The 55,866-nt window shown below is 74.2% G+C and carries 51 protein-coding genes and 2 riboswitches (1 of these 53 only partly in view); of the genes, 19 read left to right on the forward strand and 32 right to left on the reverse strand.

Going from position 1 to position 55,866, the window contains the following annotated elements; all coding sequences use genetic code 11:
• The 4 genes in view from ACN27D_RS28985 to ACN27D_RS29000 are tightly spaced (at most 23 nt apart) and all read right to left on the reverse strand, a layout consistent with a single transcriptional unit that may run on beyond the window.
• Positions 1-120: the 5' end (the start) of an IucA/IucC family protein gene (locus ACN27D_RS28985; RefSeq protein WP_358173563.1), read on the reverse strand. It extends 1,665 nt beyond the left edge of the window; 120 of the gene's 1,785 nt are visible here — the first part of the coding sequence; it begins with the start codon at positions 118-120; the stop codon falls past the left edge of the window.
• Positions 117-701 (reverse strand): GNAT family N-acetyltransferase, encoded by a 585-nt coding sequence (locus ACN27D_RS28990; RefSeq protein ID WP_047891080.1) that lies wholly within the window; start codon positions 699-701, stop codon positions 117-119. Before ACN27D_RS28990 ends, ACN27D_RS28985 begins: the two co-directional genes overlap by 4 nt.
• A gap of 5 nt (positions 702-706) precedes the next feature.
• Positions 707-1,993 carry a lysine N(6)-hydroxylase/L-ornithine N(5)-oxygenase family protein gene (locus ACN27D_RS28995; protein ID WP_421500523.1) on the reverse strand — a complete coding sequence of 429 codons (1,287 nt, stop codon included), beginning with the start codon at positions 1,991-1,993 and terminating at the stop codon, positions 707-709.
• A gap of 23 nt (positions 1,994-2,016) precedes the next feature.
• Positions 2,017-3,570 carry a pyridoxal phosphate-dependent decarboxylase family protein gene (locus tag ACN27D_RS29000; protein WP_358173557.1) on the reverse strand — a complete coding sequence of 518 codons (1,554 nt, stop codon included), beginning with the start codon at positions 3,568-3,570 and terminating at the stop codon, positions 2,017-2,019.
• Between the two features lie 228 nt (positions 3,571-3,798).
• On the opposite strand from ACN27D_RS29000, the gene ACN27D_RS29005 reads away from it, so the two are divergent.
• Both ACN27D_RS29005 and ACN27D_RS29010 read left to right on the forward strand, forming a co-directional pair.
• Positions 3,799-5,841, forward strand: a complete 2,043-nt coding sequence (locus ACN27D_RS29005) for a penicillin acylase family protein (RefSeq protein WP_421500524.1) — start codon at positions 3,799-3,801, stop codon at positions 5,839-5,841.
• Positions 5,838-6,395: a GNAT family N-acetyltransferase gene (locus ACN27D_RS29010; RefSeq protein WP_120570358.1), complete on the forward strand. Its 558-nt coding sequence runs from the start codon at positions 5,838-5,840 to the stop codon at positions 6,393-6,395. Before ACN27D_RS29005 ends, ACN27D_RS29010 begins: the two co-directional genes overlap by 4 nt.
• A 13-nt stretch (positions 6,396-6,408) precedes the next feature.
• On the opposite strand, the gene ACN27D_RS29015 is transcribed toward ACN27D_RS29010, so the two are convergent.
• Positions 6,409-8,634, reverse strand: a complete 2,226-nt coding sequence (locus ACN27D_RS29015) for a hypothetical protein (protein ID WP_421500525.1) — start codon at positions 8,632-8,634, stop codon at positions 6,409-6,411.
• 177 nt (positions 8,635-8,811) lie between these two features.
• Here ACN27D_RS29015 and ACN27D_RS29020 point away from each other — a divergent pair, with 177 nt between their 5' ends.
• The 3 genes from ACN27D_RS29020 to ACN27D_RS29030 are packed head-to-tail and all read left to right on the forward strand — an operon-like array spanning position 8,812 to position 11,667.
• Positions 8,812-9,516 (forward strand): DUF1223 domain-containing protein, encoded by a 705-nt coding sequence (locus ACN27D_RS29020; RefSeq protein ID WP_421500526.1) that lies wholly within the window; start codon positions 8,812-8,814, stop codon positions 9,514-9,516.
• The gene (locus ACN27D_RS29025) at positions 9,513-10,415 is read left to right on the forward strand and encodes a redoxin (RefSeq protein WP_421500527.1); all 903 of its coding nucleotides are present in this window, start codon (positions 9,513-9,515) and stop codon (positions 10,413-10,415) included. The genes ACN27D_RS29020 and ACN27D_RS29025 overlap by 4 nt, the downstream gene beginning before the upstream one ends.
• A 22-nt stretch (positions 10,416-10,437) precedes the next feature.
• The gene (locus tag ACN27D_RS29030; protein ID WP_421500528.1) at positions 10,438-11,667 is read left to right on the forward strand and encodes an epoxide hydrolase family protein; all 1,230 of its coding nucleotides are present in this window, start codon (positions 10,438-10,440) and stop codon (positions 11,665-11,667) included.
• Between the two features lie 51 nt (positions 11,668-11,718).
• On the opposite strand, the gene ACN27D_RS29035 is transcribed toward ACN27D_RS29030, so the two are convergent.
• Together ACN27D_RS29035 and ACN27D_RS29040 are read right to left on the reverse strand one after the other, a co-directional pair.
• Positions 11,719-12,684, reverse strand: a complete 966-nt coding sequence (locus ACN27D_RS29035; protein ID WP_120570353.1) for an N-acetylmuramoyl-L-alanine amidase — start codon at positions 12,682-12,684, stop codon at positions 11,719-11,721.
• Complete coding sequence (locus ACN27D_RS29040; RefSeq protein ID WP_162959110.1) at positions 12,684-12,836, reverse strand: hypothetical protein; 153 nt, start codon at positions 12,834-12,836, stop codon at positions 12,684-12,686. Before ACN27D_RS29040 ends, ACN27D_RS29035 begins: the two co-directional genes overlap by 1 nt.
• A gap of 210 nt (positions 12,837-13,046) precedes the next feature.
• Here ACN27D_RS29040 and ACN27D_RS29045 point away from each other — a divergent pair, with 210 nt between their 5' ends.
• Both ACN27D_RS29045 and ACN27D_RS29050 read left to right on the forward strand, forming a co-directional pair.
• A complete protein-coding gene (locus tag ACN27D_RS29045) occupies positions 13,047-14,330 on the forward strand; it encodes a glycoside hydrolase domain-containing protein (protein WP_121684140.1) in 1,284 nt (427 codons plus the stop codon).
• 72 nt (positions 14,331-14,402) lie between these two features.
• A complete protein-coding gene (locus ACN27D_RS29050) occupies positions 14,403-15,209 on the forward strand; it encodes a cysteine hydrolase family protein (RefSeq protein WP_120570351.1) in 807 nt (268 codons plus the stop codon).
• Positions 15,210-15,248: 39 nt separating this feature from the next.
• Here ACN27D_RS29050 and ACN27D_RS29055 read toward each other — a convergent pair whose 3' ends face one another.
• Positions 15,249-16,139, reverse strand: coding sequence for an SGNH/GDSL hydrolase family protein (locus ACN27D_RS29055; RefSeq protein WP_047891061.1), 891 nt, complete (start codon positions 16,137-16,139; stop codon positions 15,249-15,251).
• Between the two features lie 399 nt (positions 16,140-16,538).
• On the opposite strand from ACN27D_RS29055, the gene ACN27D_RS29060 reads away from it, so the two are divergent.
• Positions 16,539-17,546, forward strand: coding sequence for a hypothetical protein (locus ACN27D_RS29060; RefSeq protein ID WP_421500529.1), 1,008 nt, complete (start codon positions 16,539-16,541; stop codon positions 17,544-17,546).
• A 55-nt stretch (positions 17,547-17,601) separates the two neighbouring features.
• Here the strand turns inward: ACN27D_RS29060 and ACN27D_RS29065 are convergent, their stop codons facing one another.
• The 13 genes from ACN27D_RS29065 to ACN27D_RS29125 form a co-directional block, all read right to left on the reverse strand.
• Entirely contained in the window at positions 17,602-19,455 is a 1,854-nt protein-coding gene (locus ACN27D_RS29065) for an AfsR/SARP family transcriptional regulator (protein WP_357896014.1), read from the reverse strand.
• A 101-nt stretch (positions 19,456-19,556) separates the two neighbouring features.
• Positions 19,557-20,513 (reverse strand): Gfo/Idh/MocA family oxidoreductase, encoded by a 957-nt coding sequence (locus tag ACN27D_RS29070; RefSeq protein WP_358173537.1) that lies wholly within the window; start codon positions 20,511-20,513, stop codon positions 19,557-19,559.
• Positions 20,497-21,360, reverse strand: coding sequence for an inositol monophosphatase family protein (locus tag ACN27D_RS29075; protein WP_047891065.1), 864 nt, complete (start codon positions 21,358-21,360; stop codon positions 20,497-20,499). Before ACN27D_RS29075 ends, ACN27D_RS29070 begins: the two co-directional genes overlap by 17 nt.
• Positions 21,357-21,890, reverse strand: coding sequence for a flavin reductase family protein (locus tag ACN27D_RS29080; protein ID WP_120570346.1), 534 nt, complete (start codon positions 21,888-21,890; stop codon positions 21,357-21,359). The genes ACN27D_RS29075 and ACN27D_RS29080 overlap by 4 nt, the downstream gene beginning before the upstream one ends.
• The gene (locus ACN27D_RS29085) at positions 21,890-23,380 is read right to left on the reverse strand and encodes an amino acid adenylation domain-containing protein (RefSeq protein ID WP_421500530.1); all 1,491 of its coding nucleotides are present in this window, start codon (positions 23,378-23,380) and stop codon (positions 21,890-21,892) included. The genes ACN27D_RS29080 and ACN27D_RS29085 overlap by 1 nt, the downstream gene beginning before the upstream one ends.
• 67 nt (positions 23,381-23,447) lie before the next feature.
• Positions 23,448-24,509 carry an acyl-CoA dehydrogenase family protein gene (locus ACN27D_RS29090; protein WP_421500531.1) on the reverse strand — a complete coding sequence of 354 codons (1,062 nt, stop codon included), beginning with the start codon at positions 24,507-24,509 and terminating at the stop codon, positions 23,448-23,450.
• Between the two features lie 67 nt (positions 24,510-24,576).
• Positions 24,577-25,737 carry an acyl-CoA dehydrogenase family protein gene (locus ACN27D_RS29095; RefSeq protein ID WP_120570343.1) on the reverse strand — a complete coding sequence of 387 codons (1,161 nt, stop codon included), beginning with the start codon at positions 25,735-25,737 and terminating at the stop codon, positions 24,577-24,579.
• Positions 25,734-25,988, reverse strand: a complete 255-nt coding sequence (locus ACN27D_RS29100) for a phosphopantetheine-binding protein (RefSeq protein WP_114920141.1) — start codon at positions 25,986-25,988, stop codon at positions 25,734-25,736. The genes ACN27D_RS29095 and ACN27D_RS29100 overlap by 4 nt, the downstream gene beginning before the upstream one ends.
• Before the next feature lie 5 nt (positions 25,989-25,993).
• Entirely contained in the window at positions 25,994-27,241 is a 1,248-nt protein-coding gene (locus ACN27D_RS29105) for an alanine racemase (RefSeq protein ID WP_357895998.1), read from the reverse strand.
• Positions 27,234-28,733, reverse strand: coding sequence for a class I adenylate-forming enzyme family protein (locus ACN27D_RS29110; RefSeq protein WP_393155799.1), 1,500 nt, complete (start codon positions 28,731-28,733; stop codon positions 27,234-27,236). The genes ACN27D_RS29105 and ACN27D_RS29110 overlap by 8 nt, the downstream gene beginning before the upstream one ends.
• Positions 28,730-29,974 carry an acyl carrier protein gene (locus tag ACN27D_RS29115; protein ID WP_421500532.1) on the reverse strand — a complete coding sequence of 415 codons (1,245 nt, stop codon included), beginning with the start codon at positions 29,972-29,974 and terminating at the stop codon, positions 28,730-28,732. Before ACN27D_RS29115 ends, ACN27D_RS29110 begins: the two co-directional genes overlap by 4 nt.
• Positions 29,975-30,050: 76 nt before the next feature.
• On the reverse strand, positions 30,051-31,271 hold the full coding sequence (locus ACN27D_RS29120) for an inositol-3-phosphate synthase (protein WP_120570339.1): 1,221 nt from the start codon (positions 31,269-31,271) through the stop codon (positions 30,051-30,053).
• 40 nt (positions 31,272-31,311) lie between these two features.
• Entirely contained in the window at positions 31,312-32,586 is a 1,275-nt protein-coding gene (locus ACN27D_RS29125) for a DegT/DnrJ/EryC1/StrS family aminotransferase (RefSeq protein WP_421500533.1), read from the reverse strand.
• 126 nt (positions 32,587-32,712) lie between these two features.
• On the opposite strand from ACN27D_RS29125, the gene ACN27D_RS29130 reads away from it, so the two are divergent.
• From ACN27D_RS29130 to ACN27D_RS29140, 3 genes are read left to right on the forward strand one after another with little or no spacing between them, the layout of a single operon-like run.
• Positions 32,713-33,849, forward strand: coding sequence for a glycosyltransferase (locus tag ACN27D_RS29130; protein ID WP_421500534.1), 1,137 nt, complete (start codon positions 32,713-32,715; stop codon positions 33,847-33,849).
• Between the two features lie 14 nt (positions 33,850-33,863).
• Entirely contained in the window at positions 33,864-35,303 is a 1,440-nt protein-coding gene (locus tag ACN27D_RS29135) for a condensation domain-containing protein (RefSeq protein ID WP_421500535.1), read from the forward strand.
• Between the two features lie 38 nt (positions 35,304-35,341).
• Complete coding sequence (locus ACN27D_RS29140) at positions 35,342-36,577, forward strand: MFS transporter (RefSeq protein WP_121684151.1); 1,236 nt, start codon at positions 35,342-35,344, stop codon at positions 36,575-36,577.
• Between the two features lie 21 nt (positions 36,578-36,598).
• Here ACN27D_RS29140 and ACN27D_RS29145 read toward each other — a convergent pair whose 3' ends face one another.
• Together ACN27D_RS29145 and ACN27D_RS29150 are read right to left on the reverse strand one after the other, a co-directional pair.
• Positions 36,599-37,627 carry a ribonucleotide-diphosphate reductase subunit beta gene (locus tag ACN27D_RS29145; RefSeq protein WP_278090614.1) on the reverse strand — a complete coding sequence of 343 codons (1,029 nt, stop codon included), beginning with the start codon at positions 37,625-37,627 and terminating at the stop codon, positions 36,599-36,601.
• Complete coding sequence (locus ACN27D_RS29150) at positions 37,618-40,014, reverse strand: ribonucleoside-diphosphate reductase subunit alpha (RefSeq protein WP_421500536.1); 2,397 nt, start codon at positions 40,012-40,014, stop codon at positions 37,618-37,620. Before ACN27D_RS29150 ends, ACN27D_RS29145 begins: the two co-directional genes overlap by 10 nt.
• A 114-nt stretch (positions 40,015-40,128) precedes the next feature.
• Positions 40,129-40,344: riboswitch (cobalamin riboswitch) on the reverse strand.
• A gap of 119 nt (positions 40,345-40,463) precedes the next feature.
• Here ACN27D_RS29150 and ACN27D_RS29155 point away from each other — a divergent pair.
• Positions 40,464-41,309, forward strand: a complete 846-nt coding sequence (locus ACN27D_RS29155; protein ID WP_358173509.1) for a PrsW family intramembrane metalloprotease — start codon at positions 40,464-40,466, stop codon at positions 41,307-41,309.
• Between the two features lie 64 nt (positions 41,310-41,373).
• Here ACN27D_RS29155 and ACN27D_RS29160 read toward each other — a convergent pair whose 3' ends face one another.
• The 3 genes from ACN27D_RS29160 to ACN27D_RS29170 form a co-directional block, all read right to left on the reverse strand.
• On the reverse strand, positions 41,374-41,994 hold the full coding sequence (locus ACN27D_RS29160; protein ID WP_358173506.1) for a LysE family translocator: 621 nt from the start codon (positions 41,992-41,994) through the stop codon (positions 41,374-41,376).
• Between the two features lie 3 nt (positions 41,995-41,997).
• Positions 41,998-42,510, reverse strand: coding sequence for an acyl-CoA thioesterase (locus tag ACN27D_RS29165; protein WP_120570330.1), 513 nt, complete (start codon positions 42,508-42,510; stop codon positions 41,998-42,000).
• A gap of 131 nt (positions 42,511-42,641) precedes the next feature.
• Positions 42,642-42,848, reverse strand: a riboswitch (cobalamin riboswitch).
• A 30-nt stretch (positions 42,849-42,878) separates the two neighbouring features.
• On the reverse strand, positions 42,879-43,463 hold the full coding sequence (locus ACN27D_RS29170) for a DM13 domain-containing protein (protein WP_358173503.1): 585 nt from the start codon (positions 43,461-43,463) through the stop codon (positions 42,879-42,881).
• A 101-nt stretch (positions 43,464-43,564) separates the two neighbouring features.
• On the opposite strand from ACN27D_RS29170, the gene ACN27D_RS29175 reads away from it, so the two are divergent.
• Both ACN27D_RS29175 and ACN27D_RS29180 read left to right on the forward strand, forming a co-directional pair.
• Positions 43,565-44,263 (forward strand): response regulator transcription factor, encoded by a 699-nt coding sequence (locus ACN27D_RS29175; RefSeq protein WP_358173500.1) that lies wholly within the window; start codon positions 43,565-43,567, stop codon positions 44,261-44,263.
• Complete coding sequence (locus ACN27D_RS29180; protein WP_121684077.1) at positions 44,260-45,288, forward strand: sensor histidine kinase; 1,029 nt, start codon at positions 44,260-44,262, stop codon at positions 45,286-45,288. The genes ACN27D_RS29175 and ACN27D_RS29180 overlap by 4 nt, the downstream gene beginning before the upstream one ends.
• A 40-nt stretch (positions 45,289-45,328) precedes the next feature.
• Here ACN27D_RS29180 and abc-f read toward each other — a convergent pair whose 3' ends face one another.
• Positions 45,329-46,966 carry a ribosomal protection-like ABC-F family protein gene (gene abc-f, locus ACN27D_RS29185; protein ID WP_421500537.1) on the reverse strand — a complete coding sequence of 546 codons (1,638 nt, stop codon included), beginning with the start codon at positions 46,964-46,966 and terminating at the stop codon, positions 45,329-45,331.
• 469 nt (positions 46,967-47,435) lie between these two features.
• Here abc-f and ACN27D_RS29190 point away from each other — a divergent pair, with 469 nt between their 5' ends.
• The 3 genes from ACN27D_RS29190 to ACN27D_RS29200 all read left to right on the forward strand — a co-directional run bounded on the left by ACN27D_RS29190 (position 47,436) and on the right by ACN27D_RS29200 (position 49,553).
• Positions 47,436-48,659: a multidrug effflux MFS transporter gene (locus ACN27D_RS29190; protein WP_120570325.1), complete on the forward strand. Its 1,224-nt coding sequence runs from the start codon at positions 47,436-47,438 to the stop codon at positions 48,657-48,659.
• 50 nt (positions 48,660-48,709) lie between these two features.
• Entirely contained in the window at positions 48,710-49,261 is a 552-nt protein-coding gene (locus ACN27D_RS29195; protein WP_421500538.1) for an adenylate kinase, read from the forward strand.
• 106 nt (positions 49,262-49,367) lie between these two features.
• Positions 49,368-49,553, forward strand: coding sequence for a hypothetical protein (locus tag ACN27D_RS29200; RefSeq protein WP_147457860.1), 186 nt, complete (start codon positions 49,368-49,370; stop codon positions 49,551-49,553).
• Between the two features lie 48 nt (positions 49,554-49,601).
• On the opposite strand, the gene ACN27D_RS29205 is transcribed toward ACN27D_RS29200, so the two are convergent.
• Positions 49,602-51,683: a cupin-like domain-containing protein gene (locus tag ACN27D_RS29205; RefSeq protein WP_357895982.1), complete on the reverse strand. Its 2,082-nt coding sequence runs from the start codon at positions 51,681-51,683 to the stop codon at positions 49,602-49,604.
• 29 nt (positions 51,684-51,712) lie between these two features.
• Positions 51,713-52,288 carry a hypothetical protein gene (locus ACN27D_RS29210; RefSeq protein WP_357895979.1) on the reverse strand — a complete coding sequence of 192 codons (576 nt, stop codon included), beginning with the start codon at positions 52,286-52,288 and terminating at the stop codon, positions 51,713-51,715.
• Positions 52,289-52,372: 84 nt separating this feature from the next.
• Here ACN27D_RS29210 and ACN27D_RS29215 point away from each other — a divergent pair, with 84 nt between their 5' ends.
• The gene (locus tag ACN27D_RS29215) at positions 52,373-52,984 is read left to right on the forward strand and encodes a CGNR zinc finger domain-containing protein (protein WP_121684071.1); all 612 of its coding nucleotides are present in this window, start codon (positions 52,373-52,375) and stop codon (positions 52,982-52,984) included.
• A gap of 33 nt (positions 52,985-53,017) precedes the next feature.
• Here ACN27D_RS29215 and ACN27D_RS29220 read toward each other — a convergent pair whose 3' ends face one another.
• Genes ACN27D_RS29220 through ACN27D_RS29230 form a run of 3 tightly spaced genes read right to left on the reverse strand, consistent with a single transcriptional unit; the run spans position 53,018 to position 55,186 of the window.
• A complete protein-coding gene (locus ACN27D_RS29220) occupies positions 53,018-53,983 on the reverse strand; it encodes an acyltransferase domain-containing protein (protein ID WP_358173482.1) in 966 nt (321 codons plus the stop codon).
• 49 nt (positions 53,984-54,032) lie between these two features.
• Positions 54,033-54,344, reverse strand: coding sequence for a TraR/DksA family transcriptional regulator (locus ACN27D_RS29225; RefSeq protein WP_358173479.1), 312 nt, complete (start codon positions 54,342-54,344; stop codon positions 54,033-54,035).
• Between the two features lie 2 nt (positions 54,345-54,346).
• Entirely contained in the window at positions 54,347-55,186 is an 840-nt protein-coding gene (locus ACN27D_RS29230; protein ID WP_120570321.1) for a rod shape-determining protein, read from the reverse strand.
• 449 nt (positions 55,187-55,635) lie between these two features.
• Between ACN27D_RS29230 and ACN27D_RS29235 the strand changes: the two genes are divergently transcribed.
• Complete coding sequence (locus ACN27D_RS29235) at positions 55,636-55,866, forward strand: hypothetical protein (RefSeq protein ID WP_013285820.1); 231 nt, start codon at positions 55,636-55,638, stop codon at positions 55,864-55,866.

The following is a 55,866-nucleotide window of genomic DNA, read 5'->3' on the forward strand; positions in this document are numbered from 1 at the left end:
GGGCTCGGGGGTGATCAGGCGCTCGTGGGCGAACTCGGCGAGCGCCTTGCGCACCAGCAGCCGGTTGGCCGTCGCCCACGCCTCGGGGGTCAGGTGGTCCACGGATGCGCTGGCGTTCACGCCGGTGCCCCTTCCTCGCTGGCGGGCGCGCCGGTGGCGGCCCGGAACTGGTCCCGGGTGCAGACGCTGAGCAACGCCTCCTTCTCGGGCTTGCGGATCGGGCCGACGACTGTGAAGCCGACTGCCGCGTTGAGCGCGTGCACGGCGGTGTTGCGCACGTCCGGCTCCACCACTACCCGGCGCGTCGCCGGGTCGGCGAACAGCCAGGCCATCACCGTGGTGATGACGGCCCGGGTGAAGCCGTGGACCGGCGTGTCGGCGGGCGCGCAGAGGAAGTGCATGCCCACGTCGCCGGGCTCCGGGTCGTAGAGATCGACCAGCTCGACGTGCGCCGGGTCGTACCGCTCGGCCAGGAACGCCGGGGTGCCGCGCCACGACCCGAGGTACGCGTCGTGGTGCGGGTGGTCGGCGATGCGCCGGTACTCGGCGGCGACGGCGTCCACGTCGGCGTCCTGCATGAGCCAGAACGCGGACTTGGGGTGGGTGACCCAGCGGTGCAGCAGCGCGGCGTCGGCGTCCGGGTCCAGCGGGCGCAGTGTGAACTCGCCGAGCGCGTCGTCGACGCGGGTGAACGCGGTCATGCCGGTCATGCCGGGGCCCCGGCCGGGGCGCCGAACTCCTGGAACGCGATGGTCTTCTCCACCGGGTAGTGCTCCCGGCCGGTCATCTCCCGGATCAGCCACGAGTTGCGGTACGGGCCCATGCCCAGGTCGGGTGAGGTGATGCTGTGCGTGTGGGTGCCGCCGTTCTGGAGGAACACGCCCCGGCCGGTGTGGTCGACGCTGTAGTTGCGGGCCACGTCGAAGCGGCCGTGCGCGTCGAAGCGGAGCCGGTCGCGGACCGGCGCGAGGAACTCCGGCACCCGGTAGTGGTAGCCGGTGGCCAGCACCAGTCCCGCGGTGTCGAGCGTGAACGCGCGGTCCTGCTCGGTGTGGCGCAGCCCGAGCCGGTAGCGGCCGTCGGCGTACGCCGCCTCGACCAGTTCGGTGTTGGTCAGCAGGCGGCTCGGCACCGGCCCGTGCAGGCTCTTGGCGTACAGCAGGTCGTAGATGTCGTTGATCAGGTCGGCGTTGATGCCCTTGAACAGTGGCTTCTGTGCGGCCTCCAGCGCGTAGCGGGTCGGCTCGGGCAGCGCGTGGAAGTAGTCCACGTAGTCCGGTGAGGTCATCTCCAGCGTGAGCTTGGTGTACTCCAGCGGGAAGAACCGCGGCGAGCGGGTCACCCAGGTGAGCTGGTAGCCGTACGTGTCGATGTCGCCGAGCAGGTCGTGGTAGATCTCCGCGGCGCTCTGGCCGCTGCCGACGATCGTGATGCTGTCCTTGGCCCGCAGCGCCTCCCGGTGCTCCAGGTAGCGCGAGTTGTGGATCATGTCACCGCCGAGCCCGGCGCAGGCCGGCGGCAGGTACGGCGGGGTGCCGGTGCCGAGCACGAGGTGCCGGGCCCGGTGGGCGACCGGCCCGTCCGGCATGTCCGCGTGCACCACGTACCGGTCGTCGGCCTCGTCGTACTCGACGGCGGTGACGGTGTGCCGGAAGCGCAGGTTCGGCAGCTTCCCGGCGGCCCAGCGGCAGTAGTCGTTGTACTCGGCGCGCAGCGGGAAGAAGCTCTCCCGGATGTAGAACGGGTAGAGCCGGCCGGTCTCCTTCAGGTAGCTCAGGAACGAGTACGGCGAGGTGGGGTCCGCGAGCGTGACCAGGTCGGCGATGAACGGCGTCTGGAGCCGGGTGGATTCCAGCAGCATGCCGGGATGCCAGTCGAAGCTGTCGCGGGCCTCCAGGAACAGCCCGTCGAGGTCGTCGATCGGCGCGGTGAGGCAGGCCAGGCCGAGATTGTAGGGGCCCAGCCCGACGGCGATGAAGTCGTGGGTCGACATGTTCTCGTTCTCCTCGGCGGGGGTCAGACCGGGCAGGACAGCTCGGCGGTGGCCGCGGTCCGGGCGTACCAGGCGGCGTGGTCGGCGATGAGGTCCAGCACGTGGGCGATGTCGTCCACTGTGGTCTCGGGGTTGAGCAGGGTGAGCTTCAGGTGGTGGGCGCCGTCGACCTTGGTGCCGGCGACCAGGGCCGCGCCGGAGGCGGCGAGCGCGTCGCGGGCGTGCAGGTTGGCCTCGTCGACCAGGTCGGGCGCGAGGCCGGGCGGCCGGTACCGGAAGACCACTGTGCTCAGTTGCGACGGCGCGGCCACCTCGAAGCGCGGGTCGGCGTCGAGCCGCCGCCACGCCTGCGCCGCGAGGTCGACGACCTGGTCGAACAGCGCGCCGATCGCGTCCGGCCCCATGATCCGCAGGGTCAGCCAGAGCTTGCACGCGTCGAATCGGCGGGTGGTCTGGATGCTCTTGTCGACCTGGTTCGGGATGCCCTGCTCGACCGCGCGGGCCGGGTTGAGGTAGTCGGCGTGCCAGGTGGCGTGGCGCAGCGTCCGGCCGTCGCGGACCAGCAGCGCGCTGGAGCTGACCGGCTGGAAGAACGACTTGTGGTAGTCCACAGTCACCGACGCGGCCCGTTCGATGCCGTCGAGCAGGTGCCGGCGGGTGGGGGAGACCAGCAGCCCGCAGCCGTACGCGGCGTCGACGTGCAACCAGACGCCCGCGGCGGCGCAGATGTCGGCGATCTCCGGCAGTGGGTCGACGGTGCCGAAGTCGGTGGTGCCGGCGGTGGCGACGACGGCCATCACCACCTGGCCGTCGCGGTGGCAGCGGTCGATGGTGCGGGCCAGTTCGTCGGTGCGCATCCGGCGGGTGGCGTCGGTGGGCACGGTGAGCACCGCGTCGGCGGCCAGGCCGAGCAGCTTGGCGGCCTTCTGCACGCTGAAGTGCCCGGCCGCGGAGGTGAGGATGCGCAGCCGGGAGAGCACCTGCGGCCGGTCCGGCCGGCCGGTGGAGCCGCCCACCACCGTGCGGTACGCCTCCTCGCGCGCCAGCAGCATCGCCTGGAGGTTCGACTGGGTGCCGCCGCTGGTGAACACGCCGTCGGCGCCGGCGCCGAACCCGATGCGCCCGGCCGTCCACTCGATCAGGCGCCGCTCCATCAGCGTCGCGCCGGCGCTCTGGTCCCAGGTGTCCAGGGAGGAGTTGACCGCGCTGAGCACCGCCTCGCCGAGCAGCGCCGGGATGACCACCGGGCAGTTCAGGTGGGCCAGGTAGCGCGGGTGGTGGAAGTAGACCGCGTCGCGCAGCCACACGTCGTGCAGCTCGTCCAGGGCGGCGTCGGTGTCGCCGAGCGGCCGGTCCAGGTCGATGGCGCCGATCAGCGGCGCCAGCTCGTCGGGGGTGACGCCGGTGAACGGCCGGTCCGCCTCGCCCACCCGGCGGGCGACCCGGTCGACGCCGCGCGCCAGCACGTCCCGGTACCGCGCGAGCGTGCCGGCGTTGAACAGGTGGCCGCGTGCCGTGGCGGCGGCGCGGCCGGTGTCGGTGGGCGCGGCGCCGGTCGGGCTCCCGATCGAACTCATGCGACTTCCCAGCGGTCGTACGGACAGGACACGCGGCGACAGCCGCGGCGATCAGGTTAGGTTAGGCTGGCCTAACTAGCAAGCACGACTCGGGGTGCTTTGTCCCGGATGCGCCGGTGGTTGGCGCCTTGGCCGCGTCGCGGTAAGGTCGCCCTCGGTTAGGGGAGGTTATCCTAAGTTGACTGTGGAGCGGAACCGGCGCCCGGCGCGCCGAGGCGGCGCGAGACGATGACGTACGTCGATCGCGACAGGTGGGGTGTGCCCCGGTTGTGGGCCGCCGACGTCGACGCGCTCGCGCGTCTGCAGGGGCGTGTCGCCGCGCTGGACCGGGCCTGGCAGATCAGCGTCGAACGATGGCGTGCCGAGGGCCGGCTGGCCGCCCACGTCGGCGCGGCCGAACTGGCGTGGGACCGGTTCGCCCGGCGCGTACGGCTGGACGACACCGCCCGGCGCTGCTACGAGGGCCTGGACCCGGACACCCGGCGGTGGGTCGAGGCGTACGTCGACGGGGTCAACTCCGGACTCACCGAGGGTGCTGCCGGCGCGCCCGAGTTCGCCGCCACCGGCACCGCGCCCGAACCCTGGCAGCCCTGGTCGCCGCTCGGCGTCTTCCTCGTCCAGCACGTGCTCTTCTCCACGTTCCCGAACAAGCTCTGGCACGCGCACGTGGCCCGCACGCTCGGCCCCGAGGCGGCCGGGCTGTTCGCGGTCGAGGGACCGGCGTCCTCCGGCAGCAACGCCTGGGCGCTGCCCGCCGACCCGGCCACCGGGCGCGGCCCGGTGATCGCCGGGGACCCGCACCGGCTGCTCGAACTACCCGGCGTCTACCAGCAGGTCCGGCTCGCCTGCCCGGAGTTCGACGTGATCGGCCTCGCCTTCCCCGGCGTACCCGGCCTGCCGCACTTCGGCCACACCGGCCACGTGGCCTGGGCCGTCACCAACGCGATGGCCGACTACCAGGACCTCTACCGCGAACGGCTGCGCCGCGACGGCGACCGCGTGCTGGTGCGCGAGGCGGACGGCTGGACGCCCGCCGCGCGCCACGTCGAGGAGATCGAGGTCCGCGGCGGCGCCCCGGAGACGGTCGAGGTGATCGAGACGCCGCGCGGGCCGGTGATCGACCACGACCGGGTCACCGGCGACGCGATCGCCCTGCGCACGCCGAGCCGGGTCGAGGCCCGCCTCGGCTTCGAGGCGTTGCTGCCACTGCTGCGCGCCCGGCACACCGGTGACGTCGCCGAGGCGCTGCGCCACTGGGTCGAGCCGGTCAACAGCGTGCTCGCCGCCGACACCGGGGGCAGTGTCCGCCGCCTGGTCGCCGGCCTGGTCCCGGTACGCGACGAGCGGTGCCGCCGGGAACCCGTACCGGCCTGGGAGCCGGCCTACCGGTGGCGGGGCGACTACCTGCCGCTCGTGGACGAACCGGTCGACGGCGTGGCGGTGTGCGCGAACGACCGCCGCGAGGACGTGGCCGCACACGGCGCCGACTTCGCCCCGCCGCACCGGGCCCGCCGGATCCGGGAACTGCTCGCCCAGGGCGCCGACGCGTCCACGGTGCACACCGACGACCGGCTCCCGGCCGGGCCGCTGTACCGGCTGCTCGACCGGCTCGACCCGGGCCGGCTCGACGAACCCGCCCGCGCGCTGCTGCTGCGGCTGCGCGGCTGGGACCGGGCGATGGCGGCCGGCTCGGCCGAGGCCGGCGCGTACGCGGCCTGGCGGGCGGCGCTCGCCCGGCGGTTGCGCGTACACCCGAGGTTGCGTGCCCTCGGCGAGCCGTGCGGTTTCGACGAGCTGTTCGCGCCCTGGACCGACCCGGCGGCCCGGATCGGCCTGGCGCTGGACCACCTCGCCGCCGAGTTCGGCGCCGGCCTCGCGGCACCGGCCGCCGAGGCGCTGGCCGAGGTGGCCGCCGGCCCGGCGCCCGGTGAGTGGGGCGGCCGGCACCTGCTGCACCCGGTGCATCTGGGTGTCGCCCCGGCGGTCACCGACGCGGTCGCGGCGATGCGGCAGCGGGTGGCGCTGGCCGGTGACACCGACTGCGTGCTGGCCACGTCCAGCGTGCCGGGCGTCTCCGACGCCTGCTGGCGCGGCCCGGTGGCCCGCTACGTGTGGGACCTGACCGACCGGGCGGCCAGCCGCTGGATCGTCCCGTTCGGCGCATCCGGGCGCCCCGGCCACGCGCACTTCGCCGACCAACTCACCCACTGGGCCGCCGGGACGCTGATCCCGGTGCCCGCCGGCCCACTGACGGGAGACGAGTCGACGTGATCCACCTGGAACGGATCCCCGGCCTCGGCGAGCTGGCGCTGGAGCCGGTACGCCCCGACCGGCACGCCGAACTGCTGCACGGCTGGGTGGTCCGGCCCCGCAACCGGTTCTGGGGCATGGGCTCGCACACAGTCGACGAGGTACGCGAGATCTACGCGTTCGTCGACGGGCTGGACACCCACCACGCGTACCTGATCCGGCTCGACGGCGAGCCGATCGGGCTGTTCCAGACCTACCAGCCGGAGGCGGACCCGGTCGGCGACCGCTACCCGGTGCTGCCCGGCGACGTCGGGATCCACCTGCTGCTCGACGCGCCCCGGCGGTATCCGGGTTCGCTGACCGGGGCGGTCTTCCCGGCCCTGGTCCGGTTCCTGCTGCGGGATCCGGCCGCGCGCCGCGTGGTGGTCGAGCCGGACGTCCGCAACGACGTCATGCTGCGCCGGCTGCGGATCGAGGGATTCACGCTCGGCGACGAGATCGACATGCCGGACAAACGGGCGAGGCTGGCGTTCCTCACCCGGGAACGGTTCGAGGCGGACCACCCGGCGGCGTGACGCCCCGCCCGCGTCAGGGCTCGACGGCGCGCAGCCGCCCGGCCAGGTCCCGCACCGTCTCGGCGTACGCCGGGTCGTCCTCGGACGGAAGGTGACCCTTGATCGGCGGCGGGACGCTGTCCCAGGGCGGCGCCACCAGGCTCTCCGGATCCCGGAGACGACGGTCCACGGTCGCCTCCGGGCCGGTGACGCGGGCCGGCTCGTCCGCGCGGTGCGGGGAGAAGATCCAGCCGCCCAGCGCGTCGGTGTCCCGCCACAGGTTGCGCCACCGCCAGCCGAGCCGGCCGCCGATCCCGCGCAGCATCTCGTCGCCGACGTAGGCGGGGAACAGCCGGGCGTAGAGCCGGCGCAGCGGCGAGCTGTACGTGAGCAGGGCGACCCGCGCGCTGATCTCCGCCGGCAGTTGCAGGACGGTGGCGGCGACCAGCACCGAGCCGTGGCTGTAGCCGGACAGCAGCACCCCGTTTCCGCTGCGCACCAGGAACGTGATGCGCCGGGCCAGCTCCGGCACGGCCCGCTCGGCGTAGCAGGGCGGTGCGAACGGGTGCGCAGCCCGGGGCCAGAACGTGGCGAGGTCGAAGAGCACGCCGACGTGGTGGCGGAACCCGGGACTGCGGTAGGCGAAGATCCCGGCCACGACCAGGGCCAGCACCGCCGCCGAGAGCGCCACCCCGCCCACCTCGATGCCGAACATGACCAGCTCGGCCGGCACGTGCGTGCGGCGTTCCAGGGCCTCGCCCGGCTCGGGGCGGACCAGCGCCATCGCGGTGGTCGCCGCGCCCGCCCCGGCCATGACGGCGAACAGCACCGCCAACGGCACCAGCAGGTCGGTGAACCGGGCCCGCACGATCATCGTCCGGACCTGCCGCAGCCGGGGCGCCGCCTCGGCCGGCGGCGCCGGGAAGTCGCGCTCGACGACCGCCTGGGCGGCCCGGATCCGGCCGCGCCGGGACACCAGCGCCACCACGGCGGCGGCCGCCAGCGTGACCAGCAGGGCGCGGAAGAAACCGTAGATCGCCCAGGTGTACGCGCGCGCCGGACCCGGTATGTCGTCCGCCGGGGACACGCCCCGGTCCAGCAGGTCGGCGGTGCGCTGGACCAGCTCGGCGGAGTACGCCACCGCGAGCCCGCCCGCCGCCGCCGCGACCACGAGCGCGCCGAGCCCGTTCGGCGGCTGGTGGCCGCGTACCCGCAGCCGGTGCCAGAGCAGCACGGCCCCCAGGCCGCCGAGCAGGACCGCGTGCGTGACCAGCAGCCAGGTCAGGATCGAGCCGTAGCCGGGCAGGCCCCCGCCGGTACGCCAGCGGACCGGGGCGAACAGCAGGTACCCGGCCACCACGACGGTGAGCCCGACCGCGGTGCCGCGCAGCACCCGGGCGACCCGGTCGCGTCGCGGGTCGGTGGGCGCCCGGTCGACGAGCGGCGGCACGCAGACCAGGACCACGCAGGCGAGCAGCACCGCGCCGGTGACCGCCAGCAGCGCCGCCACAGTGGGCGGGACGCCCTGCGCGGCCCGGGCGGCGAGGAGACAGCCGTCGAGGGTGGCGAAGGCCGCCGCGATGTGGATCGAGCGCAGCCGGCCCATCAGCGGCTCGGTGTCCCACTGGCCGATCGTGCTCAACGGAGGGCCGGCGGATGCCCTCTCCGGCGCCCGGAACGCGGTGAACGAGCGTCCCGGACGCCGGGCGCCCCACCAGACCAGGCTCACCGCGGCGGTCGGGACCAGCGCCAGCACCACGAGCCGCAACCCGACCGGCCGCCCGCCCATCCAGGACAGCCACTCCCGGTCGGAGATACAGGCCGGCACGGACAGGCACTGCCAGGCCACCAGGTCCAGCGCCACCCCGGCGCCGGAGAGCACGTACAGCGCGGTCAGGCTCAGCCCGAGCACCCGGCACAGCCCCCGCACCACCGCGCCGCCGACCGCGTCCCCCGGCCGCATCCACACGGCCACGTTGAGCAGCATGAAGGGCATCAGGAACAGCAGCGACAGGGTACGCAGCGCGGTGCCGGACGGCAGGTCGTTCCACCGGTACGCCTCCAGCGTCACCCCGCCGGCGCCCTGCGCGTCGGCGAGCCCGGGGCGGGGCCGGTAGAAGCCCGCGCTGCGGTCGCCCGCGACCTGCCGGACCAGCGGCCGGCCCAGCACCTCGGCGGCGCCGGCCGAGGAGACGCCGTGCACCCGCAGCTCCACCACCTCGCCCGACGGCGCCTGTGCCCGCCCTGGTCCAGCCGTCATCGACCCTCCGCGACGTCCCGGCCGCCCACGCCGCCTGGCACGGCCCGCCCTCGGGTGGCGCAGCGTCCTACCCGGCCGGGCCGGGGGGCAAACGCCCGTGGGCCCGGCGGGCGGCCCGTTCGAAGCCGCGCCGTCCGGGTAACCGCCGGCGGACGTCCTCGGACGAAGGGAGCCCGCATGACCGGCGCATCGTTCCCGCGCGACGGCTTCGCCGTCGTGGAGATGTTCACCTCCCAGGGCTGCGACAGCTGCCCGCCCGCCGAGGAGGTGCTGTCCGAGATCGACCGGGACGCGCGTGAGCGCGGGGAGCGGGTCTACACGCTCGGCTTCCACGTCGACTACTGGGACCACCTGGGTTGGGCCGATCCCTATGGCGCGCAGGCGCACACGCTGCGGCAGGAGCGGTACGCGCGGACGCTGCGCACCGGCGGGCTCTACACGCCGCAGATGATCGTCAACGGAACGGTCGAGTTCGTCGGGTCGGACCGCCGGCAGGCCGGCTCGGCGATCGACGCCGCGCTGGCCGCGTCGCCCGGCACGCCGGTGACGCTGTCCGTCGTGACGGCCGACGCCGGGCACGTGGTGCTCGACTACGAGACCGGAGCGCTGCCCGAGCAGGCCCGGCTGAACGTGGCGGTGGTGGAGCGCGGCCTGGAGAACGACGTCCCCCGGGGCGAGAACGCCGGGCGGCGGCTGCGCCAGGACACGGTGGTGCGCGCGTTCTGTTCCACCGAGCTGAACGGGGAGCGGGGCCGGATGGAGATCGACGTGCCGGCGGCGCCCGACCCGCGCCGCGCGTCGGTCGTCGGATACGTGCAGCAGGGCGACCGGGCGGTGGTCGGCGCGACCGCCGTCGACCTCGGCGACGGGAACCGCGGATGACCCGGGCCGCGGTGGCGACCCGGCTGCCGCCGATCGACGTCGGCCGCTGGGTGAACTCCGCGCCGCTGACGCCGCAGGATCTGCGCGGACGTGTGGTCCTCGTCGACGTCTGGGAGTACACCTGCGTGAACTGGATCCGCACCGCCCCGTACGTGCGGGCGTGGCACCGCGACTACCGCGACCTCGGGCTCACTGTCGTCGGCGCGCACGCGCCGGAGTTCGCGTTCGGCCGGCTCCCGGAGAACATCGACCGGGCGATCCGCGACCACGGGCTCACCTACCCGATCGCGATCGACGACGACTACACGTTCTGGCGTGCCCTGCGCAACGACGCCTGGCCGGCGAAGTACCTCTTCGACGCCGACGGGCGGCTGGCCGACCGCTGGGTCGGCGAGGGCGACTACGACCGGACCGAGGCGCTGATCCGGCGGCTGGTCGAGGCCGCCGCGCCCGCGACCGCGCTGCCGCCGGTCACAGCGGAGGTGACCGCGTTCGTGACCGGCCCGCAGCCCACGTACGCCGGGATCACCCCGGAGACCTACCTCGGCGCCGACCGCGGTGTGCCCGGCACGTACGCGCTGACCGGCGACTGGCGGGTCGAGGGCGAGTACGTCGAGACCGGCGATGCCGGCGCCGAGCTGGTCCTGCCGTTCACCGCCGGTGAGGTGAACCTGGTGGCCGACCCGGGACCGGAGGGACCGGCCGGGATTCGGGTGCTGCTGGACGGGAAACCGGCCGCTGACGCGCGCGGAGCCGACGTGGGCCCGGACGACCGGGTCCTCGTCGACCGGGCGGCCATGATCCGGCTGGTCGACGGCGCGACGCCGGGGGAGCACCGGCTCACCCTGCGCGCCGAGCGGCCCGGCTTCCGCGCGTACGTCTTCACGTTCGGTCCCTGACCCGACCCGAGGAGGACAACCCGTGGCCGTCAAGACCATGACGCCGACGCGTACCGGCGCCGGCATCCGTGAGTTCCGCGTCGAGGTGCCGGAGGCGGACCTGGAGGACCTGCGGGTCCGGATCGCGGCCACCCGCTGGCCGGAGCGCCAGACCGTGGACGACCAGTCGCAGGGCGTGCCGCTGGAGACCAGTCAGGCGCTCGCCCGCTACTGGGCCACCGAGTACGACTGGCGCCGGGTCGAGGCGCGGCTCAACGACCTGCCGAACTTCGTCACCGAGATCGACGGCCTGGACATCCACTTCATCCACGTTCGCTCGCCGCACCCCGATGCGCTGCCGCTGATCGTCACGCACGGGTGGCCCGGTTCGGTGATCGAGCAGTTGAAGATCATCGGTCCGTTGACCGACCCGACGGCGCACGGCGGCAGCGCCTCGGACGCGTTCCACCTGGTGATCCCGTCGATGCCCGGCTACGGGTTCTCCGGTCAGCCGGACCGGCCCGGCTGGGATCCGCAGCACATCGCCCGCGCCTGGACGGAGCTGATGCGGCGGCTGGGCTACACCCGCTTCGTGGCGCAGGGCGGCGACTGGGGCGCGCTGATCACCGACATGCTCGGCGTGCAGGCCCCGCCGGAGCTGGCCGGCATCCACACGAACATGCCCTGCGTGGTGCCGCCGGAGATCGACGCGCTGTTGCAGAGCGGCATCACCGGTGTCAACAACCCGCTCGCGGAGCTGCCGGCCGGGCTGTCGGCCGAGGAGCGGGCCGCCTGCGAGCGGATCGACTTCTTCTGGAAGCACTCCGCGTACGCGCTGATCATGACGACCCGTCCGGAGACGCTCGTGGCGCTCGCCGACTCGCCGGTCGGCCTGGCGACGTTCATGCTCGACCACGACGCGGCGAGCCTGGACCTGATCTGCGCCGCCTTCGCCGGCCGGCCCGGCGGGCTGAGCCGCGACGACATCCTGGACAACGTCACGCTCTACTGGCTGACCAACACGGGCGTGTCCTCGGCCCGGCTGTACGCGCAGAACGCGCTGTCGTTCTTCGCCGCCAAGGGCGTCCGGGTGCCGGCCGCGGTGAGCCAGTTTCCGGACGAGATCCTGCTCGCACCGCGCAGCTGGGCCGAGCGGGCGTACCCGAACCTGATCCACTACAACAAGGTGGACCGGGGCGGGCACTTCGCCGCCTGGGAGCAGCCGGAGCTGTTCGCCCAGGAGATGCGGGTGGCCTTCCGGTCGCTGCGCTGACGTCGGGACGGATGCGGCCGGGTGGGATGCCACCCGGCCGCATCCCCGGGTTCAGACCTCGGTCAGCCGGACCGCGTCGGCGATGACCAGGCCGGCGGCGGAGCTCCACCGGCTGACCGCGACGCGGTTGGCGTCGCCGGCCGGCAGCGTGAACGTGCCGAGCGAGCGCCACTGCCCGCCGGTCGCCCGCTGGTCGACCACGATCGTCCGGTTGCCGGTGGTCGTGGCGACGATGTACGGCGTGGCCGCGTTGTAGCCCGCGTTCGCCGGCCACCACGCCTCGACCCGGTAGTTGCCGGTCCGCGGGACGTTGAACTTGTACCAGGCCGCGTCGCTCGCGGCGACCGGGTCCGCGTAGCGGTAGTCGGCGCCGTAGCGCTGCCCGGAGTACGTCGAGGTGCCCCAGCTGGCGCTCGCGGTGAACCGGCCCGCGGTGGCGTTGTCCACGATCGACGTCCAGCCGGTGCCGCCGCCGGCCATCTTGGCGGCCACGTCGGCGCGCATGGTGTTCAGGTCGATGAAGGACGGGTCGATCTTGCCGGTGGTGCTGGTCTCCCGGTGTCCCCGGGCGTAGCTGGAGTCCCGGCCGAGCCGCTTGAGCACGGCGGCGGTGGCCGCGATGCTGGCGTTGTACTGGGCGGTGGTCATCCGCTGGTCGACGCCGTTGTAGTCGATCTCCCACCCGATCATCAGCGTGTTCCCGTCCCCGGCCGGGATCGGGCCGCTGCCGCCGCTGGTGCCGGCGTGGTTGCACCGGCCGGCGGAGATCACGTGGAACACGCCGTTGTAGTCCACGAGCGCCTGGCAGAGCGGGCCGGGCAGGTCGGAACGGCCGTTGATGCAGATGTTCAGCGCCGGGTGCGGGTTGGTGGCGCTGGAGGTGGCCGCGGTGTGGTGCCAGAGCACCCCGATCGGGTCGAAGGAGCCGGGGCGCATCCGGTTGAGCCAGTCGCCCTCGACCACGACCTGCACACCGGCGGCCCGCAGCACGTCCACGAGCCAGGGAATGGTGGCCATCACTGCTCCCCGAGCAGGTCGGCGAGGCACTCGGCCTTCGGCGCCGCGAGCGCCGTGCCGGGCCGGACGGCCACGGCGAGGGCGGCGGCCACCAGGGCGGGTACGCCGAGCAGACCTCGGCGTCGCAGACGGGGGGATCGTGACGTGGGCATGGCGCTCCTCGGGTGACGGCGCTTCACCGATCGACGGATGTGAGTGCGGGAACGCTATACCGGCTTCCGGCGTCTTGTCGATACCCTTCATTGATCGTTTCTTCGGTGAAAACTTTCGCCACCATCATCTGTCGTCATCCGTCGATGCGTGGTAGAAATCCTGCCCATGTCTCGCCGTCGAGCGAGGAATCCCGCACAGGAGGGGCGCCGATGAGAGCGATCGCCACGGCCCTGACGTTTCTCACCGTGGTCGCGGCCACGGCCGTCCCGGCAACGGCATCGGCCGTCCCGGCCCGGGCCGGGACACCGGCTGTCGCCGGCCCGCAGCCCGCCGCCGAGTCGCAGTCCGCCCTGGCCGCGGTCGGCCCGCAGCCCGGCACGTTCACCGGCAAGGGCTTCGACACCTGCACCGCGCCGTCGCAGGCCGCGATGGACGCCTGGCTCGCCGCCTCGCCGTACCGCGCGGTCGGCGTCTACATCAGCGGCGGCAGCCGCACCTGCGCCCAACCGAACCTGACCGCGACCTGGGTCGCCGACCAGACCCGCAAGGGCTGGCGGCTCATCCCCATCGAGCTCGGCTACCAGGCGCCGTGCGGCACCCGTACGCCGAAGATGTCCGCCGACGCGGCCACCGCCCGCGGGCAGGGCAGGACCGCGGCGGACAGCGCGGCCGCCGCCGCGGCGGCGCTCGGCATCGGCGCGGGCAGCACGCTCTACAACGACATCGAGCAGTACCCGTCGAACGCGAGCTGCCGGGCCGCGGTGCTCTCCTTCCTCTCCGGCTGGGTCGAGCGGCTGCACACTCGCGGCTACCTCGCCGGCATGTACTCCAGCGGCTCGTCCGGCATCACCGACGTCTGCGCCGCCTACCACGACACCCGGTACCTGCGGCTGGACCAGATCTGGATCGCCTGGTGGAACGGGGTCGCGGACACCGACGGGGGCACGTACTGCGCCGACGACCGCTACGCCGACCAGCAGCGCCTGCACCAGTACGCCGGCGACGTCACCGAGACGTGGGGCGGCGTGACCATGAAGATCGACCGCAACTACCTGGACGTACGGGCCGGTACGCCGCCCGCGTCGTGGAGCGTCACGGTCGACAACGCCACGGCGGGCGGGTTCACCGCCGGCGCGGCCTGGGGCACCTCCGCGTACTCCGCGCAGCGCCACGGCGCCGACTACCGCTTCGCGGCACCCGTGGCGTCCAGCGACGTGGCCTGGTTCCGGACGACCCTGCCCGCGACCGGCGCCTACGAGGTCTCGGTGTGGTACCCGGCCGACCCCGGCTACAACGACCGCACCCCGTACCTGGTGGCCACCACCACCGGCAATCGGACGGTGACCGTCGACCAGCGCGCCGGCGGCGGCCGCTGGGTGTCGCTCGGCGTGTTCACGCTCGCCGCCGGGACCGGGGACAAGGTCGGGGTGAGCCGCTGGAGCGCGGGGACCGGCTACGTGGTCGCCGACGCGGTACGCATCACCCGGGTCTGACGCCCGCACCCGTACGGATGCACTGCCGCTGTAGCCGCCCGGCCGGTCCGCCGGGCGGCTAGAACGGACGGTATGGCGGGGCGACGGGCGGTCTACGGGGACACCGGCGACGGCGGCGTGCAGCTCGCCGCCAGCACCGACAGGTGGCACCTCTATCCGGATCACGTCCTGTTCGCCCCGGACGACCCGCCGGAGGACCTGCTCCGCTTCGACGCGGAGCTGATGCCGTTCGCCGACAACCCGCGACGGGGCGCGCTGGCGGTGGTCGACATGCAGAACGACTTCTGCGCCGAGGGCGGCTGGACCCACCGCTCCGGGCTGGACTACCGGGCCTGCCGGGAGGCCATCCCGGGGGTGGTACGCGCGGTCGAGGCCGCCCGCCGCCACGACATGTTCGTCATCTGGGTGTACTGGCACAACCGCCCCGACCTGCGCAACCTGGGCGCACCGACGCTGCACTCGTTCAAGCACACGCCCGACCAGTGCGGCATCGGCCAGCCGCTGGACCACGGGCGGGTGCTCACCGCCGGGGAGTGGGGCGCCGAGATGGTCGACGAGCTGAAGCCGCTGATCCGCGACGACGACGTCATGGTCGAGAAGGTGCGGATGAGCGGGTTCTACGGCACCCATCTCGACCAGGTGCTGCGCACCCAGGGCATCCACACGCTGTTCGTCTGCGGCGTCAACGCCGACCAGTGCGTCAGCACCACGATCGAGAGCGCCTACTTCCGCGACTACAACCCGGTCCTGGTCGCCGACGCCACCGCCACGTCCAGCCCGGCGTACTGCAAGGACGCGGTCGTGTTCAACACCAAGCAGTGCTGGGGGTTCGTCACGACCACCGACCGGTTCGCCGACCCGTCGCCCTACCGGCGGTGAGCCGGTCCCGACACGGCGGGACCGGCTCACCCGGCCGGGTCAGTTCAGGTGCGCCAGCAGGGCCGTGGCCATGCCCTGCTCACCCCGGGCGTTCGGGTGGAACGGCGCGGCCGCGTTCTGCGGCACCAGCCCCTCCACCCAGCGGGTGCCGCTGCTCTTGCACGTGTCCCGGCCGATCGACGGCGTGTAGACGTCGGCGTAGCTCGCGCCGCCCGCCGCCGCGGTGTCGGCGAGCATCGTGTTGAGCGCCTTCTGGACGCCGCGCAGGTACGGCACGTCCTGGTAGGCGATCGGCACCACGGGCCAGCAGCCGTATCCGCTGTCGGGCAGGATCGCCGGGTACCCGAGCACCACCACGCGCGCGTTCGGCGCGGCCTGGCGGACCGCCCGCAGCACCGCCGTCACCTTCGGCGCGGTCGCGGCGATCCGGGCCCGCAACTGGTCGGTGCCGCCCGCGGTGAACCGGTCCTTGCAGGGTGACCCGAGCGGGCTGCTCACGCTCGCCTCGGCGCAGTCGCCGATGATGCCGGAGAAGCCGATGTCGTTGCCGCCGATCTGGACGGTCACCAGCGCGGTGGTCGAGGTGACGGCGTTGACCTGCGGCGGCAGCGCGATGCCCAGCGCGCCGTCGCCGCCGTACAGGATGTCCTCGGTGGTGGCGCCGGAGCAGCTCACGTCGGCGAACGACGCCGAACCGGCGGACGCCGCGACCAGGGACGGGTAGTTGCGGTTGGAGCGCAGGCAGTTCAGGTCGACCTGGGTGGGGACGAGCGGGGCGGAGGTGTAGGAGTCGCCGAGCGCGACGTAGCGCCCGGAGGGTGCGGCGGCGACGGCGGGTGCGGCGGCGGCGAGCAGCACGCCGGCGGCGGCCGCGACGAGCGCGGTCATCCGGCCGGCGGTCCGCAGGAGCGGCAGGCGGGGACGGTTCATGGGGCCCTCCCGGAGGGGTCCTGGTGGTGGTGCTGGGATTCTGTCCGCGCCTGTGACATGCGTCAATATCGATAGGCCTCACTAAATCCCGTTCCGGGATGTGGTCCACCGCCGTCCCTCCGGCCGGCCAGAGGTGTCGCGTACGTCACACTTTTCGGCGTCGGTGATGTCGGGTACGGGTCCGGGGCCGAACGGTCGATCCGTTGCGTCACAACGGTCCCCGGCGCGTCGCGCCTGATGGGCGGCCGGGTGCCGGATCCGGGCACGCACGCACCGGAGTGACCCCGGCACGGCTCGTGAAGAACGCATCGAGTGTCGGCGATCGTGAATTTGCAGGCGTCATTACGCTGCGGGGTGGTTGATCGCCGGAACCACGGACGACAGGTGGAAGAACCTCAGATGAGTGACAATCACCCTCCCTACGGAGGCTATCCGGACCCGAACGCCGGAGCGTGGGGCAACCAGCCCGACCCGAACGCCCCGTACGGCGCGCAGCCGGCCTCCGGTGCGCCCTACGGTTCGCAGCCGGCGTCGGGCGCCCCGTACGGCGCCCAGCCGGGGTCGGGCGCGCCGTACGGCGCCCAGCCCGGGTCGGGCGCTCCCTACGGCGCGCAGCCCGCGGCGCCGTTCCCCGGCCAGCCGGGCTACCCCGGGCAGCCGGCGCCGTACGCGCCCACCCCGCCCCCCAGCGGCGGCAAGAGCAAGGGCCTCATCGTCGGCCTCGCCGCCGGTGCGGTCACGCTGACGCTGCTGTGCTGCGGCGGCGGCCTCGCCTACGTCGCCTTCAACGGCGACGAGGAGGACCCGAAGCCGGTGGCCTCGGGCAGCGCCACCCCCGGGCCGGACAACAGCCCGTCCGCGACCCCCAGTGCGGGCGGGCCGGAGTCGACCGGGCCGGACGGGCCCACCAACAACGACTCGATCACCGCGCGTTACGCCAGCGAGATGTCGGCGGTCTGCGACGGGGGAGCGATCCTCAACGCCGCCCCGTACACCGCGCCGGCGGGTTCGAAGGCGTACGTCTTCTCCAACTCCCCGGACCGGCCGTCGTTCTGGTCGCAGAAGACGATCAGCTCGGCCAAGCCGTACTACGCGAAGTCGGCCGACTTCGCCACGGTGTCCGTCATCGGCTGCCTCAAGATGGTCGAGGGCAGCGAGGGCACGCCGAAGAAGTGCCAGTACAAGAACAGCGAGGACAAGGTCGTCACGGTCGACTACATCTCCTCGCGGTACACCCTGACCTTCCACGCCGCCAAGACCGGCGAGAAGGTCGGCGACGGCGGCACGGTGACCGCGCCCGCCGCCCGGTGCCCGAGCTTCATCTCCTACAACAAGGTGACGATGAAGTCGTACGCGTCCCCGGACAGCGGCACCATCGAGGCCGCGCTGGACCGCTTCCTCAAGTAGCCACACCCGGATCGCGGTGTGCGGGCCGGGCGGCCCGCACACCGCGTACGGCGGCTCAGGCCGCTGGCAGCGGCCGGCCGTGCGCGTCCACGCACTCGCGGGCGAAGATCCGCAGCAGCTCCGGCAGGTGGAAACGCTCGCCCGGGGCGCCGGAGTCGACCGGCACCAGCAGGTTGTGCTGGATCAGGCGCTCCACCATCCGGTTGGCCTGCTGCCGGGGCAGGCGCAGGATCTCCACCGCGCTGGACGCGGTGATGAACGAGTCGGCGCGGGCCAGCGCGTGCAGCGCCCGGCGGGCGTCCACGTCCAGCGCCTGGTAGCTGACCGAGAGGCTGTCGCGCACCGAGATGTCCCCGACGGACAGCTCCGACAGCCGGTTCTCCTCGTCCTCGAGATGCGCGGCGAAGCCGGGCAGGGCGACGTCGGGCTGGGTGACGAGCCGGCTGCCGACGATCCGCAGGGCCAGCGGCAGCTGGTCGCAGGCCGCGGCGATCCGGCCGAACACCTCCGGCTGCTCGCGTACCCGGCGCTCGCCCGCGATCGTGGCCAGCAGCTCCACCGCGTCGGCCCGGTCGAGCGAGCCGAGCGTCAACCGCCAGCCCACGTCCAGGTCCAGCAGGCGCTGCCGGCTGTTGATCAGCACCAGGCTGCGGCCCGCCCCGGGCAGCAGCGGGCGCACCTGCTGCGCGCAGTCGACGTCGTCGATGATGAGCAGCAGCCGCCGGCCGGCGAGCGCGCAGCGCAGCGCGGCGGAGCGTTCCCGGATGTCCTCGGACACGTCGGTGAGCGGCACGCCCAGCTCGACCAGCAGCTCCCGGATCAGCTCCCCGCTGCCGCGCGGCGGCTCGTCGCCGCTGTCGAAGCTGACGAAGAGCTGACCGTCGGGGAAGAGATCGGCCAGGTCGTACCCGCTGGTCACGGAGAACGAGGACTTGCCGACGCCCGGCGCGCCGGAGACGAGCACGACCCCGGCGTGCTCGTCGGCGTCGGCCGGGTCGGCGATCCCCTCGGCGATCGCGCGCAGCTGGCCCGCGGTGGTGTCCCGGCCGACCAGGGACGGCGGCTTCATCGGCAGGGCCTGCGGGCTCGGCGGCGGGCCGGGCGGCGACGCGGGCCCGGCGCCGGCGGCCGTCGGCCGGCCGGCCGGCGGGCGGGCCTCGGCGGAGTCCGCGTCCAGCGCCGTGTGGAGGGCGCCCTGGAGCGTGGGACCGGGGTCGACGCCCAGTTCGTCGACGATGCCGCGCCGGGCCTGCTGGTAGACGGCCAGCGCCTCGGCCACGCGTCCCTCCTGCGTCAGCGCGGTCACCAGCTGCGCCTGCCGGCGTTCGTCCAGCGGCTCCTCGGCCACCAGCCGGCGCAGCGACGGGATGACCCGGGCCGGCTGGCCCAGCCGCAGGCGCAGGTCGATCAGCTCGGTCGTCATCTCCCGGTGCTGCTCCCGCAACGCCGTTACGGTCGCGCCCAGGTCGGTGCCCGGATCCGCCAGGTCCTCCAGCGGGTGCCCGCCCCACAGCTCGACCGCCCGGTCGAACAGGTCGGCGGCGGCCTCCGGCCGGTCCCCCCGCGCGGCCCGGCGTGCCTCGTCGGCGAGACGCCGGAACCGCAGCAGGTCCAACTCGTCCTCGTCGACCCGCAGGTGGTAGCCGGTGCCGTCGTGGACCAGCCGGCCGGCCGAGTCGCCGCCGCGGTCCAGCGCCTGCCGCAGCCGGTGCACGTACGTGCGCAGGTTGCGTACCGCCGACGCGGGCGGCGAGTCCGGCCACAGGCCGTCGACCAGCCGGGAGGTGGCGACCGTGCGCCCCGGGCTCAGCAGCAGCACGGCGAGCAGGAGGCGGGGCTTGGTGCCGGTGAGCGTGACCGGGCGGTCGTCCACATGAACTGTCAGCGGGCCGAGAACACTGAACCGCATCGATGCATTCCCCCGCTCCGCAGTACCGTCCACAGTGTGGTGTACCGATGGATTTCCCACCTTCGGCTGGGGAATACCGCGCTCCCAGATGGTGCAAGTAGTCACCGATCGGTGTGTACTTCGTGACCCCGGGTGAGTTGCGCCGTCGCCCGCCGCGCCGCGTCGAGCACCGCCACCGCGTCCGCCACCCCGGCGCCCGCCGACCGGCCCTCCCGGACCAGCCCGGCGAAGTCCTCCGCCTGGCGGGCCAGGGCCGCGTACATGGTGGCGTCCCCGTCGGCCGGGTCGAGGAAGGTCAGCCGCTCGTGGTCCCGGGTGCCGAAGACCTCCACCGTCGCCATGTCGCCGCCCCGGTGGTGCCGGCCGAGCGAGACCAGCGCGGTGCCGCCGCCGGACAGGCCGAGCAACGCCTGGGCGCTGTCCACGTCCCGGCCGCGTACCGCCGGGTCGGTGACCGGCCCGGCCGGCTGCACCGCGACGCGGTCGACCTCCTGCCCGGTCAGCCACCGGATCTGGTCGAACTCGTGCACGCCCATGTCCACGAAGATCCCGCCGCTGCCGGTGCGGAACGCCGCCGCCGGCGGCTCGCCGTCCCACTGCGCCGCGGCCACGAACAGGACCTCGCCCAGTTCGCCGTCGGCGATCCGCTCCCGCAGCCGGTGCAGCTGCGGGACGAACCGGCGCCAGTAGGCGACCTGGAACGGGATCCCGGCGGCGGCGGCCACCCGTCCCGCCTCGGCCGCCTCGGCCGGGTCGAGCCCGGCCGGCTTCTCGCACAGCACCGGCAGCCCGGCCTTGGCGGCGGCCGCGACCAGCGCGCCGTGCCGCCCGGTGGGCGCGGTCACCAGCAGACCGTCCGGCACGGCGTCCGTGAGCAGGTCCTCCACGCTCGGGTACGCCGGCAGCCCGCCCGCGGCGACCGCCTCCCGTGCCGCCGGATCCGGGTCGACCACGTACCGGATCCGGACCGCCGGGTGGTCGGCCAGGGCCCGCAGGTGGTGGTGGCCCATCCGGCCCGCTCCCACCAGCGCCAGCCGGAACTCATCGCTGCCGGTCATCGTCGCTTCCCCTCTCCTCGTCGGTGCCGTCGGTGCCGTCGCGGCCGTCCGTGCGGCTGTCGCCCAGCCAGCCGGCCAGCGCGGCCACCACGGCCGGCGCGCCGGTGCCGAACACCTCGAACCCGTCGTGGCGCCACCGCCGGCTCACGCCGCCGGCGGCCTCCACCAGCGCGGCCCCGGCCGCGATGTCCCACGGCGCGGGGTCGAAGCTGAGGAACGCGTCCAGTTCCCCGCGGGCCACCGCGGCCAGGTCGCAGACGGTGGAGCCGGTGTTGCGCAGGTCGGCGACGCGCGGCGCGACGCCGACGAGCGCCTGGTACGCCCGCCGCCGCGGACCGGGCGCGTTCGGTACCGCGAACGCCACCAGGGCGTGCCCCGGCTCGGCCTCGCGGTTGACCGCGACCGGGGCGTCGCCGTCGAGCGCGCCGCCGTCGTCGAGCACCAGGCAGGCGCCGGTGGCCGGTTGCAGGACGGTGGCCGCGACCACCTGCCCGTCGCCCACGTCGCAGCCGGTCGCCACCGCGATGCTGACCGCGTAGCGGCTCGCGCCGTGGCTGAAGTTCAGCGTGCCGTCGAGCGGGTCGACGATCCAGCGCAGGCCGGAACAGCCGTCGCTGGCCCCGGACTCCTCGGCCAGGACGGCGTCCTGCGGCCGGTCGCGGGCGAGCAGGCCGAGGATGGCCCGTTCGCTGGCGTGGTCGGCGCTGGTCACCGGATCCTGGGCCGCGCCGCCCTTGTGTTCGGTTTGCAGGCCCCGGCCCCGCGCCTCGCGGATCGCGTCCGCACCGGCCCGCGCCGCGCGCAGGCTCAGGTGGCGCAGGTCGCCGGGAGCGGCACTGATGCTCATCGCGCCACCTGCGCTTCCCGCGGCGCGGCGAGCCGCGCGTAGTCGCCGTCCACGAACAGCAGCGGCGGCGTCGGCCGGAGCAGGCCCGCGGAGCGGACCTCGCCCATCAGCACCGCGTGGTCACCGGCCGGGTCGGCGGAGACCGCCTCGCAGCCGAAGTACGCCACCCCGTCGGTCAGGCGCGGGCAGCCGGTCGCCCGTTCGTGGTCGTAGGCCACACCCGCGAAGCCGTCGGCGCCGGCCGGCCGGCCCCGGCTGGCGAACCAGGCCGCCTCCTCGCGCTGGTCGTCGCCGAGCACCGTCACCGCGAACCGGCCGGTACGCCGCACCGCGCCGAGCAGCCGGCAGTCCCGCCGGAGGCAGACCAGCAGCATCCGTGGTGACAGCGACACGGTGGTGAAGGAGTTGACGGTCATCCCCACCGGGCCGTCGGGTCCGACGGCTGTCGCCACGGCCACGCCGGTGGCGAAGCGCCCGGCCACCGAGCGGAACGCCCGTTCCTGGTCCTGTCCGTTCCCTGTGCTGGTCATCACCGTGCTCCTCTCGTCGCGCTGCCGACCAGGTCGGCGGTCCGGCGCCGGTCGGTCTTGCCGTTGGCGTTCGTGGGCAGGGCGGCCACGTGGTGGATCCGGGCCGGCACCATGTAGCCGGGCAGGCGGTCCGCGCACCGGCGGGTCAGCTCGTCGGTGATCCCGTCGGCGCCGGTGTAGACCGCCCGCAGGGAGACGTCGTCGCCCGCGCCGAACGCCAGCACCACCGCGTCCTGCACGCCCGGGTGGCCACGCAGGACCATCTCGATCTCGCCCAGCTCGATCCGGTAGCCGCGCAGCTTCACCTGGTCGTCCAGGCGCCCGTGGTGCACGAGCGTGCCGTGTTCGCGGCGGACCCGGTCACCGGTGCGGTAGTACCGGCGGCCGGCGTCCGTGACGAACCGGTCCTCGTCGTCGGCCGGGTCGAGGTAGCCGTCGAACCGCTGCGGCCCGTGCACGCACAGCTCGCCGTCGTCACCGCCGACCGTGCCGTCCTCCGCGCGCAGGATCGCGTCGAGCCCGGGGTGCGCGTCGCCGATCGGCACGGTGCCGTTCGAGGTCGCCGGCCAGGCCGCCGGATCCGCGGGCAGCCGGTGACCGGTACAGGTCACGGTCAGCTCGGTGGGACCGTAGAGGTTCTCCACCACGCTGCCCGGCGCCGCCGCCGCCCACGCCCGCGCCTGCTCCAGCGTCAGCGCCTCGCCGGCGAAGAGGCTGTGCCGCAGGCCGGGCATGGCGCCGGGGGAGAGCATCCGCATCCGGCGGGCCAGCGAGACCACCGAGGGCACCGAGAACCAGTGCGTGATCCGCCGCTCGTTGACGAACCGCACCGGCGTCAGCACCTCGTCCGGCTGCGGCACCACGAGCGTGGCGCCGCCACCCCAGGCGACGAACATGTCGAACACGGACGGGTCGAAGGTCAGGTCGAAGGTCTGCGACAGGCGGTCGCCCGGGCCGACCGGGTAGCGGTCCCGGCAGTGCGTGAGGAACGCGTCCACGTTGCGGTGGCGGATCGGCACGCCCTTGGGCCGCCCGGTCGAGCCGGAGGTGAACAGCAGGTACGCCACGTCGTCCGGCGCCACCGGGGCGGCCGGCGGCGGGACGCCCGGCGCGCCGTCGAGGCGTACCGTCACGGCGTCGCCCGCGACCTGCGCCGCCGTCGCGGCGCCGGCGTCGTCGACCACCAGCGCGTCCACGCCGGCGTCCCGGCACGCCCGGGCGGTGCGGGCCGGCGGGAAGGCCGGGTTGAGCGGCACCACCACCGCTCCGGCGCGCAGCGCGGCCAGATAACCGGCGTACGCGGGCAGGCTGCGGGCGGCCAGCAGGCCGACCGCGCGGGGGCGCCGGCCCACCTCGGCGTGGATCCGCCCGGCGAGGCCGTCGGCGAGGTCGCGCAGCCGGCGGTAGGTCACCGGCTCCCCGCCGACCTCCAGCGCGACCGCCTCGGGCACGCGTTCGACGGTCCGCTCGAACCAGGAGTAGAGACTCACGGCGTTGCTCCCTTCACTGTGCTGTCGTCGATCGGTCTTGCGGCGCCGCCGGCGTGGGACGCCGCGCTCAGGTCACCGCGCCCGCCAGTTCGTCGGCGTGGTCGGCGATGCCGGCGAGCATCGCGCCGGTGGCGCCACCGGCGATGCCGAACATGGCCGCCTCGGTGCGCAGCTGTGCCTCCCCGCCGTCGCGGAACGCGTCCGCGCCGCGCAGGCGCACCGCCTCGGCGGCGACCCGGTCCACGGTCTCGGCGGCGCTGACCTTCAGCAGCATCCCGGTGACCGCGGACGGGACGGCGGCCGGCGCGTCCAGCAGCGGCGCGCACAGCGCGTCGAGCTGGTGCGTGGCGACCAGGCATCGGGCGTACCGCTCGCGGACCGCCGGGCGGTCCCAGAGCGTGCCCGCCCCGGCCGGTCGCCGCCGCAGCCAGTCGCGCAGGCCCGCCAGCATCCGGTGGCACATCGCCCGGGCCCACAGCGCTCCGGCGACCCGTTCGACGCCGACCTGCCGGGCGAACCCGGCCAGCGCCCGGCCGGGGCGGCCCAGCACGGCGTCCGGGCCCAGCGCCACGCCGGCGAAGCGCAGGTGGCCCACGCCGGACCCGGCGAACGCCCGGCCGGCGGACCCGACCGTCACGCCCGGCGCGCCGGCCGGCACCAGCAGCCAGCAGAAGCTGGTGAAGTGCCGCGCCTCGCGGTGCCGGGCCAGCACGAGCGCCGCGTCGCAGCTCGTCGCGTTGGTGATCCAGTCCTTGCCACCGTCCAGGACGGCGCCGTCGTCGCCCAGCTTCACCCGGGTCGCGGCGTCGAGCAGGTCCGAGCCCGACCCGCCGGCGTCGGTGACGGCCAGCGCCACCACCGTCTCGCCGCGCAGCATCCCGCGCCGCGCGCGCTCCGCCGGCCCGGTCGCGTCGGCCAGCAGCGGCAGCACGGTGGCGACCTGGACGCAGACCGACAGCGTCACGCCGAGCGGGCACCGGGCGTCCAGTTCGGTGAGCAGCACCGACAGCCGCCGGGGGTCCGGCTGCACGCCGTCCGGGTAGAGCGCCTCGACGATCCCGGCGGCGCCCAGCGCGCGCCACACGGCGCCGGGGTCGCCGAGGTCCACTCCGGACAGCGCAGCCCGCACGGAGGCGGCCTGGTCCCCGGGCGGCGGCATCGTCGGCGGCGGTGTCGGCGTCCTCGGCGTCGTCGGCTCAGGCAAGACGCACCCCCGGGTCGCGCAGCGACAGCGCCCCGTTGGCCAGGCGCAGCCGGTCGTTGGCGTAGTTCAGCGAGGCTGAGCGCAGATCCCGGAACGTGCGCTCCAGCGTCAGCGGCGAGTCGGTCAGATAGCCGTGGCGCAGGCCCGCCAGCTCGACCAGTTCGTGCGCGGCGGCGAAGGACTCCTCGGCCGCGCGGATCTTCAGCGTGTTGAGCAGCATCTGCACCGGCGCCGCCGACATGTCCGGCGCGTCGGTGACCACCGAGACGGTGTGACGCAGCAGCGCGTGCGCCGCGTCCAGCCGGGCCCGGATGCCGGCCAGCCGCAGCAGCACCAGCTCGGAGGAGGGGGCGAACTGCCGCCGTCCCGCCTCGCTGCGGGCGTGCCGCAGCACCCGGCCGTACGCGCCGGCCGCCGCCCCGATCCAGGCCGCCGCCCAGCCGACGTGCGCCAGCGGCGCGAAAACGGTGGTGGCGATCTCCCGGAAGCCGCCGTGCTCGCCGACCACCTGCCACTGCGGCACCGCGCCGCGCAGCCGCATCGGCACGCTGTGCGTGGCCCGCATGCCCAGCGGGCGCCACCCGCCGGTCACCTCGATCTCCACCTGGTCCCGGTCGGCGTAGACCAGGTCCACCTGGGCGGCCGAGTCGGCCCCCGGGGCGCGGGTGGTGATCAGGAAGGCGTCGGCGTACGGGCCGCCGGTGACGATCGGCGCCTGCCGGTCGACGCGCAGCATCTCGCCGTCGTGCTCCAGCGCCGACTCGGCGGTCATCAGGTGACCGCCCTTGCCGGCCTCGGTGGTGACCGAGCCGAGATACCGCTCGCCCCGGGCCACCGCCGGCAGCACCTCGGCGCGCAGCTTCTCCCCGCCGTACGCGGTGATCGCGGCGACCTGCTGGCAGTGCATGGCGAAGACCATCGCCACCGACATGTCCACCCGGCCCAGCGCCAGCGTGACGTCGACCAGGTCCGGCAGCGTACCGCCGGCGCCGCCCTCGGCTTCGGGGACCAGCAGCCCCAGCAGCCCGGTACGGCGCATGGCGGCCAGCGCCTCGGTCGGGAAGACGGCGTTCTCGTCGGCCTCCCGGGCGTGCTCCGCCGCCACGTCGGCGACGGTCTCGACGGCCGGGGCGTACCCGGCGGGCGCGGTCATCGGGAACCACCGCCGACCGGGGTGCGCAGTTCCTCGACCACGCTCCACAGTCCACCGGCGGTGGCGAAGGTCGAGTCGACGAGCTTGTCGTCGGGCACGGCGACCCCGAACGTGTCCTCGATGGCGAACAGCAGCTCGATCTCGCGCATGGAGTCCAGGCCGAGGTCGCGCAGGCGGGACTCCTCGGTGATCTCGTCCGGGCCGGCGAACTTGAGGAACGGGCGGAGCAACTCGGTGAATTCGGCGTTCATTGACGTCACCTTTCTTCTCGGGTTTCGGCAGTGGCGCCCGGCGCGTCGACCGGGTGCCGCGTCAGGGTCAGCCGGGACGTCTCGACGACGCGGTCGCCGTCGCAGACGACCTCGACCGGCGCGGGGTGGCCGAGGAAGGCCAGCAGGCTGGCCGAGAGCCCGTAGGCTCCGACGTTCGGCACGGCCAGCACGTCGCCCGGCCGTACGTCGGGCAGGTTCGCGGCGCGGGCCCAGGTGTCCAGCGGCGTGCACAGCGGCCCGGCGACGATCGCGGCCTCCAGCGGCGGGCCGTCGCGGCCGTCGGCGGCGTGCAGGGCGGGTACGAGCGGCGGCAGCCGGCGCAGGCCGGACATCCCGCCGAGGTGGTTGATGCCGGACTCCAGCACCACCACCGGCGTGCCCTGCGACCGCTTGACGTCCAGCACGCGCGTCAGCAGCGTGCCGGCGGTGGCGGTGAGGAACCGCCCCGACTCGAAGGCGACTGTCGGCGCCCCGTCGCGCCAGCCGGGGAAGAGCTCGTCCAGGGCCGGGGCGACCCGGTCGGCGAGGCCGGTCAGGTCCGCGTTGTGGCCGGGCCGGGCGAACGGCGCGCCGAAGCCGCCGCCGAGGTCGAGCAGCGCCAGGTCGACGTCGAGCAGGTCCCGCAGCCGCCGGGCGGTACGCGCCGCGGCGGTGAACTGGGCCACCAGCGCGTCCACCGAGTCGACGTTGCTGCCGGTGTAGAGGTGGAATCCCCGTACCGGGGCCGAGGGGCGGGAGCGGAACCGCTGGGGTTCCCGCTCGATCCAGTCGGCGTCGGCGCCGAACTGCGACGCGACGCCGGTCATGGTGAGCCCCTGACCCGGGTTGGGCACCCGGTCGTTGACGCGCAGCAGGCACCGCAGTTCCACGCCGTGCGCGGTGGCTATCCGGTCGGCCTGGTCCAGGCCCTCGGGCGAGTCGACGGAGAACCAGCGGACACCGGCGCGCACCGCCTCGGCCACCTCGGCGTCGCGCTTGCCCGGTCCGGTGTAGAGCATGCGGTCGCCCGGCACGCCGGCCCGCAGTGCCGCGGCCAGCTCGCCCTCGGAGCAGATTTCCGCGTCGCAGCCGGCGGTGTGCAGCGCCGCCACCAGTGCCGGGTGCGGGTTGGCCTTGAGCGAGTAGAACAGCCGGCTCGGTGCGGGCAGCGCGGCGACCAGGGTGGCGTGGTTGGCGCGCACCCGGGCCAGGTCGTAGCGGTACGCCGGGGTGTCGAAGGGCAGGTCAGCCATCGTGCTCACCCGCCAGTCGGGCCAGCGCCCGCCGGTCCACCTTGCCGTTGCCGGTCAGTGGCAGGTCGGGCAGCACGACGCAGTGCGCCGGCACCTTCATCTCCTCCAGCTGTTCCCGCAGCCGGCGCAGCACGTCGGCGGGGGTCAGCTCGGCCACCACGAACAGCGTCGCGCCGTCGCGGCCGTCGGCCGGCGGCAGCACCCCGGCCGCGTCCACGCCGTCGACCCGGTACGCGGCGGCCTCCACCTCGGTGGCGCTGACCCGGGTGCCCTTCTCCTTGTAGACGTCGTCGCGGCGGCCGGCGAAGTGGACGTACCCGTCGGCGTCCACGTGACCGTGGTCGCCGGTGTGCAGCTGCGGGAACAGTCCGTGGGCGCGGCGGAACCGCTGGGCGGTCAGCTCGGGCCGCCGCCAGTAGCCGGCCATCACGTGCGGGCCGCGTACCACCAGCTCGCCGCGGACGCCCGGAGGCTGGCGCCGCCCCTCGGCGTCCACCGTGAAGATCTCGGTGCCGGGCAGCGCCCGCCCGCAGGCGCCGGGCCGGCGCAGGTCGGCGTCCGGCGGCATGATCGCCGCGCGTTTGCACTCGGTGAGGCCGAACATGAGCTGGACGGCCAGGCCGGGCAGCAGCCGGCGCAGGCCGGCCAGCACCTCGGGCGGCATGGCCGCGCCGGTGTTGGTGAGCAGGCGCAGCGGCGGGCGGGGCGCGCCGGCCCGGCCGAGCAACCGCAGCAGGTTGATCGCGAGCGACGGTACGCAGGGCAGCACCGTGGCGCCGGACTCGACAAGTGTCGCCAGCAGGCGGCCACCGGTGTCCCCGGCGTCGCCCAGGCGCAGCCGGGCACCGGCGACGGTGCTGAGGAAGATCTGGTAGAGGCCGTAGTCGAACGAGGGCGGCAGCAGGACGTGCACCACGTCGTCGGGCCGGTAGCGCAGCTCCGACTGGATCGCCCGCACCGCGAACGTGACCTGGGCGTGCGTGGAGACCACCGCCTTGGGCATGCCGGTGCTGCCGGAGGTGTAGATCAGGCAGACCGGGTCGACCGAGAGCGGCGCCGGGCCGGTGGGCGTGCCGCTGATCGCCGCGGCGGACGCGGCGCGGCGTGCCTCGTCCGCGCCGCGCACCGGGACGCCGCGGGCGCGGGACAGGCCGGCCAGGACCGGGTCGTCGGTGAGGACCAGGCCCGGCTCGGCGTCGTCGAGCACGTGGGCGAGGGCGACCTCGGGGGCCGGCGTGCGCAGGACGACGAAGACACCGCCGGTACGGGCGACCGCGTACAGCAGCGCCGGCAGGGTCGCGTCGGTGGGCAGCGCCACCAGCACCCGATCGCCGCGCCGGACGCCCTGTCCGCGCAGCCACCCGGCGAGGCGCAGGCTGTCCGCCCGCACCTGACGGTACGTGCGCTCGACGGTCCCGTCCCCGGCGGCGGGCGCGTCGGGGCGCGCGTCGGCGGTGCGGTCCAGCAGGTCGTGCAGGAGTTCGGTACTCATCGGGCACCTCCGGTGGCGGCGCCGAACATGGCGCACAGGGAGCCGACGTCGCGCAGGTCGGCCGCGGACAGCGCGGTGGCCGGAACCTCGACGCCGAGCCGACGTTCGACCCGGTCGATGACGTCGACCAGCCGGAACGAGTCGAAGCCGGGCAGTTCCCGGAGCACGTCGGTGGTGCGCAGGGCCGAACCGTCCAGGTCCAGGGTGTCGCCGAGCGCGCCGAGCACCGCCGCGCGTACGCCGTCGTCACCGGCCCGGTCCGGCGCGGCCGGTGCGGCGTCGTCGGCGGTTCCGGCGGCCGGTCCGGCGATCGACTCCAGCGCGGCCAGGTGGTCGGCGATCAGCGCGCCGAGCGCGTCCGCCAGTTCCGGCGCGGCCGGCCGGCCCGCCTGGGCCCGCCGCAACGCCACGTAGCTGCGCGTGGCGAGTTGCTGCCAGCGCGCGGCCTGCCCGGCCAGCGCGGCGGCGGCCTCCGGCGCGACCGCCGCGAGCCAGCGTTCGTGCAGGTCGCGGGTGCGAGCCAGCAGCCAGACGTCGAGTACGAAGCGGTGCAGCCCGGCCACCGTGTCCAGGGCGGCGGCGGTGCGGGCCAGGTAGCTGTCGATCTCCGGGCGGGCCCGTCCGGCCCGGGCGGCGTTGCCGGCGAGCATGGCGGGCACGTCGATCGCCGGGGCCGGGTGCGCGGTCACCGCCAGTGTGTGCGCGCCCCCGGCCAGCGCCGCGTCGAATGCGGCGTCGGGCAGCCGCCACACACCGGGCCGTGCGGGCCCCCAGGCGGTGTCGTTGTGGTACGCGTCGACCACTGTGACCTCGTCCGGCCCGGCGGCCGTGACGAGGAAGCTGTGCCGCATGTGCTCGTGCTCGTGGTAGGGGCACCACGGCAGGTCGTACGCGTCGGCGGTGACGTAGAGCGGCTGGCCCGGGGCGCACAGCCGGCGTACCTGCGGGCCGTCGAGCTGCATCCACCGGCCCTCGACCCGCAGGCCGAGCAGGTCGACCGCCTCGGTGGCCCGGTCGTCCGAGGTCGCCTCGACGGTGACCAGGCCGTCCTGGTCCCGGGTGCGGAACCCGTACCGGGCGCCGAGGGCGAGGTGGCTGCCGGACCCGTTCGCGTGGTCGGCCAGCAGGGCGAAGCTGGTCTGGAGACAGTCCAGCGCGGTCGCGTGCAGACCGGTCAGGATCGGTGTCCACACCGGATCCGTGGTCGGCCGGTCCGGCGCGTTCGGGACGTGGTGGGACATGGGGAACTCCTCGATGCGGATACGTGGGGCGGGGCCGCCGGCGCGGAGGGTGCCGCGCCGGCGGCCGGTGCGAAGGTCAGCTGTCGGCGCGGCCGTCCAGACCGTTGGCCCAGGTGGAGAGCGCCTGCGCCTGCTCGGCCAGCGCGTGCTCGTCGGTGCCGATCGGGTCCTTGAAGAAGAACCCCAGCTCCTCGATCGGGCCGACGTGCCCGGCGCGGTGCGCCGCAGCGGTCAGCCGGGCCAGGTCGAGCACCAGCGGCGCGGCCAGCGTCGAGTCCACCCCGCTCCAGGTCAGCTGCATGGACATCCGGACGCCGAGGAACCCCTCGAACGAGACGTGGTCCCACGCGGTCTTGTGGTCGCCCAGGTCCGGCACGTTGTCGATGTGCAGCGGGGCCGTGACGTCCTCACCGAGCAGCGCGGGCAGCACACCCGACTTCGAGCTGAGCTTGCTGCGGGCGTTGCGCGGATCCTCCAGCGTGGCGCCGTCGCCGCCGCCGAGCAGGTTGACCCCGGCCCAGGAGAGCACGTGCAGGGCGCGGGAGGTGAACATCGGCGCCAGGGCGGTACGCAGCAGCGTCTCCCCGGTCTTGCCGTCGGAGCCGGCGAACGGCACGCGCTCCCGCTGCGCCATCATCTCCAGCGCGGGCAGCCGGGCGCCGGTGGACGGGGTGAAGTCGACGAAGCCGCAACCGGCCTGGAACGCCGCGTACGCGACCACCGAGCTGGCCGGCAGCGCCTTGTCGTCCGGGTCGGCCATGGCGCGGGTCAGCGCGTCCAGGTCGTCGTGCTCGGGCCGGTGGTCGGCCGGCGGCTCGGTCGAGGACACGTTGATGACGACGACCCGGGACAGCCCGTTGCGGCTGCGGAACTCCTCGATGTCGCCGGCCAGCCGGTCGACCACCTCGGCCAGCGGTGCGGTCTCGGTACGCGCGTCGTATCCGGTGCGCAGGTTCTGCTCGACCTCGGGCAGGCTGCCGCGCACGGCGGCCAGCACGGGTGCCGGGATGACGCCGGAGTCGACGAGCGACTCGGCCTTCTTCTCCAGCGGCGTGTCGACGATGTCGTGCCCGCCGACGACCAGGTCGTTCCAGCTCGCCAGCGGCGCGTCGCGCAGCATGCCGGTGTCGGTGACGCAGCCGGTCGAGTCGGCCATGCCGGCGCGCAGCGCCAGCAGACCGGTGATCGCGGTGGTGGCGACCGAACCGCGGGCGCCGTTGAGCCACACGCCGACGGGCGCGTCCGTGTCGGGGGACGAGGTCGGGGCGTGCGTGGTCTCGCGATGGGTGACGGTCACGGGAAGACTCCTTCTGTGGGTGCGCCGGTGGCGGCGCGGATCAGCGGGCGAACACCTTGGCGACGGCGGCGGCGATGTCCTCCATGTCCTGTTCGGTGCCGAGGAAGGTGCTGTGGTGCGTCTGGACGGTGTGGGCGGCGAGCCATTCGGTGTTCGGGTACGTGCGCTCCCGGTGGATCGCCGCGAAGCGTTCGGCCAGCGGTGCGAGCAGCGGCTTCGTCCAGGGCTGGAGCAGCCGGCTGCGGTGCAGCGGCTCGTCGGTGCAGTAGAAGCGCCGGCCCAGCTCGGCGGTGAGCGCGGCGGCCACGGCGGCGTTGTCCATGCCGGCCGGCAGCTCGTCGAAGACGACGGTGCCCTCGTAGATGGAGATGCGGGTCTGGCCCGCCGCGGGTCGCAGCAGCCGTACGCCGTCGACGCCGGCCAGCATCTCGCCGAGCAGCCGGTAGTTGTGGTTGCGGACGCCGTGCTGCTCGTCCAGGGTGGTCAGTTGCGCGCAGGCCACGGCCGCGGAGAACTCGTTCAGGCAGAAGTTGGCGCCCTGCACGCCGGCGCTCTCCTCCAGGTCCAGTTCGCCGGCCGGCGTCCGGTCGCCCCGGTAGCGGCGCGAGTCGGCCCGCAGTTCCTGCAGCACCGGCGCGAGCGTGTCGTCGTCGGTGACCACGGCCCCGCCCTCACCGCAGGTGAGCACCTTGCCGTGCTGGAAGCTGAAGCAGCCGAGCCGGCCGAGCGAGCCGGCCTGACGGCCCTGCCAGGTGGCGCCGTGGGCCTGCGCGCAGTCCTCCACGACGGAGATGCCGCGCGGCCGGGTGACCGCGTCGAGTGCCGGCACGTCGGCCATGTTGGAGGCCCAGTGCACGGCGACCACCGCGCGCGGGTCCACCGACAGGTCGAGGTCGTCCGGCCCGACGCACCCGGTGTCCCGGTCGACGTCGACGAGTACCGGGACCAGGCCGGCGCGCAGCGCGGCGGTCGCGGAGGCGGTCCAGGTCAGCGCCGGTACGAGCACCGTCTCGCCGTAGCCGAGGCCGAGTGACTCCAGGGCCACCACCAGGGCGCTCGACCCGTGGTCGACGGGTACGCAGTGGCGGGTGCCGACGTAGCGGGCGAAGTCGGCGGCGAAGCGGCGCTCGAACAGGCCGGTGTCGCCGACGGACGGGCTGCTGATCGCCCACCGGCCGCCGGTCAGCACCGCGGAGAGGTTGCCGGCGGCGTCCGGTGCGGGGATCGGCCAGCGTGGCCATGGACGGTCGGGTGGGCGGACCGGCCGGCCACCGTCCACGGCGAGCCGCCGGTCGAGAGGAATGGAGGTCGTCATGTCTTCGACCTTGATGGTCATCGATACATCAGCGGTACACGTGCGATTGCCGGGACGGCCGGCGCTGTGTATCGGCGTTGTATCCGGGTGGTCGAACCTCGGGGCATGAGCCGATCCGTATCGCCTGTGAGTGAACCGACCGAACCCCGCGCCGTCGCGCGTGGCGTCTCCGTCGTCATCCCGGTCAAGGACCGGGTGGCGGAGATGCGCCGCCAGCTCCGCAGCCTGCGTGACGCCGCCCCGAACTGCCCGGAGCCGGTGGAGGTGGTGGTCGTCGACGACTCGGCGCCCACCGCGGCCGCCGCGCACCGCGCCGCCTGTGCCGAGTACGGCGCCCGCTACGTGCGCGGGCCCCGGCACGTCGGGGCCAAACGGAACCTGGGCGCCCGGCACGCCCGGTACGACCTGCTGCTGTTCACCGACTCCGACTGCCGGGTGCCGGCCGACCTGATCACCCGGTACGCGGCCCGGCTGCGCGCCTCCGGCGCGGAGGTCGCCGGCGTCACCGGCCCGGTGATCGTCGAGCCCGGAGACAGCGCGTTCTTCCGCGTGATGCGCCGCTCCTACCTGCTGCTCGGCGACCTGACCCGCCCGCTGCACTACGAGCGCGTGTCCTGGGGCGCCAGCGCGAACCTGGCGGTGAAGCGCTCCGTCTTCGAGGCGGTCGGCGGCTTCCCGGAGGACTCCCCGATGCCGCTGGGCGGGGAGGACCTGCACCTCGGGCTGCTCCTCACCGACGCCGGCTACGTGCTGCTCGCCGACCCGGACGGGGTGGTCACGCACGACACCGGCGTCGCCGACACGTTCCGCGCGGTCGCCTACCGGTTCACCACGTACGGACGCTCCGAGCAGTGGCTCTGCCTCGCCCACCCGCACCGGCGCCGGTTCGTGCTCAACACCGCCAGCACGCTCGCCGTGACGGCCCTGGCCGGGCTGCTGACCGCCCGGCGCAGCGGGGGACGCAGCCTGCTCGCGGTGCCGGCCGTCGCGGCCGCCGTGATCGCCGCGAAGACACCCGGCCGGCTCGGTGGGGACCGGGGACCCCGCGCGGTGGCCGAGTCGATGGCCTGCGCGGCCGTCGAGACGCTCTTCGACGGCGCCGCGTTCGTCACCGCGCTCCGGCTCGGCCGCCCCGACCTGCTCTTCACCGGCTTCCGCGCGCCGGACGAGGCGGACTACCAGCCGGACGTGGCCGATCACCGACCGGACGAGGTGGACCGTCGACCGGCCCCGCCGGTGGCCGTGCCGCCGGTGGCGGCCTGACGGGGGGAGTGGCAGTGCCGACGACGTTTCCGCTGGCCCCCGGCCAGCAGATGATGTGGGAGTTCATGACCGCGCTCGACCCGGCGCACCCCGGCGCCTCACGGCTCGTGGTGGTCGAGTTCCGCCGGTTGCGGGGCACGCTGCGGGTCGACGTGCTGCGGCAGGCGATGCAGGACGTGGTGGACCGGCACGACGCGCTGCGGATGCGGTTCGACCGCATCGGCGTGGAGCCCGAGGTGCGGATCCTGCCGCACGTCCAGTCGCCGCTGGAGTACGTCGACCTGTCCGGGCTGCCGCCGGCCGAGCAGCAGGCCCGGGTCGAGCGGATCGCGTACGCGCACCGCAACGACGAGTTCGACCCCGGCCGGGCGCCGCTGTGGCGGGCCGCCCTGGTTCGGCTCTCCGAGACCGAGCACGTGCTCGCGCTGTGCTTCTTCCACATGGTCTCCGACGGCTGGTCGTGCCGCGTCGTGGTGGAGGACCTGTGCCACGCGTACGCGGCCCGGCTCGGCGCGGCCGATCCGCAGCCGCCGCTGGGCGTGGACCCCACCGCGCTCGCCGCGCTCCAGGAGGCCGAGCAGGCCGGCAACGGCGTCGACGCCGCCGCCCGGGCCGCGTACTGGCGGGACCGGCTGCGGCCGGTGGAGCCGTACCAGCTCTTCCCGGCGTCGCCGCCGGCGCCGGACGTCGCGCTCAGCGCCGAGGTGGCCACCCGCTTCGCGTTCCCGCCCGAGATCACCGCGCGGCTGCGCCCGGCCGCCCGGCGGGCCCGCACCAGCCCGTACGTGCTGCTGCTCGCCGCGTACCTGGTGCTGCTGTCGCGGCGGGCCGGCCGGTCCCGGGTGGTGCTGGGCACCACCACGCTGGGCCGGGAGAGCCCGCTGTCCCGGCAGCTCGTCGGGCAGTTCACCAACAACGTCTACCTGCCGGTCGACGTCGCGCCGGACGCGCCGATGAGCGCTGTGGTCGACGCCGCGCACGCCTCGCTGGCCGGGGCCGTCGCGCACGCCACCTCGTTCCACCGGGTGGCCCGGGCGGTCCGCCCCGACTTCGCGGCGATCCGCCCCTGGCCGGACAACCACCTGTTCGACGCCTGGTTCCAGTCCGCCGCGTCGGCGTCGCCGGTGCTGCACTGCCCGGGCCTGCGGGTGGAGCCGGTCGACATCACCGCCCGGGCCGCGCCCGGCACCCCGTCGCCGGTGGTCGCCGCCGACGTGCCGCCCGAGTGCCTGCCCGTCTGGGTCAAGCGGGGTTCACCGATCGTCGTGGTGGACGACGACCGGGCCGGCGGCGTGGTGATCCGCAACCGCGGCGTCTTCGGCGACGACGTGGTACGCGGGTTGATCGACGACTACGTCGCGGTGGTCTCGGCGCTCGTCACCGACCCGGACACGACCCCGGAACGGGTACGCCTTCCTGACGGTGCGTGCTTCCTCGACCACGCGATCGGGTAGGAGATCCGACGGACCGACCGGAGAGAGGTACGACGACCATGACGGACACCTCGACGAACCAGCACACGACGGAGCAGCCCGCGCCGCCGGTGCCACGCTCGGCCGTACGGGCCCGCTGGTCGGTGGCGCTGCTCTTCGTCATCATGGGCCTGGCCATCGGCGGGTGGTCGGCCCGCGTGCCGGAGGTGCGGGACGCGGTCGGCGTCGGCAACACCGGCTGGGGCCTGGCCAACATCGCCACGAACGCCGGGGAGCTGGTCTCCCTGGTCGTGGTGGCGGTGCTGATCAGCCGGATCAACACCCGCCGGCTGGCGCTGGCCGGGGCCGCGCTGATCCTGGTCAACGCGCCGCTGCTGGCCGCGTCCACCACTGTGGTGGCGCTGGTCGGCGGGCTCGCGGTCTGGGGCTTCGCGGCGAACCTGCTGGCCACGCCGATGAACGCCCAGTCGGTCGAGGTGCAGAAGCGGTACGGGCGGCCCATCCTGTCCACCTTCCACGCCGGCTTCAGCATCGGCATGCTGGCCGGCGGCCTCTGCGGCACCGGCGCCGCGGCGATCGGGATGTCTCCGTCGGCGCAGATGGCGGTCACCAGCGTCCTGCTGGGCGCGCTGCTGGTCGGCACGCACCGCTGGCTGCCGGACACGCCCCGGCAGGAGACGAAGGACGGCGAGGAACGGCGACGGCTGCGCGACCGGTTCACCCCGCAGTTGCTGCTGCTCGCGGTGATCGCGTTCCTCGCCTCGTTCATCGAGATGGCCGGCGCACAGTGGAGCGCCCTGTACGCGACCGAGGTGGCCGGCGCCGCCGCGGTGCTCGCCGCGGCCACGTACACCTGCCTGTCGCTGGCGGCGACCGTCGCCCGGCTGTTCGGCGACCGGCTGGCCGGCCGGTTCGGGCGGATCCGCTTCGTCCGGCTGTCCGCGCTCGTCGCCACCGCCGGCGTGGCGCTGCCGGTGGCGTACCCCCATCCGGCCGCGGTGATGGCCGGCTTCGGACTGCTCGGCTTCGGCCTGGCGTGCGTGACCCCGACGGTGCTCGGCTTCGCCGGCGAGCAGCCCGGCCTCACCTCGGGTGAGGGCGTCTCGGTGGTGGCGATGGGCCAGTGGCCGGGCGCGTTGCTGGCGGCGCCGGTGATCGGCCTGCTCGCCGGTGCGCTGGACCTGCGCAGCGCGTTCGTGGTGGTGGCCGTGATGGCGGTCGCCGTGGTGGCGTTGATCGGGAGGGTCCGGGCGACGGCGTTGCCCGGCGAGAGCCCGGTCCCGCCCCGGCCGTGACGGCCGGGGCGGGGGCGGCGGTCAGAAGTCGTCGTCGAAGGTGACCGAGCCGGTCACCCCGACCTGGTACGCCGACACCCGGCGTTCGAAGAAGTTGGACAGCTCCTGCACGTCCTGCAACTCCATGAACGCGAACGGGTTGCCGCTGCCGTACATCGGGGCGATGCCGAGCACGGCGAGGCGCCGGTCGGCCACGTGCTGGAGGTACTCGCGCATGTCGGCCAGCGACATTCCGGGCACGCCCTGCCCGAGCAGGTCCTCGGCGAAGCTCACCTCGCACTCCACCGCCTCGGCCAGCATCTCCCGGACCTGCCGCTCCATCTCGTCGTCGAACAGGTCCGGCTCCTCGGCGCGTACGGTCTCCACCACGTCGAAGGCGAACGCCATGTGCATCGACTCGTCCCGGAACACCCAGTTGGTGCCGGAGGCCAGCCCGTTGAGCAGGCCCCGGGACCGCAGGAAGTAGACGTAGGCGAACGCGCCGTAGAAGAACAGCCCCTCGATGCACGCGGCGAAGCAGATCAGGTTGAGCAGGAACGCCCGCCGGTCCGCGCGGGTCCGCAGTTCCCGCAGCTCGAAGATCGAGTCGATCCACCGGAAGCAGAACTCGGCCTTGCGGGCGATCGACGGGATGTTCTCCACCGCGGCGAACGCGGCGAAGCGTTCCTTCTCGTCCGGCACGTACGTGTCCAGCAGGTTGAGGTAGAACTGGACGTGCACCGCCTCCTCGAACAGCTGCCGGGACAGGTAGAGCCGGCCCTCGGGGGAGTTGACGTGCTGGTAGAGGTTGAGCACCAGGTTGTTGGCGACGATGGTGTCGCCGGTGGCGAAGAACGCCACCAGCCGCGACACCAGGTGCCGTTCGGCCGGGGACAGCTTCGCCAGGTCGGCGAGGTCTCCGTGCAGGTCGACCTCCTCGACCGTCCACGTGTTCTTGATGGCGTCCTTGAACCGGTCGAAGAAGCGCGGGTAGCGCATCGGCCGCAGGGTCAGGTCCATGCCGGGGTCGAGCAGCATGTGCCGGGTCGGTGCGGTGGTGGTCACTGGCATGCCTCGCAGCTCTCGGGGTTCTCCAGGGAACAGGCCAGCGCCTCGTCGTCGCTCACGGCGGAGACCACGCCGGAGACCGGGGCGAGCACCGGCGCGACGGTGGCCTGCTGGATGCGGGTGGCGGGACGGGAACGCAGGTAGTAGGTGGTCTTCAGCCCGGCCTTCCAGGCGTACAGGTACATCGAGGAGAGCTTGCCGATGGTCGGCGCGCTCAGGAACAGGTTCAGCGACTGGGACTGGTCGACGAAGGGCGCCCGCGCGGCGGCCAGGTCGATCAGCGCCCGCTGCGGCAGCTCCCAGGCGGTGCGGAACAGCTCCCGCACCGGCGCGGGCAGCTCGGTGATGTCCTGCACCGAGCCCTCGGCCCGCTTGATCCGGTCGCGGACCTGCGGCGTCCACAGCCCGCGCGCCTTCAGCTCCCGCACCAGGTACGTGTTGACCTGGAGGAACTCCCCGGACATGGTCTCGCGCTTGAACAGGTTGGACACCTGCGGCTCGACGCACTCGTAGCACCCGGCGATGGACGCGATGGTGGCGGTCGGCGCGATCGCCACCAGCAGCGAGTTGCGCAGCCCGTGCGCGGCGATCCGCTCGCGCAGCGCCGCCCACCGCTGCGTCTGCGCCGGCTCCGCGCCCCACAGGTCCGGGTGCAGGTCACCCTTGGCGGCCCGGGTCTGCGGGTACGCCGGATGCGGGCCGAACTGCTCGGCCAGCCCGGCGGAGGTCTCCAGCGCGGTCAGCAGGATCTCCTCCTGCACGCGGGTGGACAGCTCCCGGGCCTGGGCCGAGTCGAACGGCAGGCGCAGCGTGAAGAACGCGTCCTGCAACCCCATCAACCCGAGCCCGACCGGCCGCCAGCGCGGGTTCGACGCCGCCGCCTGCTCGGCCGGGTAATAGTTGATGTCGATCACCCGGTCGAGGAAGACCACCGCCGTACGCACGGTGGCGCGCAGCCGCTCCCAGTCCACCCCGTCGGCGGTGACGTGGGCGCCGAGGTTCACCGAGCCGAGGTTGCACACGGCGGTCTCGGTGTCGTCGTTCACCTCCAGGATCTCCGTGCACAGGTTGGACAGGTGGATCACGTTGCCCGGCTCACCGGTCTGGTTGGACAGCCGGTTCGCGGCGTCCTTGAACGTCATCCAGCCGTTTCCGGTCTGCGCGAGCGTGCGCATCATCCGCCCGTACAGGTCCCGGGCCCGCACCGTGCGGACCGCGTTCTTCTCGGCCGCCCGGTACGCGGCGTCGAACGCCTCGCCGTACAGGTCGGGCAGCTCCGGGGCGTCCGACGGGTCGACCAGCGACCACTCGCCGTCGGCCTCGACCCGGCGCATGAACTCGTCCGGGATCCAGTTGGCCAGGTTGAGGTTGTGCGTACGCCGCGACTCCTCGCCGGTGTTGTCCCGCAGCTCCAGGAACTCCTCCACGTCCGGGTGCCACGGCTCCAGGTAGACGCAGGCCGCGCCTTTGCGCCGGCCGCCCTGGTTGACCGCGGCCACCCCGGCGTCGAGCGTCTTGAGGAACGGCACGATGCCGTTGGATCGGCCGTTGGTGCCCCGGATCAGCGCGCCCCGGCCGCGCACCCGCGACCAGGCGATGCCGATGCCGCCGGAGAACTTCGACAGCTTCGCCACCTGGTGGTACCGCTCGTAGATCGAGTCCAGCTCGTCGCGCGGCGAGTCGACCAGGAAGCACGACGACATCTGGGTGTGCCGGGTGCCGGAGTTGAACAGCGTGGGGGAGCTGGGCAGGTAGGCCAGACTGGACATCAGCCGGTAGAACCCGACCGCCTCGCCGGGGGTGCGGGACAGCCCGCAGGCCACCCGCAGCAGCCAGTACTGCGGCGTCTCCACCACCAGCCGGGTCTGGGGGTGCCGCAGCAGGTAGCGGTCGGCCACCGTGCGCAGTCCGAAGTACTCGAACCGCAGGTCGCCGTCCGGGTCCACGGCGTCGTCGAGCTTGCGGGCGTGCCGGGCCACGAACGCGGCCGTCTCGTCGCCGATCAGGCCCAGCCCGTGCGCGTACGCGATCGACTGGCTGAAGCTCGCCACGCCCTGGCCGCGGACCTCCTTGTCCACGTACGCGGCGAGCAGCCGCGCCGCCAGCTTCGAGTACTGCGGCTCCTCGCCGATCAGCTCCGCCGCGGTCTGGATCGACAACCGGTCCAGCTCGGCGGTGGTCGCCCCGTCGTAGAGCCCGCTTATCGTCTTGGTGGCCACCCGCAGCGGGTCCACCTCGTCCAGGTCGGCGACCCAGCGCTCGACCGCCCGGACGATCTTGTTGACGTCCACCGGCTCGGTGTCGCCGTCCCGCTTGCGTACCCGCATCGCCGGGCGGCGGGCCTCGGACCCGGCGGTCCCGGACGGGGGACTCTCCTGTACGACAGTCATGACCTCTCCTCGCTGTCACCGTCTGGAGACGGCGGGAGACGCCAACGGGCGCGGCACGGCCGGCCCGGCTGCTGGCGTCGGTCGTCCCGCGCGACCTCCGACCGCCGTACGCCGGAGGCGCACGGCGCGCTGGCAGGTCTTCGGACTCGCGGGCCCGACCGGGGTCGCCGGTCGCCTACCGGCCGTCGCTTCCCAGGCCGGTGGCCCAGTGCTGTTGACGGCTGTCGTTCCCACTCACCGCTGCGGGGCAGTCCCGGACTTCCACCGGGTTCCCTCTTGCCTCGGCCCGCCCCGAAGGGCTCGGCCGAACCAGCTGCGGCACCACCATATATGGCGGTGAGGGCTTGCGTGCAACACCAGATGTCGTGTCGGCGTGTCGGAATGATCTCACCGTCCACAGTGCCCACCCCCGATTCGGGCGCGGCCCGGCGGGCGCGATACTCGGCGGTATGGGGAATACCGGGCGCCGCTGGGCGTGGGTGGCGGTCCTGCTCGTCGGCGTCGGGCTCCACCTGCTGGTGCTGGAGACACTCGCCGGCACCGGGACCGTCACGTTCGTACCGGCGCTGATCGTGCTCGGCGCGTCCGTCGCACCCGCCACGTTCCTGGCCTTCGCCCAGGGGCGGCCGGCCCGCCGCCCGGTCCCCGGCTCCGTCGTCGGCGTCGCCGCGCTCCTCGGCGGTGTGATCGGCGTGGTCGCCGCCGGCTGGCTGGAGTACGGCACCCTGCACCGCCTCGGCGTCCTGCCGATGGCGCTCGTCGGCCTGGCCGAGGAGACCGCCAAGCTGATCGTGCCGGCCGGCATTCTGCTGCTGTGGCGGCGGCACCCGTCCCCGGCGCAGGGGCTGGTGATCGGCGTGGCCTCCGGCGCCGGGTTCGCCGCGCTGGAGACCATGGGCCACGCGTTCGCCGCGTTCGTCGGGTCGGAGGGCAACCTCGGCGCGGTCGAGCGGACGCTGCTGGTACGCGGTCTCACCGCGCCCGCCGCGCACCTGGCGTGGACCGGGCTGACCGCCGCCGCGCTGTTCACGTTCGCCGCCGCGCCCGGCGGCCGCAGACTGGCGGCGTTCCTGCTCACCTTCGCCGCCGCCGTCACGCTGCACACCTGCTGGGACACGTTCGGCACCCAGCCCGCGTACGTGTTCATCGGCGGCGTGTCACTGGGCTGGGTGCTGCTGCGCCTGCACCTGGACCGCGAGCGTCCGCCGGCGTCCGGGACGCCGCCGGCGTCGAACCGGGACCGGCCTCATGATCATCGCCAGTTCGCCGAGGTGGCGGGGTCGGAGCACTTCTGATGCCGCCACCTCGGCGTGATGGAGTCGATCAACCGGCCTGGGCATCGCCGACCCCCGGTGCGTCTCAGCCGGCGGCCAGCCGGACGCCGAGCGCGACGAAGGCGACAGCGCAGAGCCGGTCGACGCGCCGCGACCAGCGGCTGTCGCCCCACCGGCCGGCGAACCGCCCGGCGCCCACCCCGAGCGCCAGGTCCACGGTGAGCTGCACCGCGACGAACATCGCACCGAGCAGCACCAGTTGCGCCGCCACCGGGCCCGCCTCGGGCCGGACGAACTGCGGCAGGAACGCCACGCTGAACAGGATCATCTTCGGGTTGAGCAGGTTCGTCAGCAGCCCGCGCCGGAACGCCCGCCCGGCGCCGCCGTCCGGCCGGTCCGCCGGGGCGCGCCGGCCCGTGCCGCGCAGCGCCCGCAGGCCCAGCACGATCAGGTACGCCGCACCGGCCCACCGGATCGCGGTGAACAGCACCGGGGACGCGGCGATGACGGTGGCGAGCCCGGCCACCACGGCGGCGACGTGCACCGCCTCCCCGGCGGCGACCCCGAGCGCGGCCACCGCGCCGGCCCGCGGACCGTACCGGGTGGCGTTCGCGAGCACGAACATCATGTCCGGCCCCGGGGTGAGCATGAGCACCACGATCGCGGCCAGGTAACCGGCGAGCGTGGCCGCGGAGAGTCCGAGCACCGGTCAGCCCTCCCCGGCGCCGTCGAGCAGCGCCCGGCGCAGCGCCAGCCGGTGTTCGCGCCGGATCTGCGCCTCCCGGTAACGCCGCCGGTCACCGTCGGTCTCGGCGCGCAGCGGCGGCACCGGCCGGGGCTGCCCGTCGTCGTCCACCGCCACCATCACCAGGTGCGCGGTGGCCACGTCGACCGGCGGCACCGCGCGGTCCCACCGGTCCGCGCTGACCTTCACCGCCACCTCCATCGAGCTGCGGCCGGCCCAGGTGATCCGGGCGTCCACGTGGACCACGTCCCCGACGCGTACCGCGCGCAGGAACGCGGTCTCGTCGATGGCGGCGGTGACGGCCGGTCCGTCGGAGTGGCGGGCGGCGACCACGCCGGCGACGGAGTCGATCAAGTTGAGGATGCGCCCGCCGTGGACCGTGCCCATCAGGTTGGTGTGGTGCTGGTCCATGATCTGCGACAGCGTCAGGTGCGAGGCCGACGGTGGTCGGCCGGTGAGCGTGATGGTGTCGGGCACTGTGCGGTTCCGTCCTCGCAGAAGCGGACCGCCGACCGGCCGGGGTGTGCACGTCGAGGACACGCCGACGGCCCTGCGCACGGCGTGTCACCCGCCCGACCCACCCGCGAGGTCGACGGCGGCGCGCACCGGTGGTACGCGCGACGCGGGCAGGTCTTCGGACTCGCGGGCGTGACACGAGGTCGCCTACTGGCCGTCGCTTCCCAGGCCGTGGCCCAGTGCTGTTGACGGCTGTCGTTCCCACTCACCGCTGCGGGGCAGTCCCGGATTCCCACCGGGTTCCCTCTTACGACACCCGGCCGTCGCCGACCGGGTGAACCAGCGCTTCCCGCAGCGTAGCCCAGCGTCCGAGGCCGGCGGCACAGGCGTCAGGCCGGCGCCGATCCCGTCACAGCGGCAAGCGGCGCCGCGCCGAACGACACCGCGAACCGCTTGCACCAGATCGACACGCTGCGCAGACCGTCCAGGTCCACCGACGCCGGGACGTCGTACGCCTGGTCGCCGATGTTGCCCTTGAGCCGGCCCAGCTCGACCCAGCGGCCGTCGTCGAACACCTGCCAGCCGGCCCGGCCGGGCAGCACCTTCCGGTCGGTGAGCCACACCCGCAGATCGGGTCCGTCCGAGGTGTCCAGTCCCCGCAGCAGAAGCTGCCGGCGGCCGTCCGCGAGGCGGACCAGCTGCGCCCGGCCGGACGTGTCGTGCTCGTGGGTGACGAAGTCACCGGCGGCGAGCACCACGTCGGCGGGCGCCGCGCCGGTCGGCGACGAGCTGGCAGTGCCGGTCGCCGGTGGGCCGGTCGTCCCGGCCGGCTGCGGCTCCGCCACTGTGGGCAGCGCCTCGCGCACCTCGCGGTCGGTCACCAGCCGCCACGGCTGGAACAGGTACAGGCTCACCCCGAGACCGGTGACGGCCACCACGGCGAGCACCGACGACACCACACGTCTTCTGCCCATGCCCCGACGGTAGGCGCGGACCCGGCGGAAAGATCTTTCCGTCCGCTTACGGCTCGACCGCGGGCCGCCGCACCGGAGGGCCGGTGGGTAGCGTCTGGCCCATGGGGCGCTACGTGCTCGTCGTCGACGACGACCGGACGGTGAGCGACGTCGTCCGGCGCTACCTGGAACAGGACGGCTGCCGGGTCCGGCTGTCCTTCGACGGGCCGGACGCGCTCGCCGCGGCCGAGGAGGAGCCACCCGACCTGGTGGTCCTCGACCTGATGATGCCGGGTCTCGACGGCATCGAGGTGTGCCGGCGGCTGCGTCGCCGGCTGCCCGGTCTGCCCGTGGTCATGCTCACCGCGCTCGGGGACGAGGCCGACCGGGTCGCCGGGCTGGAGGTCGGCGCGGACGACTACGTGACCAAGCCGTTCTCGCCGCGCGAACTCGTGCTGCGCATCAGGTCGGTGCTCCGGCGCGCCGCCCCGCAGGACCGAGGGCCGACCGAGGTGCTGCGCGACGGGGACCTCACCGCGGACACGGACCGGCGCGTCGCCGATCGCGGCGGGCAGCCGCTGTCGCTGACCGTACGGGAGTTCGACCTGCTCGCGTTCCTGCTGGCGAACCCGGGACGCGCCTGGTCGCGGGCCGAGCTGCTGGACCGCGTGTGGGGCTGGCGGTTCGGAGACCAGTCCACAGTCACCGTCCACGTCCGGCGGTTGCGGGAGAAGATCGAGGACCACCCGGCGCAGCCCCGCCGCATCGTCACCGTGTGGGGCGTCGGCTACCGGTACGAGCCGTCGGACGCGTCCCGGTGAACGAGCTGCTGGTCATCGGGCTCTACGCCCTCCTCGCCGGCGCGGTCGTCGGCGCGCTCGGCGTCGGCGCGCTGCGGCTGGTGCGCCACCGGTCGATCCTCGCGCACATCGCGGTGCTGCTCGCGGTCACGATCGCCTCGGTGACGGCGGGCGTCACTGCCGTCGCCCAGGCCATGTTCCTGTCCGCGCACGACCTCCAGGTCGTCCTCGTCACGGTCGCGGCGTCCGCGGCGGTCAGCCTGGCCGTCGGGGTGGCGTTCGCCCGCCGGCTGGCGCAGGCGGCGGTCTGGGCCGACCAGGCCCGGCAGCGGGAACGGCAGCTGGAGGCCGGCCGCCGCGAGCTGGTCGCGTGGGTCTCGCACGACCTGCGTACGCCGCTGGCCGGGCTGCGGGCGATGGCGGAGGCGCTGGAGGACCGGGTGGTCGACGAGCCGGCGGCGGTGGCCGAGTACCACCGCCGGATCCGGGTCGAGACGGACCGGATGACCCGCCTGGTCGACGACCTGTTCGAGCTGTCCCGGATCAACGCCGGAGCGCTGCGGCCCGCGCTGTCCCCGGTCCCGCTCGGCGACGTGGTCTCCGACGCGATCGCCGCCACCGCGCCGCTGGCCGCCGACCGGCGGGTCCGGGTGCTCGCCCCGGAGACCGGCTGGCCGACCGTCCGGGCCGCCGAGGCCGAACTCGCCCGCGTCGTGACGAACCTGCTGGTCAACTCCGTTCGGTACACGCCACCGGACGGCACCGTGCGCATCGACGCCGGGCGGGACGACGACGACGCGTGGCTCGCCGTCTCCGACACCTGCGGCGGCATTCCCGAGGCGGACCTGCCCCGGGTGTTCGACGTGGCGTTCCGGGGCACCCGGGCCCGTACCCCCGCACCGGCCGGCGCCGACGAGGCGGCGCCGGCCGGGGGCGGTCTGGGCCTGGCGATCGTGCGGGGACTGGTCGAGGCGCACGGCGGGCGGGTGCACGCACACAACGTGACCGGCGGGTGCCGGTTCGTCGTCCGCCTGCCGGCGGTCTGACCGCCCGGGGTCGCCGCCGCCGGCGGGCGCGGCGGGCCGGTCAGCCGGCGTCCGGGGGACCGGTCTCCACCAGGCGTCCCTCGGTCAGGCGCAGCCAGCGGTCGACGTTGATCGCGGCGAGGAACCGCTCGTCGTGGCTCACCACCAGCAGTGCGCCCCGGTAGGCGTTGAGCGCGCTCTCCAGCTGACCGACGCTGACCAGGTCGAGGTTGTTCGTCGGCTCGTCGAGCAGCAGGAGCTGTGGCGCCGGTTCGGCGCCGAGCACGCAGGCGAGCGTGGCGCGCAGCCGCTCACCGCCGGAGAGCACTCCCACCGGCAGGTGCGCGCGCGGGCCGCGGAACAGGAAGCGGGCGAGCAGGTTCATCCGCTGCGCGTCGGGGGCCTGCGGCGCGAACACGGCGAGGTTCTCCGCCACGGTACGGTCCAGGTCCAGCAGGTCCAGCCGCTGCGACAGGTACGCGATCCGGCCCTCGGCGCGGGTGATCCGGCCGCTCTCGGGCGCCAGGTCGCCGTCGATCAGGCGCAGCAGCGTCGACTTGCCCGCGCCGTTGGCGCCGAGCAGGGCGATCCGCTCCGGGCCACGGATCGTCAGGTCGACTCCGTCGGCGGCGAACAGCGACCGCTCGCCGTGCCGGACCCGGACCCGTTCGGCGGTCAGCAGCGTGCGTCCGGCCGGCACAGTGGTGGCGGGCAGCTCCACGGTGATCGTCTTCTCGTTGCGCAGCGCCCGCTCGGCCTCGTCGAGGCGGGCCCGGGCGTCGTCCAGCCGCCCGGAGTGCATCTCGTTCGCCTTGCCCGCGGCCACCTGCGCGTCCCGCTTCAGGCCGCCGGCGACGATCCTCGCCAGCCCCGCGTTCTTCAGGTTGCGGGCGGCGTTCCCGGCCCGCCGGGCCGCCCGCTCACGGGCCTCCTGCAACTCCCGCTTCTCCCGCTTGAGCTCCTGTTCGGCGCTGCGGACGTTCTTCTCCGCCACCTCCTGCGCGGCCCGCACCGCCGCCTCGTAGGAGGTGAAGTTCCCGCCGTGGAAGCGCACCTCACCGCGGTCCAGTTCGGCGATGCGCTCCATCCGGTCCAGCAGCGCCCGGTCGTGACTGACCAGCAGCAGGCAGCCGTTCCACTGCTCCAGCACGTCGTAGAGCCGGTGCCGGGCGTCGAGGTCGAGGTTGTTCGTCGGCTCGTCCAGCAGCAGCACGTCGGGCTGCTTGAGCAGTTGCGCCGCCAGGCCGAGGGAGACCACCTGCCCACCGCTGAGCGTGTCCAGGCGGCGGTCGAAGGCGAGGTCGCCGAGCCCGAGCCGGTCGAGCTGGGCCCGGGTGCGTTCCTCGATGTCCCAGTCGCTGCCGATGGTGGTGAAGTGCTTCTCGTCGGCGTCGCCGGCCTCGATGGCGTGCAGCGCCGCGATCAGCGGGGCGATCTCCAGCACCTCGGCCACCGTCAGGCCGGCGGCCAGCGGCAGGCTCTGCGGGAGGTAGCCCAGCACGCCGTCGACGGTGATCGACCCGGCGGTGGGCCGGTGCTCACCGGCGATCAGCTTGAGCAGCGTGCTCTTGCCGGCGCCGTTCGGCGCGACCAGGCCCGTACGGCCGCCGCCGAGCGTGAAGGAGAGGTCCTGGAAGACCGGGGTGTCGTCCGGCCAGGAGAAGGTCAGGTTCGAGCAGACGATGAAGGAATGGGACATCGGGAAGACAACCTCGGAGTGAGGGCAGGCGGACCGGAGCCGCCCGGCAGGGGGACATGGTCTTGGAGAACGACGAGTCGACCACGGCGAACGGCGCTGATCCGCGCGTGCCGGTGGTCTGTCACATGCCCGGGCTCACCCGGAGATGTCGTCGTCACCCGCCATGTCTGATCTCCCTGCTTGCCAGTCCTGGACTGGATCACTCCGCTCCACCGTAGCACCGACGACGCTCGCCGGGCGGTCCCGCACACGGGCGTGCCGGAACCGGCGGACCGCGCCAGGTCCGCGGGACGTGACACCGAGCAGCGCGTGACCTGCGTTACCTCTCGCCGAGACGGGAATGTGATCACCGGAGGCGTATTTGACTCAGGGTGTGAGTGCCGCACCCTCTCGCGCCCGGCCGCACGCCGACCGGGCCGGGACGCCCCAGAAGACCGATGCCACCCCGACGCCCACCCCGGGCGACCTGATGAGCCGCAGTCAGCGGCTCAAGCTCGTGCTGGTCCTCGGCTCGCTGATCGCTGTGGGTCCGCTGACCATCGACATGTACCTGCCCGCGCTGCCCGCCATCGTCAGCGACTTCGCGACCACGTCGGCGGCGGTCCAGCTGACGCTCACCGGCACGCTCGCCGGGCTCGCCATCGGGCAGTTGCTGATCGGGCCGCTGTCGGACGCGGTCGGGCGGCGCCGCCCGCTGATCGCCGGTCTCCTGCTGCACATCCTGGCGTCGGCGCTGTGCGTGGTCGCTCCGAACGTCGCCGTCCTCGGCGTCCTGCGCGTCGTACAGGGCCTCGGTGTCGCCGCGACCGCCGTGGTGGCGATGGCGGTGGTGCGTGACCTGTTCAGCGGGTCGGCGTTCGCCACGATGCTGTCCCGGCTGCTGCTGGTCATGGGTGCGGCGCCGGTCCTCGCCCCGACGCTGGGCGGCGGCGTGCTGCGGTGGACCGACTGGCGCGGCGTCTTCGTGGTCCTGGCCGTCTTCGGGGTGCTGCTCGTCGCGCTGGCCACGCTCGCGCTGCCCGAGACGCTCCCACCCGCACGTCGCCAGCGCGGCGGCGTCGTCGCGACCGTGAAGACGTACGGCGGGCTGCTGCGGGACCGGGTCTTCGTCGGCCTGGTCCTGGTCGCCGGGCTCGCCATGGCCGCGCTGTTCGCGTACGTCGCGGGTTCGTCGTTCGTCCTCCAGGACACCTACGGGCTCGACGAGCAGGAGTTCGGCCTGGCGTTCGGCGCGGGCGCGGTGGGCCTGATCGGCGCCACCCAGTACAACGTGCGGCTGCTGCGCCGCTACCCGTCGCAGTGGATCCTGGTGACGTCGCTGGCGGCGGGCACGGTGGCCGGGCTGGCCCTGGTGGTGTTCGCCGCGACCGGCTTCGGTGGGCTGCCCGCCCTGCTCGTGTCGCTGTGGCTGGTGCTGGCGGCGGCGGGCCTGGCCATGCCGAACGCCCCGGCGCTGGCGCTGTCCCGCCACGGCGAGGCCGCCGGCACCGCGTCCGCCCTGCTCGGTGCGGTGCAGTTCGGCGTGGGCGCGGTGGCCGCGCCGCTGGTGGGCGTGCTCGGCACCGGCGCGGTGGCGATGGCCCTGGTGGTGGCCGGCGGGATGGTGGCGGCACTGCTGGTGCTGCTGGTCGTCGTCCGGCCGTCCCAGCTCGCCGGCCTGGAGGCGGCACCGGCGGTCGCTGTCGCGCACTGACCCGGCCGCCCCGGATCGCGCCGGGTGCGCGCGGTGCCTACGCTGCTGCCATGAGCGCCCCGGCCCGCATCCTGGTCGAGGGCATCCACGGTTCCGGCAAGTCGACGCTCGCCGCGCATCTGGCGCAGCGGTTCGGCCTGCCCTGGCATCCGGTGGACGACCTGCTGTGGGAGCCGGGCTGGGTCGAGGTGCCGGTGGCCGAGCAGCGTCGCCGGATCGAGGCGGTCTGCCGGCGCGACAGGTGGATCGTCGACGGCGCGTACCACGGCTGGCGGGACGTGGTCCTGGGTCGCGCCGACCTGGTGATCGGCCTGGACTACCCGCGCGGCGTCTCGTTCCGGCGGCTGCTGCGGCGCACGCGGCGGCGGCTGACGAGCGGCGAGCTGATCTGCAACGGCAACCGGGAGACGCTGCGCAGCGTGCTGTCCCGCGACTCGATCCTGGTGTGGCACCTGACCGGGTTCGGCCGGGCGCGGCGGCGGATGCGGGCCTGGGCGGCCGACCCGGCCGGGCCGCCGGTGCTGCTGTTCGACGACCCGGCCGCGCTCGACGCCTGGCTGGCCGGTGGAGCGCCGGTGACGGTCCGTCCGCCGGGCGGCTGACCGGGGTCGCCGTGTTCCCAGCCGGATCCCAGTGGACGGGCGCAGGCTGGCTGCCGGGCGCGCCTCCCGGTGTCGCCCGTGCGGCGACGACGAGAGGAGGTGACGCATGCGGAGGTCGGTGATCGTCACGATGCTGGCCGCCATCGCCCTCACCGCGGGACCGGTGCCGTCGGCCGGTGAGCCGCCGGCCGTGCGGTACCGCGCCGACGTACGCGACCCGCCACCGACCGGACCACCCGGACTGGCCGTGGACGAGATCCCGGACCCGCCACCGGAGCGGGACAAGGGATAGACCGGATGCCGGGAGCGCCGGTACCGGCGTTCCCGGCATCCGCAGCCGTCAGGGCTCGCTGCGCACCAGCGGCGGGTGCAGGTAGTGATTGCCGGCGGGCACCCGGAAGTGGTGCAGGCTCACCGTGGCGCTGACGTCCAGGGCCCGTACCCAGTGCCACCACCCGGCCGGTACGAACAGCGCGTCACCCGGCTCCAGCACCTCCGACAGGACGGTGGCTCGTTCGTACAGCGGGTGCTGGTCGAGATCGGGCCGAGCGGCGTCGACCCGGCTGTACGTCCCGCCACGGGGATAGACCCGCCCTCGCTGATAGGACGGCACCAGACGGACGTGTTTGCGGCCCGTAACCTGGCACAGCAGGATGTTCATGTTGTCGTGGTGCAGGGCGGTGACCGTGCCGGCCGGCCCCAGCAGCAGGGTCACCGTCTCCGGCAGCAGAGCCGGATCGATGATCCCGTGCACCGGCCTGATGTCCTGGGCCAGCGGTTCGAGTCCGTGCTGCCAGTTGTCGTTGCGCGCGACCATGTAGTGGTCGTTCGTCTCCCCACCCGTCTCGACCAGGGTGAGGTAGTCGGCGAACGTCATCCGGGTCCGGTGCGCGTCGTGCTGCCAGCCGTGCTCCGGGTTGTTGTCCCGTCCGGTCATCACCTCGACCTCGACGGCGCCGAGCCGGTCCCGCAGCCGGGCCGTCGTCCATTCCCGCCGTGCCGGCCAGTCGTCGACCGCGCCGGCCAGGATCACCGGACGGTTGGCGACGTAGTACCTGTCGAAGAACTCGGTGGGGGACAGGTCGGAGCGCCGTTCCAGCCCGCCGGCCAGCTGCGCCGAGCGGAGATCGCCGTAGAGGTCGAGCAGGGACTCCGTCCAGGCGTACTCCCGGGCCAGGCGCAGGCAGGCCCGGAAGTACGGGTGCCCGGGCGCGCCGGCCAGCTCCTCGTCGACCTCCGGCACGGGCAGCCCGGCGGCCAGCAACGCCTCCCGGACCTCGCCGGCCGGTACGCCGAGGGCCAGGTTCTCGGCGGCCCACGCCCGCCACCGGGGCGCGAGCCCGGCCGATCGGGTCACCGGGACTCCGGCGACCGGTCCCGGGCCGCGCCGGCCGGCTCGGCGGCGGTTCCCTCGGGCAGCGGCAGCCGCCGCCGGGTACGCGCGGCCGGCAGATCGACGCAGTCGACGTAGTTGTTCTTGACGTTGACCTCGAACTCCGGATCCGCCTCGGTCATCGGTCGCAGCCCACGCATGCCGTTCCCCTTCACTGTGGATGGTCGTGCCGCCTACGGTGCCGGCGTCGACTGGGATCCCACTGGGATCGCCGCCGTCACCTCGTGGTTCCGGCGGCGCGGCCGGGCCGGGCACGAGGTCGAGAGCGGTGTCCTGGCGGAGGATCGCCGTCTCCAGGCGCAGCAGTCCACCTCCCGGGTCGATCCCGAGGTCCCGGGCGAGCCGGGCCCGCGCGCGGCGTACGACGGCGAGCGCGTCGCCCTGCCGGCCGGCCCGGTACAGCGCGACCGCCAGCATCTCCCAGCCGCGCTCCCGCAACGGCTGCTCCAGCACGAGCGCCTCCAGTTCGCCGAGGATCTCGGTGTGCCGCCCCAGCGCCAGCAGGGCGGCCAGCCGCGACTCGGTGGCGGCGGCTCGCATTCCCTCCAGGCGGGCGATCTCCGGCAGCGCGAACGGCGCCTCCGCCAGATCGGCGTACGCCGGCCCGCGCCACAACCCGAGCGCACCGGTCAGATCGGCCAGGGCCGCGGCGGCGTGACCCCGGTCCAGCCGGTTGACGCCGTGCGCTACGAGCGCGGCGAACCGTTCCGCGTCGACCTGTTCGGGCGGCACCCGCAGGGCGTACCCGGGGCCCTCGCGGCGCAGCACCCGGCCCGGTGAGCGCGGCGGCCGGTCCGGTTCGAGCGCCCGCCGCAGCGCGGCCACGTAGCCGTGCAGGGTCGCCGCTCCGGCCGCCCGCCGGCCGTCGCTCCAGACCAGGTCCCGCAGCCGCTCGGCGGGCAGCATCCGTCCCCGCGCGACCAGCAGCGTGGCGAGCACCATGCGCTGCCGCCGGCCGCCGAGCGGCACGTCCGCGCCGTCGCGGTGCGCGACCAGGGGCCCGAGCACCGACAGCCGTACGTCGGTCATCCCACCCACCACCGTCGCGGCCAGCCGGGTCAGGCGGCCCGGTCGCCGAGTGCCAGGCAGATGTCGTCCTGCCGCCCGATTCCCAGTGTCAGCGCACGGGTGCCGTCCGGATCGACCGAGATCACGTGCAGTCCGTCGAGGATGTAGTAGCCGCGCCGGTAGTGGTCTCCGGGACGGAAGCCGAACCCGGCCGGCCCGACGATGGTGTAGCGCAGCCACCCGCCGTCGGGCCGGTACTCCAGCAGGCCGGAGCCGCCCGCGTCGCGGCGCACCGCCCGTCCGGTGTCGGCGTCGACGAACTCGACGGTCAGCGGCCCGGCGTACTCCTCACGCCGAACGGCGCCGGTGGCGTACCGGGCGAGCACCCGGACCCGGACGTCCTGGGAGACGACGCGGACCTGGAGCGGGAAGGAGCAGTAGCGGCCCGCCGGACCGGTCCAGTCCTCCTGGATCGATGGACGCCAGGGCTCGGGCCGACCGCTCGACCGGGCGGCCGGAGAGGCGTCGCGGTACGCGAGCACCGGGCCGGGCGGAGCGGCCACGAGGGCCGCGGACGCGACGAGCATGCCGAGCAGGAACCGACCGACTGTCTTTGCGGGGCGCATGGCATCACCTAACCAGTAGAATACGATTAACCGGTGTGATGACACTGACTGGTTAGTGCGGCCGCGTCAAGGCACACTGTCGGCATGCACTGGGTGAACGTCGAGGGCTATCCGATGCCGATCCCGGTCGGCGGCCATCCCGCGCTGGAACTCTGCAACACCTGGGCCGGCTGGGCCGCGCCACCGAGCCCGGAACGGGACTGGCTGCGCGACTACGACCGGCTCGCGGTGTGGGCCGGTCACGTCGGGCTGCTCGCCCCGGCCGTCGTCGGCCGCCTGCGGGAGGCGGGCCGCCGCCGGCCGTCTGCTGCGGGCGAGGTGCTGGCGGAGACCCGGGAACTGCGCACCGCGCTGCACGACGTCCTGCTCGACCCGGACGACACCGGGGCCTTCCGGCGGGTCGCCGGGCCGGCCCGGGAGGCTGCCGCCGCATCCGTCCTGGAGACGGGCCCGGACGGGATCGCCCACTGGACGCTGCCCGACGACGCCGGGCTGCGCCTGCCGTTGCTGTCCGGTGCCCGGGCCGCCGCCGACCTGCTCACCTCGGCGGCCCGCACCGAGGTGCGTGCCTGTCCGGCCGCCGACTGCGGATGGCTGTTCCTGGACCCCCGAGGCCGGCGTCGCTGGTGCAGCATGGCCACGTGCGGCAACCGCGCCAAGGTGCGGGCCTACGCCGCCCGCCGCCACCCCGACTGACAGTCGCAGCCGGTCACGCCGGCCCCGGTACGGCTACCGTCCGGCCGGTCCGGCGATCGGGAAGCGGCCCCGGCGCCAATGCCAGTGTCGACCGGCCTGGAGGTGGTCGATCACCGCGCGCTGGAGCACGGTGCGGCGCGGCAGCCGGTCCAGCGGCGTGCTGAGGCTGCGGAACACGAACCGCAGCACCTCGACGTCGCCGTCCGGGGTGTCCTGCTCCTGGTGGGGCTCCAGCGTGAACCGCCGCTGGAACCGGATGATGTTGGAGTCCTCCGGCAGGTATTCGCGCAACTGCGGGTCGAGCAGCCAGGAGCCGCAGGAGAACGCGGCGTAGTGCTCGCCGGGGAAGTGGCGCGGGAAGAACGCGCGTGCCCGCTCCAGCGACGCGTCGACCGCCTCCGGGGTCAGCGGTCCCGAGTCCGGGATGTGCAGGCCGATCGCGCCGTCGTCGCCGCGCTGGTGCTGCAGTCGGCCCAGGTCGTAGAGGCCACCGCGGGCGTGCAACGTCAGCCAGCACTGCATGATCGGCCAGCCCTCGCCGTTCATCCGCCTGTCGACGGCGAGGTTGTTGCCCAGGTCGGCAAGCGTCGCCCAGGACACGTCGTCGGGGACGCCGTGGTCGCCGTGGTAGGCCCGGACGACGTCGACCAGGGCGAGGTAGGCGTAGGCGTAGAGGTGCCGCCAGGCCGGACCGCGGTCCCGGGGCAGCGCCGGGCCGGGCGGCAGCCAGGCGAAGCCGCCGAGGTCGGCGCGGACCAGGGCGATCGAGCGGTCCAGCAACCAGCGCAGCTCCGGGGTCCACAGTGGCGAACCGGGTTCCGGCCAGCCGGCGAGGATCTCGGCGGCGTCGTCGGGGCGCACCGCGAGCCGGTCCAGCAGCGCTGGCGCGTCCGCCCGGGAGGGCAGCGGCGCGGAGGGCAGGTCACCGGCGAGCCGGTGCACCCGGTCGACCTCCTCGGCGGGCACGCCGAGCCGGCCGGCGACGTCATCGACATCCATGGCGGTGACGCTACCGGCCGGCGTCCGCCCCGACAGCCCCGTGCGGTGCTCAGCGTCGTTGCTGGCACGGCACGCAGAAGCGGGCCGAGGGCAGGATCTCCAGGCGGGCCGTCGGGATGTCCTGCCCGCATCGCTCGCAGACGCCGTACGTGCCCTCGGACATCCGCTTCAGTGCCTGGGCGGTGTCCGCGACCCCCTGCCGGGCGGTCTCGATCAGCCGGCGCAGCGTGTCCGGGTCGTGCCCGCCGTAGTCGGGCTGCCGCGTGTGCAGCGTCAGCTCGGTGAGCTGGTCGGTGTACTCGCCGAACTGCCGGTCCAGCAGTTCGCGCAGCGTGTCGGTGCGGTTGAGGGCGTGCGTCATGATCAGGCGCTCCTTTCCGGGCGGCGCTCGGTGTCGTGCGGGTGTCGCAGGGCCGAGATGGCGGCCATCCCGGCGCCGGTCAGCGCGGCGGTACGGGGTGACGCGGCGCGGTGCACAGTCGCGCCGAGCGTGGCGACCAGGCGGGCCGTCACGTCGGGCCGGGTGGCGCCGTCACCGATGACGATCGGGCCACGGGCCAGCGCGGCGCGGACCTGGGGCCGCAGCGCCGCGTCCTGACGCAGCTCGCGTACCAGCCGGGAGGTGGTGTCGGCGAGCATGGCGGCGGTCGTCGCGTGGTTCAGGTCCCGGGTGCCGGCCTCGGCCCGCCGGGCCGCCACCACCCGGCCGTCCTCCAGCAGCGCCACCTCGGTGAGCTGGGCGCCGATGTCGGCGACGAGCAGGGTGCCGGCGGCGGCGCCGGCGCCGATGGCGCCCGCCCGGACGCTGTCGAGGAACAGCAGCCGGGACGGCGCGAGCACGGCGGTGAGCACCCGGCGGGTCGCCTCCTGCTCGGCCGGCGCGGCGAGCACCGGACGGCAGGCCACGACCAGCGCGCCGACCGGCACCGGGGTGCGGTGGTCGCGCAGGATCTGCCGCAGCTCGGAGACGCAGGCCGGACCGTCGACGATCCGGCCACGCCGCACGACCGGGCTGCGCAGGCCGTGGCCGAGCGGGACGCTCAGCGTCCGGCCCGGGCCCAGCCAGATCCGCAGCAGGCTGCTGCCGAGGTCCACGGCGAGCGGCGCCGCGTCGACTGTGACCGGCGGGCGGCTGCCGTGGGAGCGGCCGATCAGCATGCCGGTGCGGGCCGGAGGACGAATGGCTGTGACAGGGTGCGGCATACCGACCTCTTTCGGATCAGGGTGCCCAACGGGCGGTGGACGGTGCGGGGAAGGGGCGTGGCCGGGGCCGCAGGGCGTCGGATTCACTCGACGACGCCGGCGGCCGGGGGCTCAGACGCGCTTCTGGTCGCCGCTCGCAGGTCGGGACGCGACGAGTCCGGCGAACACCGGTGGTGGAGCCATCGACGTGCGGGTCATGCTCACCACCTCCTCGCTGCTCGGGTACCGCCTCGGACTCCAGCGTCGCCGGGAACACCACGCGCGGCAGTGCACGCCACCGGCCAACAACGAGCGCAATGATTGCCGGTGGCCGGAACCCGGATCCGCCCATACCCCGTGGCTATGGTTGACACATGGAGAACGCGAGCCCAGCTCGAACGTCCATCGCGTCGCCCTGACGCCGGCCGGCTCCGGCGGGCCCGCGGCGACCGCGTCCGAAGGAGGTCCCCGTGATCATCGAACGTACGACCCTCCCCGGCATCGGGGTCCGGCACACGCTGACCACGGAGGAGGGCCGCCGGATCGGCGTGATCGACTACCAGGTCGGCGGCCGGCGCGACGTCGTCCACGACGACCCGGACGACCCGGACCGCATGGTCACGCTCACCCTCACCCGTGACGAGGCGTCGGCCCTGGCCAACCTGCTCGGCTTCCCGGAGCTGGTGGCCGTACCGGCCTGA

This window comes from Micromonospora sp. WMMD1274, assembly GCF_049179035.1.
Taxonomy (GTDB): Bacteria; Actinomycetota; Actinomycetes; order Mycobacteriales; family Micromonosporaceae; genus Micromonospora; species Micromonospora tulbaghiae.

Coding starts and splice junctions, on each gene's coding strand:
- ACN27D_RS29220 (WP_358173482.1), bottom strand. CDS start 53,983: ATGGATGTCGATGACGTCGCCGGCCGGCTCGGCGTGCCCGCCGAGGAG.
- ACN27D_RS29075 (WP_047891065.1), bottom strand. CDS start 21,360: ATGAGCATCAGTGCCGCTCCCGGCGACCTGCGCCACCTGAGCCTGCGC.
- ACN27D_RS29035 (WP_120570353.1), bottom strand. CDS start 12,684: ATGGCCACCATTCCCTGGCTCGTGGACGTGCTGCGGGCCGCCGGTGTG.
- ACN27D_RS29065 (WP_357896014.1), bottom strand. CDS start 19,455: ATGCGGTTCAGTGTTCTCGGCCCGCTGACAGTTCATGTGGACGACCGC.
- abc-f (WP_421500537.1), bottom strand. CDS start 46,966: ATGTCCCATTCCTTCATCGTCTGCTCGAACCTGACCTTCTCCTGGCCG.
- ACN27D_RS29145 (WP_278090614.1), bottom strand. CDS start 37,627: ATGCCAGTGACCACCACCGCACCGACCCGGCACATGCTGCTCGACCCC.
- ACN27D_RS29170 (WP_358173503.1), bottom strand. CDS start 43,463: ATGGGCAGAAGACGTGTGGTGTCGTCGGTGCTCGCCGTGGTGGCCGTC.
- ACN27D_RS29020 (WP_421500526.1), top strand. CDS start 8,812: ATGACCGGCGCATCGTTCCCGCGCGACGGCTTCGCCGTCGTGGAGATG.
- ACN27D_RS29045 (WP_121684140.1), top strand. CDS start 13,047: ATGAGAGCGATCGCCACGGCCCTGACGTTTCTCACCGTGGTCGCGGCC.
- ACN27D_RS29210 (WP_357895979.1), bottom strand. CDS start 52,288: ATGCGCCCCGCAAAGACAGTCGGTCGGTTCCTGCTCGGCATGCTCGTC.
- ACN27D_RS29115 (WP_421500532.1), bottom strand. CDS start 29,974: ATGTCCCACCACGTCCCGAACGCGCCGGACCGGCCGACCACGGATCCG.
- ACN27D_RS29060 (WP_421500529.1), top strand. CDS start 16,539: ATGAGTGACAATCACCCTCCCTACGGAGGCTATCCGGACCCGAACGCC.
- ACN27D_RS29080 (WP_120570346.1), bottom strand. CDS start 21,890: ATGACCAGCACAGGGAACGGACAGGACCAGGAACGGGCGTTCCGCTCG.
- ACN27D_RS29205 (WP_357895982.1), bottom strand. CDS start 51,683: ATGACCGACGTACGGCTGTCGGTGCTCGGGCCCCTGGTCGCGCACCGC.
- ACN27D_RS29155 (WP_358173509.1), top strand. CDS start 40,464: ATGGGGAATACCGGGCGCCGCTGGGCGTGGGTGGCGGTCCTGCTCGTC.
- ACN27D_RS29140 (WP_121684151.1), top strand. CDS start 35,342: ATGACGGACACCTCGACGAACCAGCACACGACGGAGCAGCCCGCGCCG.
- ACN27D_RS29055 (WP_047891061.1), bottom strand. CDS start 16,139: ATGAACCGTCCCCGCCTGCCGCTCCTGCGGACCGCCGGCCGGATGACC.
- ACN27D_RS29230 (WP_120570321.1), bottom strand. CDS start 55,186: ATGCCGCACCCTGTCACAGCCATTCGTCCTCCGGCCCGCACCGGCATG.
- ACN27D_RS29025 (WP_421500527.1), top strand. CDS start 9,513: ATGACCCGGGCCGCGGTGGCGACCCGGCTGCCGCCGATCGACGTCGGC.
- ACN27D_RS29105 (WP_357895998.1), bottom strand. CDS start 27,241: ATGGCTGACCTGCCCTTCGACACCCCGGCGTACCGCTACGACCTGGCC.
- ACN27D_RS29225 (WP_358173479.1), bottom strand. CDS start 54,344: ATGACGCACGCCCTCAACCGCACCGACACGCTGCGCGAACTGCTGGAC.
- ACN27D_RS29050 (WP_120570351.1), top strand. CDS start 14,403: ATGGCGGGGCGACGGGCGGTCTACGGGGACACCGGCGACGGCGGCGTG.
- ACN27D_RS29215 (WP_121684071.1), top strand. CDS start 52,373: ATGCACTGGGTGAACGTCGAGGGCTATCCGATGCCGATCCCGGTCGGC.
- ACN27D_RS29195 (WP_421500538.1), top strand. CDS start 48,710: ATGAGCGCCCCGGCCCGCATCCTGGTCGAGGGCATCCACGGTTCCGGC.
- ACN27D_RS29110 (WP_393155799.1), bottom strand. CDS start 28,733: ATGAGTACCGAACTCCTGCACGACCTGCTGGACCGCACCGCCGACGCG.
- ACN27D_RS29200 (WP_147457860.1), top strand. CDS start 49,368: ATGCGGAGGTCGGTGATCGTCACGATGCTGGCCGCCATCGCCCTCACC.
- ACN27D_RS29100 (WP_114920141.1), bottom strand. CDS start 25,988: ATGAACGCCGAATTCACCGAGTTGCTCCGCCCGTTCCTCAAGTTCGCC.
- ACN27D_RS28995 (WP_421500523.1), bottom strand. CDS start 1,993: ATGTCGACCCACGACTTCATCGCCGTCGGGCTGGGCCCCTACAATCTC.
- ACN27D_RS29070 (WP_358173537.1), bottom strand. CDS start 20,513: ATGACCGGCAGCGATGAGTTCCGGCTGGCGCTGGTGGGAGCGGGCCGG.
- ACN27D_RS28990 (WP_047891080.1), bottom strand. CDS start 701: ATGACCGCGTTCACCCGCGTCGACGACGCGCTCGGCGAGTTCACACTG.
- ACN27D_RS29005 (WP_421500524.1), top strand. CDS start 3,799: ATGACGTACGTCGATCGCGACAGGTGGGGTGTGCCCCGGTTGTGGGCC.
- ACN27D_RS29015 (WP_421500525.1), bottom strand. CDS start 8,634: ATGACGGCTGGACCAGGGCGGGCACAGGCGCCGTCGGGCGAGGTGGTG.
- ACN27D_RS29190 (WP_120570325.1), top strand. CDS start 47,436: ATGAGCCGCAGTCAGCGGCTCAAGCTCGTGCTGGTCCTCGGCTCGCTG.
- ACN27D_RS29000 (WP_358173557.1), bottom strand. CDS start 3,570: ATGAGTTCGATCGGGAGCCCGACCGGCGCCGCGCCCACCGACACCGGC.
- ACN27D_RS29040 (WP_162959110.1), bottom strand. CDS start 12,836: ATGCCCACGTCACGATCCCCCCGTCTGCGACGCCGAGGTCTGCTCGGC.
- ACN27D_RS29150 (WP_421500536.1), bottom strand. CDS start 40,014: ATGACTGTCGTACAGGAGAGTCCCCCGTCCGGGACCGCCGGGTCCGAG.
- ACN27D_RS29095 (WP_120570343.1), bottom strand. CDS start 25,737: ATGACCGCGCCCGCCGGGTACGCCCCGGCCGTCGAGACCGTCGCCGAC.
- ACN27D_RS29175 (WP_358173500.1), top strand. CDS start 43,565: ATGGGGCGCTACGTGCTCGTCGTCGACGACGACCGGACGGTGAGCGAC.
- ACN27D_RS29125 (WP_421500533.1), bottom strand. CDS start 32,586: ATGACGACCTCCATTCCTCTCGACCGGCGGCTCGCCGTGGACGGTGGC.